This is a genomic window from Paraburkholderia sp. BL25I1N1 (assembly GCF_003002025.1).
Lineage (GTDB): Bacteria > Pseudomonadota > Gammaproteobacteria > Burkholderiales > Burkholderiaceae > Paraburkholderia.
In genome coordinates this window covers 57,672-113,995 of record NZ_PVZB01000021.1, presented here as the reverse complement: position 1 = coordinate 113,995, position 56,324 = coordinate 57,672, and the positions used below count along the sequence as shown (strand labels likewise).

Here is a 56,324-nt window from a genome sequence, read left to right as displayed (position 1 = left end):
GCTGTTGTGCGAGGCACACCACCGCGTCTTTCAGGGTCTGGCGCGCGTCCCCGAGATTCGCGCCGAGGCCGAGATAAGCAACCGTCATGGCATAACTTCCTGCAACTATCGTTCGACGGCAACAGCGAACGCTATATCAGTCTTCGTGCGAGCCGTCATGGCCTGCGTCGTCGGCTGTGCGTTCGGCTGGCGTGCCGCCCTCCAATCCGTCCCCCGGCTTGCGGTTTCTACCGCTACTGCTGCGCCGCCGTCGTTTTCTGGGGCTTCGGTCCTTCCCGCCTTGCGTGAGCAATGCCTCACGCGCGGCGATGTCTCCTTCTATGAACTCCGTCCACCACGCACCGACCGACTCATCGAGTTCGCCCGATTCGCAGCGCAACAGGAGGAAATCATACCCCGCTCTAAATCTTTGGTGTTCCAGCAGCTTCAGCGCACTTCTTCCCGAGCGTTTTTCGAGGCGCAGCTGCAGGCCCCAGATCTCGCGCATATCCGACGAGAAGCGCTTGTGGATCGCGAGTTTCTCCGTTTGCATGTCGAGGACGTTGTCCATCGCGCGATGCAGCGCGGGCACCGGATATTCGCCGTTCGCTTCAAATTTTTGCCAGCGCTGCTGTACGTCGTGCCACAACAGCGTAGCGAACAGGAAGCCCGGCGAAACCGGCTTGCCGGCACGCACGCGGGCATCCGTATTGTTCAGCGCGAGCGTGATGAATTTTTCGCCGATGGGCTGCTCGAGCACCACGTCGAGCAAGGGCAGCAGGCCATGATGCAGGCCTTCCTGGCGCAGGCGTTTCAAACACGCGAGCGCATGGCCCGATAGCATCAGCTTGAGCATCTCGTCGAACAGACGCGCGGCGGGCACGTTGTTGATCAGATCGGCCATGTTGGCGATCGGCTCGCGGGTGCTGTCCTCGATCTCGAAGTCGAGCTTCGCCGCGAAACGCACCACGCGCAGCATGCGCACCGGATCTTCGCGATAACGCGTGGCCGGGTCGCCGATCATGCGCAACAGACGCGCGCGCATGTCGGCCATGCCGTTGTGATAGTCCAGCACGGTTTGGGTGGCCGGATCGTAGTACATCGCGTTGATCGTGAAGTCGCGGCGCGTGGCGTCTTCGTGCTGCTCGCCCCACACGTTGTCGCGCAGCACGCGGCCGCTTGCGTCCACCGCATGTGTGCGGCGGTCGAGCTCGTCGCGCTTCAGGCGGCGCGCCGGAGGCGCGTCGGCCGCGGGCGGATCGACCAGCGCGCGGAATGTCGACGTCTCGATAATTTCCTGGCCGAACTGCACATGCACGATCTGAAACCGCCGGCCGATGATGCGCGCGCGGCGGAACAGCTTCTGCACCTGTTCGGGCGTGGCATCCGTGGCGACGTCGAAGTCTTTCGGCTTAATGCCGAGCAGCAGATCGCGCACCGCGCCGCCGACGATGAACGCGCGGTGCCCCGCCTGTTGCAGACCTTCGGTCACGCGAATCGCGTTTCTCGAGATCAGCGCCTGGTCGATGCCATGCACGTCGTGCGGAATGATGACCGGCACGTCCGGATCGCGCACGGTTTTCACGGGCGCGGCGGAGCGGGTGGGCTTGCGGCGCGCTTTACTCGCGCTCGACGTTGTGCGCGCCGGTGCGCTGCCGGTTTCGTCTGCTTCGGCTTCGGCTTCGGCGGGCAGGCTCTCGTCAGCGGGCGCTGAATCCTGGCCGAATAGTTTGCGGATAAATTTTTTGATCACGAGGGTTGGAAGAGTTCGAGGATGCGCCAGCCTTTGGCCTGCGCATGGGCGCGCAATGTGTCGTCGGGATTCGTAGCGATTGGGTCGGTGACTTTTTCGAGCAGCGGAATGTCGTTGTGCGAGTCGCTATAGAAAAAGCTGTGCTCGAAGTCGCTCCACGTCTTGCCGAGCGAGGCGAGCCACGCTTCGGTGCGCACGATCTTGCCTTCCTTGTAGCTGGGCGTGCCGGTGGGGCGGCCGGTGTATGGCGAATGCCGCTCGCCGTCGACGGTTTCCGCTTCGCAGGCGATCAGCGTGTCGACGCCGAATGCCTGAGCGATCGGGCGGGTGATGAATTCGTTGGTGGCGGTCACCACGCAGCACAGGTCGCCGGCTTCGCGGTGCTGCTTCACCAGTTCCAGCGCGACGGGAAAAATGGCCGGCTTGATGACTTCGTGCATGTACTGCGCGTGAAAGTCGGCGAGTTGCGCGCGCGTGTACTTCGACAGCGGCGTGAGCATTGCGATCAGATAAGCGTGAATGTCGAGCTTGCCGGCTTTGTAGTCGGCGAAAAAGCGGTCGTTTTCACGGGCGAAATTTTCGGCGTCGACCATGCCGTGTTTCACCATGAAGCGGCCCCATTCGTGGTCGCTGTCGGTGGGGATGAGCGTGTGGTCGAGATCGAAGAGTGCGAGGTTAGCCATGGGGGCCTATTTTACTTGAAGCGGCGGACGACGCGGATGAGGCCGCCGAGCTCGGCCCGGCGCGCCGCTCTTCGACGTCGGGCGAAGCGAGCATGGTACGCAATAGCGGCAGCGTGACCGCGCGTTTCTGTTCGAGCGAGAAGCGGTCGAGCGCGTCGAGCAGCGCCATCAAACTGGGCATGTCGCGCCGAAAATGCGTGAGCAGGTAGGCCGGCACGTCGTCGGCCAGCATGATGCCGCGCTCGCGCGCCGCGTGTTTGAGCACCGCGGCCTTGCCTTCGTCCGGCAGCGGCGCGAGATGGAACACGAGGCCCCAGCCGAGGCGCGTGCGCAAATCCTCGCGCACCGTCATGCCGATCGGCGGCGCGTTGCCCGCGGCGACCAATGCGCTGGTGGGATGCGCGCGCACTTCGTTGAACAGGTTGAAGACGGCGATCTGCTGCGCGGCCGAAAGGCCGTCGCAATCGTCGATCGCATAGAGCGCGACGCGCGGGTCGAAGCTGAACGCGGCGAGGCTGCTTTGCGGACCGGCGAAGCGCGCGTGCCCCGGCGACGCTTCGTGCACGAGCGCCTGCAGCAGGTGCGTGCGGCCACTGCCGGACTCGCCCCACAGGTAGAACGTGCGATCGGCGACCGGCCCGGCTGCAAGCGCGTTCTCGAGCTCGCGCAGGCGCGTGACCAGCTCAGCGTTGGCGCCGGCGAAGAAATTGTCGAATGTCGATGGCGGCGGGGTGCCGAGATCGAGCGTCAGTTGACGAAGCACAGTAGGTGAATGCCGAAAAGGAGGCTTGGGCCGCAAATGGCCGTATGACGGGCCGAAATAGTCAAGGATCAGTCAGTTGTTATAAAGCGTGCTCGTCAGATAGCTTTGCCGCAACTCGCGCACGGCGACCGACAGAATCGCGCTGACCGGCAACGCAAGCAATACGCCGAAAAAGCCGAACAGCTGCCCGAACGCGAGCAACGCGAAAATCACCGCGAGCGGGTGCAGTCCGATCCGTTCGCCCACCAGCCGCGGCGTGAGAAAAAAGCTCTCCAGGATCTGGCCGACGCCGTAAATCAGCGCGACCGCGCCGAAGCCGTACCAGTCGCCGAATTGCAGCAGTGCCGCGAGCAGCGCGAGCGCAAGGCCGGTTGCAAAACCGATGTACGGGATGAACACCGCGAGTCCCGTAAAAATACCGACCGGCAACGCGATCTCGAAGCGCGCGATAGTCAGCGCCACCGCATAAAACACCGCCAGCACGCCCATCACGAGTAGCTGGCCACGCAGGTATTGCGACAGCATCTGGTCCATGTCACGCGCCAGTTGCAGCGTCTTGTCGAGCCAGCGGCGCGGCACGACAACCTGCGCACGCGCGAGCATGCGGTTCCAGTCGTACAGCAGATAGAACAGCACGAGCGGCACCAGCACCACGTTGCCGACCACCGTCATCATCAGGTTGCTGCTCGTGCGGATGTAGGTCCACGCGTAAACCGCAACGGTTTGCGCGCTGCCTTCCAGTTGCCCCATGACGAGATCGCGCAGACTGGCGAAATCGAGCGAATCGGCGAGTCCCAGCATGGCCAGCTTGGGTTGCAGCCAGGCGTTCACGTGTGCAAAGAATACAGGCACCTGTTGTTTGAGCTGCGGCGCTTCTTTCTGGATGACCGCCAGAACCAGCAGCACGAGCAGCGTCATCACGAGCGTGAAAAGCAGCATCATCAGCAAGGCGGCCAGACCGCGCGGCACGCGCCGCCGCACCATCCACGCCACGCCCGGCTGCAGAATGTACGCGAGAATCGCGCCGAGCAGAAATGGCGTGAGAACCGGACTCAGCAGCCAGAGCAAAATCCCGACGCCCAGCGCGATAGCCAGCCAGATAAAGGCGCGGCGCTGAACGGGCGTCAGTATCGAAGAGTTCTCTTGCAAGGTTTGTTTCCCAGGTGTCGTCGCGACCGGATCATTGAGGGTGATGCAAATTCCAGCCAGTCGGCCGGCAACTCTGTATGGGGCCGGAGTAAGCGCTGAAGCGCCAACTCCGGGCCGGCATCGGGTAAAATCGCATTTTACCGACCTTCGAGCTCTTCCCCATGAATCAACCGAAATCCGCCCCGAATTCAACTGATTCGGCCCAAGGTCTGTCGTATCGCGACGCCGGCGTGGACATCGACGCGGGCGACGCCCTGGTCGACGCGATCAAGCCATTTGCCAAAAAGACGATGCGCGACGGCGTGCTGGGCGGCATCGGCGGGTTCGGCGCGCTGTTCGAAGTGCCGAAGAAATACAAGGAGCCGGTGCTGGTGTCCGGCACCGACGGCGTCGGCACCAAGCTGCGTCTCGCGTTTCAACTGAACAAACACGACACCGTCGGCCAGGATCTGGTGGCGATGAGCGTGAACGACATTCTCGTACAAGGCGCCGAGCCGCTGTTCTTCCTCGACTATTTCGCCTGCGGCAAGCTGGACGTCGGCACGGCGGCAACGGTCGTGAAGGGTATCGCGCATGGCTGCGAACTGTCGGGCTGCGCGTTGATCGGCGGCGAGACGGCGGAAATGCCGGGCATGTATCCCGACGGCGAGTACGATCTGGCCGGTTTCGCGGTCGGCGCGGTTGAAAAGAGCAAGATTATCGACGGCAGCACCATCGCCCCCGGAGACGTGGTGCTGGGCCTGGCGTCGAGCGGTATCCATTCAAATGGGTTTTCGCTGGTGCGCAAGATCATCGAGCGCGCGCAGCCGGATCTGAACGCGGATTTCGACGGCCGTTCGCTCGCCGACGCGTTGATGGCGCCCACGCATATTTATGTGAAGCCGCTGCTGGCACTGATGCAGCAGATCGCCGTCAAGGGCATGGCGCACATCACGGGTGGCGGGCTGGTCGAGAACATTCCGCGCGTGTTGCGTGAAGGCCTGACGGCTGAACTGGATCATCGTGGCTGGCCGTTGCCGCCGCTGTTCTCGTGGTTGCAAAAGCACGGCGGCGTGGCAGATGCGGAAATGCACCGCGTGTTCAACTGCGGTATCGGTATGGCCGTGGTTGTATCGGCTGCTGATGCCGATGCGGCAATCGGTCTGCTGTCGGCTGCCGGCGAGCAGGTCTGGAAGATCGGCGTGATTCGCGAAAGCGCGGCCGGTGAAGCTCAGACGGTCGTGGTCTAAAAGGCTTGTGAGACCGCGCGGCGCGCGACTAGCCGGCGCCGCGCGGTTCAAAGCTTTCACGAATCAAAGTTTCAAAGCAACGCTTCAATCTCTTCAAGCACCCGCGCCGTCGCGTGCGGATCGCAGCAATCCACCACCACCCGCTCTGGCATGCTTCGCAGCCATGTGAGCTGTCGCTTGCACAACTGGCGCGTCGCGAAGACGCCTTTGTCGCGCATGGTTGCATAGTCGACGGCGCCGTCCAGATACTCCCAGACTTGCCGGTAGCCCACGCAACGCATGGACGGCATCTCGGGCAATAAGTCGCCGCGTTCGCGCAACTTCACCACTTCATCGACGAAACCGCCGGCTAGCATCGCATCGAAGCGCTTCTCAATGCGCGCATGCAGCACGCTGCGATCGGACGGCTCCAGTGCAATCGGCACGAAGCGCCATGCGGCCGCGGCGGCGTCCTGTGGGGCGGGCGCGGCCAGTAAAGCGGACATGGCCTGTCCTGTCAGCATGAAAATTTCGAGCGCCCGCTGAATCCGTTGCGAATCGTTCGGCGCCAGCCGCGCGGCCGTCTCAGGATCGACTACGGCAAGCCGCGCATGCAGGGCGGGCCAGCCTTCGCGCGCGGCCTCGGCGTCGAGCGTGGCGCGCACATCCGCGTCGGCGGTGGGCAGATCGCTGAGCCCTTGCGTGAGTGCCTTGTAGTACAGCATGGTCCCGCCGACCAGCAACGGCAGCCGCCCGCGCGCGTGAATCTCGCCGGTCAGCCGTAAAGTGTCGGCGCGAAATTGCGCGGCGGAATAGGCGTCGGTGGGATCGATGATATCGATCAGATGATGCGGCGCCGCCGCGCGTTCTTCAGCGGTCGGCTTGGCCGTGCCGATATCCATCTCGCGATAGACCAACGCCGAATCGACACTGATGATTTCCACCGGGCGCCGTGCGGCGAGCGCCAGCGCGGCAGCCGTTTTGCCGGATGCGGTCGGGCCCAGCAGACACGGCACGACCGTGGGTATGCGCGAAGTCATGTGCGCGGTCATGGGCAAGCGGTTGCGGGTCGAAGCGGCGTCACGTCATTGACCACGCATGAACAGCCGATCGAGATCGGACAGCGTCAACTGATACCACGTGGGACGCCCGTGATTGCATTGATCGGCGCGCTCGGTGGCTTCCATCTGACGCAGCAGCGCGTTCATTTCATCGAGCGTCAAACGACGATTCGCGCGCACCGCGTGATGGCAGGCGAGCGTGCCGAGCATCTCGTGCTGACGTTCGGTCAACACGCGCGAGCCGCCGAACGCGTGCAGGTCGGCGAGAACCGCGCGCGCCAGCGCCTGTAGATCGGCGTCTTTCAGCAGCGCCGGCACGGCGCGGATCGCGAGCGTAGTGGGCGACAGCACGGCGAGGTCGAAACCGAGCGCATCCAGCGTGTCGCGTTCTTCTTCCACCGTGCCGATTTCGATCGGGTCCGCCTGCATCGATTGCGGGATCAGCAGCGGCTGCACGGCAATCGTGCGATCGGCCAGCGCGTTCTTGAACTGCTCGTACAGAATGCGCTCGTGCGCGGCATGCATGTCGACGATCACCAGACCGTGCGCGTTCTGCGCCAGCACATAGATGCCATGAATCTGGCCGAGGGCGAAGCCGAGCGGCTGCTCATCGGCGGCATGGAACGTGGGCGCCGGATAAGGCGCGGACGCGTTGTACGGCGATGGCGATTCGGCGGCCGAATCGCGCGCCTCGAACAGCGTGGCGCCTTCAGCCGTACCGGCGTTGGTGTCTTTGCGGCCGAAGAGCGCGTCGTAAAACGCGAGCGGTTGCGCGACCGGCAGCGTGCCCTGCGTCATGCGCGCCTGGCGCGTCCACGTGTTGCCTGGCTGCTGCGACGACGAGCCGAAGCCGCCGCCCGATGCGCCACCTAAGCCGCCGCCGAGGCCGCCCACGCGGTTGCCCGCACCGAAAGCGACGCCGCCGATGCCCGCGCCACCCAACGGCGTTGCGCCAAACGAAGCCGGTCCGCCAACGGAAGGCTCGAGATGTGCCGCATGCCCGCCCGCCGTCGTCTCTGGCGATGCGCCCGCATGCCGCGCCAGCGCGCGCTGCACGGCATGGAAGACGAACTGGTGGATCGAGCGCGAATCGCGGAATCGCACTTCGATCTTCGACGGATGCACGTTCACATCGACCGCTTCAGGCGGCAGATCGAGGAACAGCACATAGGATGGATAGCGCTCGCCGTGCAGGACATCTTCATAAGCGGCGCGCACGGCGTGCGTGAGCAGCTTGTCGCGCACAAAGCGGCCGTTGACGAAGAAATACTGCTGATCGGCGCGCCCGCGGCTCGCGGTCGGCAAACCCGCGCAACCGTACACGGCCAGCGGTCCGGCGGATTCGTCGAGCGGCAAATGGGCTGTTGCGAATGTTTCGCCGAGAATCTTCGCGACCCGCACCGGCGGCTCGCTGGCGTTCCAGTGTTCGACCGCCTTGCCGTTATGCAGCACCGAAATCGCGACGTCCGGCCGCGCCAGCGCCGCGCGGCGAATCTGTTCGAGACAATGGCCGAGTTCGGTCTGCTCGCTCTTCAGAAATTTGCGGCGCGCCGGCGTGTTGAAGTACAACTCGCGGACTTCGATTGTGGTGCCCTGAGTGCCGGCTGCGGGGCTCAGCACGCCGGTTTCCGCATCCACCCGCACCGCGTGCGCCGCGTCGGCCGTGCGGCTCGTGATGGTCATCTGCGCGACCGAGGCAATCGAGGCCAGCGCCTCGCCGCGAAACCCCAGTGTGGCGACCGCTTCCAGTTCGGCAAGCGAGCGGATTTTGCTGGTGGCGTGACGCATCAGCGCGAGCACGAGTTCGTTCTCGGGGATGCCGCAGCCGTCGTCGGTGATCGAGATGCGCTTGACGCCGCCTTCGTCGAGCAGGATGCGCAGCGACTGCGCGCCCGCATCGAGCGCATTTTCCAGCAATTCCTTGACGACCGAGGCCGGCCGCTCGACCACTTCGCCGGCGGCGATCTGGCTGATCAGCTGATCGGGAAGGGGCTGGATCGCGCGTAACGGGCGTGGGCCGGGCGCCGCGGCGGCAATCGCGGGCGCGGCGTCGAGGCCGGCAGGCGTTTCGGAGAATTCGGACATGGCGAAATTATAGCGATTCAGCGCGGCAAGCCTGCGGCGCGCGCAAGCTCACCGACATCCGGGAGATTTTTAATTGTGGCCGGGCACTTTCTGTATCATGACGCGGTCAATTTCCGGCGGCGAGTGAGCGCTAGCCGCCATCGCTAACAGGCCTGGTCACACGGCTGTTCTTGCCATCGTCATATTCGCTTCATAAAGGATTCTCTTTGGACACGTTGCTACATTTCGTCAACCTTGTCTTGCACATCGACAAGTTCCTCGGAGACTTCATTCATGTCTACGGCGCCTGGGTCTACGCAGTGCTGTTTCTGATCGTGTTCTGCGAAACCGGGCTCGTGATCCTGCCGTTTCTGCCGGGTGATTCGCTGCTGTTCATCGGCGGCGCTTTTTGCGCGACCGGCGAGATGAACATTGGTTTGCTGATCGTCTTGCTGCTCGTGGCGGCCATCGCCGGCAATACCGTCAACTATATGATCGGGCGGGCCATCGGGCCGCGGGTGTTCAATTCGCACATTCCTTTTCTCGAACGCTTTCTCGATCGCAGCGCGCTGCAGAAGACGCACAACTTCTACGAGAAGCATGGCGGCAAAACCATCGTGCTGGCGCGTTTCATTCCGGTCGTGCGGACCTTCGCGCCGTTCGTTGCGGGTGCATCGGAAATGACCGTGAGCCGGTTCCAGTTGTTCAACTTTGCCGGCGCATTCTTCTGGGTGTTGCTGCTGACGTTGCTCGGCTACTTCTTCGGCAACATTCCGTTTATCCGTCAGTATCTGAATGTGATCGTGCTGGTGGGTATCGGCGCGGCGGTCGTGCCGGTCTTGCTCGGGGCGCTGTGGAAGATGATGCGCAAGAACACGTCGAATCCGAGCAACCGTTGAGGTTTTCGTGCTAGAGGTATCCAGATGAAAAACGGCGTCGCGAATTTCGTGACGCCGTTTTCTTTGGTGCTTCTGAATCTCGTGAATTTAACGATTGGACGCGAGCCATTCACGCGGCTCGACGATGCTCACGTCACCGCACGCGGCGCCAGTGGCGTTTCCGGCGTCGGGTAGCCGGCTTCCTTGAACGTCTGGATGATCGCGCGATTGGTGTCGAAATAGACCTGCCAATAGTGCTCGTTGTTCGTGTAGGGCCGCACACAAAGCAGGGGGCCTTCCGGCGTGAAGGTCAATACTTCGATGTCCGGCGCGGGACTCTCGGCCACGTTCGGAATCTGTGTGACGGCCGCCTTCAACCGGTTCATCGCGTCCGTCGGATCGACGCCGTTGGCGATCTTCGCCGTCAACTCGACGCGCCGCACCGGGAGAATGCTGTAGTTCGAGATGGTGTCGGAAAAGATCTTGTTATTGCCGACGATGGTCGTCACGTTGTCCGGCGTCACGATGGTCGTGCCGAATAGACCCAACTCCGAAACCGTGCCGGTGACGCCGCCCGCCGTGACGAAATCACCGACCTTGAACGGACGCAAAACCTGCATGAATACGCCCGCCGCGAAGTGGGCGAGCAGACCGCCCCAGGCAGTGCCGATAGCGAGCCCGAGGCCGGCGAGCAGCGCGGCGAACGACGTCGTCTGGACACCGAACACCTGCAGGATCGCCAGGATCAGCAGCAGGTTCAGCAGTGCGCCCAGAATCGAGCCGAGGTAATGCGCCAGCGTGGGATCGACCCGGCCGTTGCGCGCGAGCACTTTGCGCAGTAGTCCGATAATCAGACCGATGAGCCACCGGCCGACGATCCAAAGGACGATTGCTCCGACAACCTTGGTGCCGAGGTCGATGCCTCGGGTCATGATGAACACGCGTACGGTTTCGAGATCCAAGATGTTCCTCGTTGGGTGAGTTGCCTTCGACTGATTGAACAGCGGTGGTGCAATACAGCGGCGAATGCCCGATGACGGGCGCAAGCGGTAACTCAGGTAACACTCGGTCTTCGGACGTTATAGGCGACGGCGCGGGCATCCGCAAGGACCGTTCCAGTGGCTGATATGGCGTGTCCAGCGGGAAAAGCAGGCGATTCAGCGCACGCCTTCGTTGCGATGACGCTTGTCGTGCCTACATCGGCAGATTCGATTTCGAATACGGTGAAGTGTGGATGACGAGCGGCTTGTCGGCGCTGACTTTCGCGCGGCGGGCAGCGCGACGCCAGGTAAGAGCCACGATGATCGCGAGCAGGTATGCGCCGCTGCGCTCGAAAAACGCAGTCGATGTGCTGAACTGACCGTAGCGACTCTGCGAATCGGCGAACACTAAAAAGGTCAGCGCAGCATCGAGCAGGCATGCAGTCGATGCCAGCGCGGCGAATATATGCGAGCCATTGAGTGACGCGCCTGGGACGAAGCGGTTGCACAGGTGACAGACGGCCAGCACGAAGGCAAGCAGAGCCAGGTTCGAGAACAGATCGAACAGAAAATTAGTCATATGGGTGAAATGAAAGCGCAGGGGGCTGCGGCGTTGCCAAAGCGTCTGCTCACGCAGAGTCGCAGCGTGTTTCGCTGAACCGGCGGCGATCATTGCACGTCTGTATGTCTCAATAAATGTTCAGTTCGGAGTCCGTTGTTTCCTGTCTGTGGCAATAGCGTTGGCGCGGGAAAACGCCGGTCGTGCTGTGGGAAATGGTGGTGAGTGTTGCGGGAAAAGTCCGCAGCTAGATCGGTGAATATATGCAGCTGTGATATAAATTTTGCGAGCGGTCTTGCGGGATTGCATTGCGCAACCCGAGCCGCAAAAAGAAAAGGGCTCGCACGCCAATGCGTGCAAGCCCTTGAATCTTTTGGTAGGCCGTACGGGATTCGAACCTGTGACCAACGGATTAAAAGTCCGCTGCTCTACCAGCTGAGCTAACGACCCAAAAGAGAAGCGAAATTATAGCGATAGCTTCGGCGCGCTGTCAACCCATCGCACCGATCCGCATTTCAAATAGTGAAAAGCCCGGGCAGACCGCCCGAGCTTTTCAGCGAGAGGCGCGCGTGGCTATGACGTCGGTCACTGCGCGTTACTGCCAACTACTTGAGTAATACCACCAAACTACTTGATCTGCGACAGCTTGCTCTGTGCCGACTGCGCGACGTCCGAGCCGCCATATTGCGCGACGATCTGCTCCAGCGTCTTCTTGGCCGCAGCCTTCTGACCTTGCTCGAGCTGATTGTTAGCAATTGCCAGCAGCGCTTCCGGCGCCCGCGGATGCTGCGGATATTTCTGCACCACACCCTGCCAGGTTGCCGTCGAACCCTTGTAGTCGCGCAGTGCATACAGCGCGTTGCCGAGCCAGTACTGCGCGGTCGGCTGGTATGGGCTGTTCGGGAACTTGGAGATGAAAGCGCGGAACGATGCCGCCGCGTTCTTGAAGTCGCCGTTGCGGAATTGCTGTGAAGCCGCGTTGAACGAATCGGTCTCACCCGGCTGCACCTCGCCCTGGACGCCGTCCACCGTCTGCTGCTGCGGCTCGAATTTCTTCAGGCGCGTGTCCAGATCGGTGTAGTAGTCCTTCTGCTGCTTCTGCACGGTGGCGAGCTGGTTGGCCATGTCCTCGTTCTGCCCACGCAGCGTCGCGACCTGCTGATTCAACTGGTCGAGACGGTTGGACTGATCGAGGATGGTGCGCTGCGCGGCCGACAACTGACTCGACAGGCTATCGGTCTTCGAACGCAGATCGAGAATAGCCTGACGGGCCTGATCGTCGTCGAAGATGCCCGCATGCGCGGGCACGGCCGCGAAGGCCGTGCCTGCGACGCAGGCCGCTGCGGCAAAGCGCAGCCAGGAGAAACGATGCGTCATTCGGCTCATCACCCGTTACTTACTGTTGGTACACGAGGTCGGCGCGGCGGTTTTGTGCCCACGACGATTCGTCATGACCCGTAGCTTGCGGCTTTTCCTTGCCGAGGCTCACGGCTTCCATTTGCGAGTCCGTCACGCCCATCAGCGACAGCGAACGGCGCACGGCTTCAGCACGCTTCTGGCCGAGTGCCAGGTTGTACTCGCTGGTGCCGCGTTCGTCGGTGTTGCCCTGGATCAGGACGTGGCGTTGCGGATGGCTCTTCAGGTATTGCGCGTGTTGTTGCAGCAGCGATTGATAGTCGTCCTTGACCGAGTAGCTGTCGAAGTCGAAGTAGATGCTGCGCTTCGCGAGCGGGCTGTTCGGATCGTTCAGCGGGTCGACATTGACCGTTGCGACATCGTTCGGGTTCGGCTGCGCCGAAACCGTACCACCCTTGTTAGCGTTTTCATCGAGCTTGACGCCCGAGTGACATGCTGCCAGTGCACCGACCATCAATACGGCGAAAGCGAAGCGAAGTTTTGACATCATTTGAGTACTCTCCTTGTGTTATTGCATCAACGTTATTGCATAAACGGGCCCCAGGATGGCTCGCGTACGCTGCCACCCTGAACGGACAGGACCTGCCGAGTGCGACCGTCGGTCGAAACTGCGGCCAACACGCCACGGCCGTTCACCTGTGTGGCGTAAAGAATGTACTGACCGTTCGCCGCGAAGCTCGGCGATTCGTCATGTGTCGTGTCCGTCAGGCCTGTGGCGGTGTTGCCTTGCAGGTCCTGGATATACAGCTTGAACCCGCCGCCGACGCGCGAGATATAAGCGAGCTGTTTGCCGTCCGGGCTCACGCGCGGGCTCGTGTTGTAGCTGCCCGTGAACGTGACGCGTTGCGCGGCGCCGGCGTTTTCACCTTGCGCCGACATCTTGTAGATCTGCGGCTGGCCGCCACGGTCGCTGGTGAAATAGATCGACTGGCCGTCAGGCGAGAAGCACGGTTCGGTGTCGATCGAGCTGCCTTGCGTGAGACGGCGCAGGCCGCTGCCGTCCGCGTTGACGGCGAAAATCTGCGTGTTGCCGGTGCGCGAAAGCGCGACGGCCAGCGTGCGTCCGTCCGGCGACCATGCCGGCGCACTGTTGTTACCCTTCTGGTCCGACACGACAATGCGGCGGCCCGTGGGCAGATCGTGGATGTAGACGATCGGCTTCTTCTTTTCGAACGAGACGTAAGCGACCTTGGTGCCGTCTGGCGACCATGCCGGCGAGATGATCGGCTCGGGGCTCGACAGCGCGATATGCGCGTCCTGGCCGTCCGAATCGGAGATCTGCAATTGATAACGGCCGCCCGTCTTGATGACGTACGACAGGCGCGTGGCGAACACGCCGCGACCGCCCATCAGCTTCGCGTAGATGTAGTCCGCGACCTTGTGCGCGCTCATGCGCAGGCCGCTTTCCGGGCTCACCAGCACGAGGCCGCCGAGGCTTTCGCCCTTGACGGTGTCGTACAGCTTGAAGCGCACTTCGTACTGGCCGTTCGGCAGACGGTTCACGCTGCCCGACACGAACGCGTTGGCGCCCTTGGCCTTCCAGCTGCCGAGGTCGACGGAATCCGTTTCGGCTACCGGCGTGGAGCCCGCGTCGATGTTCGTGAATTTGCCGCTGCGTTGGAGATCCTGACGCACGATCGTGCTGACTTGCTGCGGCGAGTTCGCTTCATTGGCGAAGTTCGCCGTTGCGATTGGAAACTGGGTGGACCCGACGCCTGTCACGAGGACGTTGAGTTGTGCGTGGGCGGCGCCGCCAACGGCGATCAGGCACGACGCTACAAGTGTCCGCAGGCCTAGCTTGGTCATCAAACTCATGCTGTATGGTTTCCCCAAAAACGGTTTACTAACGCTTCAAGACAGCAGACAGACCCGAAAAGAACTAATTCGTTCCCGAGCGCGCCCCGGTGGGCAGGGCGCAGAGTCTGCTGTCAACTGACTGTCAAACTACTGTGAATCAACCGGCCGGGCGCAACGTAATCAGGAAGCTTGGCGGCGTCTTGCCATTGATGTCCTGAGGCATCGGATCGGTACGCTGAACCGCTCGTAGCGCGGCGTCGTCCCACGCAGCGTTGCCACTGCTGCGCGAAATCGTGGCACCCAGCAAGGTACCCGTCGGTGAGCAGCGCACGGAGACCACCGTCTCCAGACCGCTCGTTTCGCCGCCCCACGAGATATTCGGGCGCACGGCACGCCGCACCTTGTCGGAGTACCCCGGCGATGTCGCCGTGCCCCCCGAGCCGCTGCCCGTGCCGCTCTTGCCAAGCCCATCGCTGGTGGTCGAGCCGGTGCCGCCGGTCGCGAGGCCTTGCATTTGCGCGAGTCGCGCGCGACGTTCGGCATCCAGCTTCTTCGCTTGCGCCGCGGCGTCGGCTTGCGCCTTGGCCTTCGCGGCTTTCTGCGCGTCGGCTTTCTTCTGCGCTTCGGCCTCGGCCTGCTTCTGCTGTTCCTGCTGCTGCTCTTTCAACTGCTGTTCTTTCAGCTGCTGCTGCTTTTGCTGCTCAGCCAATTGCTGTTGCTTCTGCTTGTCGGCCTGCTGTTGCTGCTGCTTCTGTTTGGCTGCCGCGGCTTTCTGCGCGGCGAGTTGCGCCGCCTGCTCCGCCGCAAGTTGTTGCTGACGCTTTGCCTCGGCTTCCTGCTGCGCCTGCAGTTTCTGCTGACGTTGCTGTTCAGCCAACTGCGCCTCGCGAGCCGCTTCCTGCTGCTGACGTTTCTTTTCCTGCAGCGCGATGTCGGCCTGTTCGTCTCGCACCGGCGGGGCAGGGGCCACGGGAACGGGCACTGGCGGCGGCACGGGACGCGGAATCGCAGTATCCGGCACTTCTGTCCACAGCTCCGCTTCCGCGCCTTCCGGCGTACTGTTTTGCCACTGAATGCCGTGGTACAGGAAGAACCCGAGCAGCGCGTGCATCACCAGCGCGAACGCAAAGGCTCGCCCGGTGCCGCGTTCACGCGGTGGCTGGAGCGGGTATTCGGAATTCTTGCGGATCATTGCGATTTGACGAGCAATCCAACGCGCTTGACGCCGCGAGCTTTCAGTTCGGACATCACGTTCATGACGACTTCGTACTTGACGGTCTTGTCGGCCGCGATCACGACGGGCTGATCAGGATGCGATTGCGCGCGATCGGCGATGAAGCCGTTCAGATCGGCTTTCGTCATGTTCTCCTGCTGCTGCGCGCCCGAATCGTCCTTGTATTTGACGCTCATGTTGCCGTCCGCGCGAATGTTCACGATCACGGGCGGCGTTTGCTGCTGCGGCGCGGCGCCGCCGACGGTCGGCAGATTGACGATCGACGGGGCCACGAGCGGCGCGGTCACCATGAAGATCACGAGCAGCACGAGCATCACGTCGATGTACGGCACGACGTTGATGTCGGCCATCGCGCGGCGCGAGCGGCTGCCGCGCATGCTGGAGGAGCGAGAGCCTGCCATCGTGGACTCCTTACTGTGCCTGACGCTGCAGGATGTTCGAGAACTCTTCGATGAAGGTTTCGAAGCGGATTGCCAAGCGGTCGATATCGTGCGCGTAGCGGTTGTAGGCAACCACGGCCGGAATCGCGGCGAACAGGCCGATCGCGGTGGCGGTCAGCGCTTCGGCAATGCCCGGCGCGACGTTGGCGAGCGTGGCCTGCTGCACGTTGGCGAGGCCGCGGAACGCATTCATGATCCCCCACACCGTGCCGAACAGACCGATATACGGGCTGACCGAACCGACCGACGCGAGAAACGCGAGATTGGCTTCGAGCACATCCATTTCACGCTGGAACGCAGCACGCATGGCGCGCCGTGCGCCGTCGAGAATCGCGCCCGGATCGTTCAGGCGCTTTTCCTTGCCCTTCAGGAATTCGCGCATGCCGGACTCGAAAATCCGTTCCAGTGCGCCGATGGTGTGCCGGTTGTTCGCGGCGCTTTGATAAAGCGCCTGCAGGTCGCCGCCCGACCAGAAATCGCGTTCGAAACGCTCAGTTTGCGCGCGCGCCCGGCGGATCGCAAACCACTTGCGGAAGATGAAAGTCCACGACAGCAGCGACAGCAACAGCAGCAGAGCCATGACAGCCTGCGCCAGCAGGCTTGCGTTAAGTACGAGTGAAACGATCGACAGATCTTGTGTAGTGTTCATAAAGGTTCGTTTTAACGTCCCGGAAGGGGGCGTCCGGCTGCAAGGCCACTCGAAGCTTGCCGTGAGCAAAACGGAAGCATCGGCGATATTGCAAGCCGAACCATGCTTTGTGTTGCTTGATCGTTACGAGTTCACTGGCCCCATAACAACGGGGTTCAGTCTTTATCCGTTGACACGCCGGGCTCGCTCGCGCTTGGCCCGCGCCGCAAGGCGGCAAGAACCGGCGAGGGAATCGCGGTCGGCCGCAGCGCAATGCGGTCCACGCAGCCGACCCGGACGGAACCGGTAGCAAGCAGCGTGCCGTCCCGCCACGCTTCCTGCGCGAAATCGACCGACGCTCTGCCGAGCCGCTCGATCCGGCTGACCACGTTGACCATGTCGTCTAGCCGGGCCGGCGCCCGATAATCGACCGCGGTGCTGCGGACGATGAAAATCGCGCCCGCTTCGTCCGCGAGCCGATTCTGGTCGACGCCGCACGCGCGCAGCCACTCGGTGCGCGCACGTTCGAAAAATTTCAGGTAATTCGCGTAAAACACGATGCCGCCGGCGTCGGTATCTTCGTAGTACACGCGGATTGGCCACGTGTAGCCGATTTCCTCGCCGGGCTGGCTGGTCGACATATTCATGCGGCGCATTTTACCGGAACGCACACCCGCAGGTCTGTTTCAAGATGTGCGCCCCGTCCGGCGGGCTTCAGCCGGGATTTCAGCCGCGATGGACGGACAATGCGGAGAACGATTGCGCCACCGGCATCAGTTCGATCGTGTTGATGTTGACGTGCGCCGGGCGCGTGGCGATCCAGTAGATCGAGTCGGCGATGTCTTCAGGCGTCAGCGGCTGCACGTTTTCGTACATTTTGCCGGCCTTCGCGTCGTCGCCGCGAAAACGCACGTTCGAGAATTCGGTGCCGCCGCACAGGCCCGGCTCCACGTTCGTCACCCGCAGTGCGGTGCCGGCGAGATCGGCGCGCAGATTCAGGCTGAACTGATGCACGAACGCCTTGGTGGCCCCGTAGACGTTGCCGCCCGCGTACGGCCAACTGCCGGCTGCCGAGCCGAGATTGAAAATGTGGCCGCGATTGCGCTCCACCATGCCGGGCAGGAGGGCATGCGTGACTTGAACGAGCCCTGTACAGTTGGTCTCGATCATGGTGTTCCATTCGTCAAGATTCGCTTTCTGCGCCGGTTCGATGCCGAGGGCAAGGCCGGCATTGTTGACCAGCACGTCGATGGCGGCGAAATCGGCCGGCAGCGAGGCCGGCACGGCTTCGACGGCGACGCGGTCGCGCACGTCGAGCTCGTACGGCAAAAGCGCGTCGCCGAGTTCGTCGGCGAGTTCTTGCAGGCGGTCTTTGCGGCGAGCAGTGGCGACGACGCGATGGCCGCCTTTGACGAAGGCGCGAGCGATGGCGGCGCCGAATCCCGCGGACGCTCCGGTGACGAACACGATCATTGCAGTGGTTCCCAGGCTGGTAGGAGAGAAAGGCCCCAAGCCTACTTCCATTGCGGCGCTGCGGCAAGGATGAACCAGCCGTACGAGAGGCCGCGGCAAGGACGCGCCGCGAGTTTCCGCAGGGTTTCCCTCAGACGTTTGCGCACCGCATGAGACGGCTCTGGAGCCCGCCCGTCGGGCACCTGTGAAAGCGCCCGCAACCCGGTTGCCTATTCGATCCGCTTCCAATAAACTAACGCGCTCATCCCTGCGTGACTGGCGATAGAACCGGTTCAAACAACCGGGTTCAAGGTGGAACAACCCACCGTGAAGCGCGGGGTGCCGTTTTGCCGTTCGCCTGGGCAGCCGTGATCCGCGCGCATTGATCTGCGCTGACGGTGGCTGTCCTGCCTCGCGTGTGCGGCGACTCTCCATCCGCCACGTCAGGGCTGGCCCAGCCGCCAGCAGCGCTGCGTACCCTCTACGCAAGATTCGGCGCACGATCCGGTCAACCTGAACACATTCAACGGAATCCGTATGTTTGACAGAGCCCAAAGCACCATCGCCAACGTCGATCCTGAACTCTGGAAGGTCATCGAGCAGGAAAACCGCCGTCAGGAAGAACATATCGAACTGATCGCGTCGGAAAACTACACGAGCCCGGCTGTCATGGCTGCACAAGGCTCGCAACTCACGAACAAGTACGCTGAAGGGTATCCGGGCAAGCGCTATTACGGCGGCTGCGAGTACGTTGACGTCGCCGAGCAACTGGCGATCGACCGCGTGAAGCAACTGTTCGGCGCCGAAGCCGCGAACGTGCAGCCGAACTCCGGCTCGCAGGCCAACCAGGGCGTGTTTTTCGCCATGCTCAAGCCGGGCGACACGATCATGGGCATGAGCCTCGCGCACGGTGGCCACCTTACGCACGGTTCGCCGGTCAACATGTCGGGCAAGTGGTTCAACGTAGTCAGCTACGGCCTGAACGAAGCCGAAGACATCGACTACGATGCCGCGGAGAAACTCGCTCAGGAACACAAGCCGAAGCTGATCGTGGCAGGGGCGTCCGCGTTTTCGCTGCGTATCGATTTCGAACGCATGTCGAAAATCGCCAAGTCGGTCGGCGCGTACTTCATGGTCGACATGGCGCATTACGCCGGCCTGATCGCCGCGGGCGTCTATCCGAACCCGGTTCCGCACGCCGATTTTGTCACCACCACCACGCACAAGAGCCTGCGTGGCCCGCGCGGCGGCGTGATCCTGATGAAGGCCGAGTTCGAAAAACAGATCAATTCGGCAATTTTCCCCGGCATTCAAGGCGGTCCGCTGATGCACGTGATCGCCGGCAAGGCTGTCGCGTTCAAGGAAGCCCTGTCGCCGGAATTCAAGGCATATCAGCAGCAAGTCGTCGAAAACGCGCGCGTGCTCGCTGAGACGCTGGTCAAGCGCGGTCTGCGCATCGTGTCGGGCCGCACCGAAAGCCACGTCATGCTCGTCGACCTGCGTGCGAAGAAGATCACCGGCAAGGCTGCGGAAGCCGCGCTGGGCGCCGCTCACATCACGGTCAACAAGAACGCGATCCCGAACGATCCGGAAAAGCCGTTCGTGACGAGCGGCGTGCGCCTCGGCTCGCCGGCCATGACCACGCGCGGTTTCGGCGTCAAGGAAGCGGAGCAGGTGGGTAACCTGATCGCCGACGTGCTCGACAATCCGGAAGACGCCGCCACGATCGAACGCGTGCGCGGGCAAGTCGCTGAGCTGACGCAGCGCTTTCCCGTTTACCGCTAAGCCGCCATGCATTGCCCCTTCTGCCGTCACGCCGATACGCAGGTGGTCGACTCGCGCGTATCCGAAGACGGCGCGACGATTCGCCGGCGCCGCCGCTGCCCGGCCTGCGACAAACGTTTTACGACGTATGAGCGGGTCGAGCTGGCGTTGCCGTCGGTCGTCAAGAAGGATGGTAGCCGTACTGAGTTCGACCGCCGCAAGATCGTCGCGAGCATGCAACTGGCGCTGCGCAAGCGCCCGGTGGCAGCGGACGCGATCGACGCCGCGGTTGCCCGCATCGAGTATCTGTTGCTCGGCAGCGGCGAGCGCGAAGTGCGCAGCGAGCGCCTGGGCGAGCTCGTGATGAATGAATTGCGTGCGCTCGATACCATTGCCTACGTTCGTTTTGCTTCCGTCTACCGGCGCTTTGAAGACGTCTCCGAATTCGAAGACGTGATCGAAGAATTTCGCCGCGCCTCTTCTCCTCCCAAGCCTTCCCGCAAGCGCTGAACGCAGTCGCATCGCGCGTTGCGTTTGAATTCCCGTTCTGTTCCGCGTTGTTTCGCGCATCCGCATCTCCCGCTGCCGTAATGGTTCGTCGCGTGCATTTTTGCGCGGACTAGCGTCTGAGTGCCACCTGGCCGTTCGGCCGATTGTTGGACGATTTGCAAACGGCTAGATTGGCTGCATTCTTCGAATCGATCAGGGATGCAGATGAATCGGAACGCAGTCCGTCCGCCGCGATATCGTGGCTTCACGCTTGTCGAAACACTGGCTGTTATCGCGCTGCTGGCCGTGGTCGCTGTGATGGCCACGCCGTCATTCGTATCGTGGCACGTGCGAGACCAGGTCGACGCCCGCGCGAAGGCGCTTGCCTCGACGCTCGCTTATGCGCGCAGTGAAGCGCTACGCCGAGGCGCACGAGTCACCGTATGCCGCATCGACGCAGCGCGGCATTGTCTTGCCGCGGGGCAACCGTGCGGCAACGGCGTCGCTGACTGGTCGTGTGGTTGGGCCGTGCTGGCCGAACGAGGCGGTGCGCTATCGCTATTGCGTGCGCAACCTCTGCTTGCGGCCGTGAGCATCGCCGGCACGCAGACGAATCTCACGTTCACGCCCCCGGCGGGCCAATTGATCGGCACGTTTCGCAGTTTCGATATCGCGCCGCGTGCACCGTCGAAAGCGACACAAGGAGACAAGTGGCGACGCTGCATTCGCATTGCGGCGGGCGGCCGCGCGCGGATCGTTGAGGGCGCATGCGGAGCCGCGTCATGAGCCGATATTCGCGGAGTCCGCACTCGCGCTGCCGCGAGTCCAGGTGGGTCGGCAGTTCATTGATCGAAGTCATGCTGGCGGTCGCGTTGATTGCCGTCACGGCGCTCGGCTTGATCGCCGGTCAGTTATGGACCGCGCGCGAGGCCCGCGCGATGTCCCTGCGCGAACATGCTGCCTGGATAGCCGATTCCGTCGTGGAGGCCATGTGTGCTCCCACTTCGGGCGACTCCGCAATCAGACAATGGAACGCGCGGGCAGCGAAACTTTTGCCGCACGGCGACGCCTCGGTGGGTGACATCGGGGGCGTGTCCGCTGCACGCGTGACTTGGGCATCGCTGCGCGACTTGCCACATTCCGACGACGTGATCGACAAGCCCGCGCCTTGCGGCGGAGTGGATCTGCCCGTGGGCTCTTCATGCGTCGTGCTGGCGTTTGCAAAATGACGCGGCGTTCGAACCCTGCTCGCGGCCATACCTTGATCGAATTCGTGATCGCGATGGCGTTGGGGCTGCTGGTGACCGCGGGTGCCGTCTCGCTCTACAGGACGCAGCGGAGCGCATTCGAACGCGCGAGCGATGCGATGCGGATTCGCGAAGCCGGTCTGACTGCGCTGACGCTGATCGGCCCGCAATTGCAAATGGCCGGCTTCGTACCCGCGGACATCGCGCGGTACAACAGCCCACCGCCGATGTTCGGATGTTCGGGCGGCCGCCCGGTCGGCGCCGACGATAGCCTCGCCTGCGAGACCTTGCCCAGTCACTCGGATGGTGTCGCGGTCCGTTATGTCGGGGACAACGTCTCCACGTGGCCATCGACCAGCGGGCAAACGACCGACTGTCTCGGTCAGGCCGTCCCTGGCAGCAGCGCCGCGCTCGGCGACCAGGGCGTGCCGGTCGTCAACCGGTACTTCGCGAGGGTCAGCGGTTCGACCGGTGAGCCGGAACTTTACTGCGAGGGCAACGGCAAGCCGGGGTCCGCGCAGCCGCTGGTAGAAGGCATCGAGCGCTTGCGGATCAAGTGCTGGCTAGCTGGCGGGCTGGCCGCAATCGACGCGTCGTCTGTGATGGCCGATCAATGGGCGAAGATCGTCGCCGTCGATCTTTGCGTGCTCGTACGCGGCATGCCGCAGGGGCAACAGCGTGCGCGCTATGTCGATTGCGATGGCGTAAGTGCTCTCGGTGCGGATTCACGACCGCGCCAGGCGTTCTCGCGGCGTGTTGCGATACGCAATCACGTGGAGGATTCGCTGTGACGAAGCCACGAAGGGAAAAGCAGCCGTGCCGGACCGAGGGGAAGTGCATGAGACGTCACGGTCAACTGGCAAACCTGGCAAACCTCAGCCGAACGCGGTGCACCGTGCCGAGCACCAGGCAACGGGGCGTGGTGCTGCCGATCGTCCTGCTGATTTCATCAATGATGCTGGTCACTTCAGCAGCCTGGTTCGAAACGTCGCTGGCGGCTGCGCGCGGCACCATCAACGTTCGCGAGTACTTGCAGGCCTTTCATGCCGCGGATTCGGCGCTAACCTTATGCGCCCGCAGTGTCATCGCGGCTGCAAGCACGCAGTCCGCGGCACCGCTGCCGGTCGCATCCGGCGTGCCGGCGCAATGGAAACTCGCAGCGGCATTCGAAGCAGGAGCCGTCACGCCCGTGGCGCAATGGCCAGGATCGCTGCGCGCACCGCAATGTCTGATCGAGGCCTGGCGTCTCGCCACTCGTGCCGATGCGCGAGCGTATTTATTAACTTCGCGCGGTTTCGGCCGCGCCGGCGAATCGCAGGTATGGCTGCAAATGGAACTGGTGGTCGATGGAGAGAAGATCGAACGTCATTGGCGCCGCGTTGCCGCCAGGCCATTTTGACGGAGGCGGCATGAAGTCGCATGCATCCGGATTCACGCTGCTCGAGTTGATGATCACGCTGGCGATCGCCGCCACGCTGGCCGTCTTTGCCGTGCCTTCGTATCGCAGCCATGTTGCGCGAACCCATCGAATCGACGCGGCGTCCGCGCTCTATCGCGCGGCTCAATTCATTGAAGGAGCGGCAAACGACAGCGCGCCAACATTGCCCCCGGGCCTCGATCAGGCGCCGCAATTCGGCACGGCCGTCTATCACCTGTACGTGCTGCCCGCAGACGATGCAAACGGTGGCTATGCGATCGAGGCAACGCCGAGTGAAGCCGGGCCGATGCACGACGACACGTGCGGCATTTTCACGCTCGATGCGACAGGACTACGTGGCAACAAACCCGCGGCAACCGGTTCGACAGCCGCCAGCGGCGACTGCTGGAATACGAGCTAGCAAACCGAACCGAGCTGAACCGAGGCGGAACGCCACGCGGCGTTTCCCTCAGTCTCGACTATCCGCCGACTCAACCTTGCCGCCCGATGACGCCGCTGAATCCCGCTTCATCTGCTGCCAGATCCGATAGGCTTCCCACGCGGCAAGCCCAACGCTGCCCCACTTGAGCACGGGTTTGGCGCCGGCTACGACAGTTGTGCGCAGGGGCTTGGCAAGCACGATCGAAGCGATCGAGCTGATGAGCGGATACTGTTTGAGGAGGGCGCCGATGCTGCCCGCGTTAAGAAAGCTCGCCTTCGAGCCTTTACCAACGCGCATGCCGCCGAAGCCCGGCAAAATGAATTTGAGCCAACTGAAGTGCGTGACGGCTTGTCGCAACTCGATGGTCGCCTGAGCGAGTTCCATGCGCTCGACATCCGCGCGCACCAGCAGCAACTCCTTGCGCAGTGCGCGCAAATGCGGTGCGCTCAGATCTTTGGCCTGGTGGCGCTTGTTACGGAACGCGGTATCGGAATGGATCTGGCTCATGGCGTGTCGACGGCAGTGAAGGTGGAGCAACGGAACGGCGCTGCAATTCGCGCAAGGCTGTTAGGCAAGACGCAGAACCAAAGACGCGAGGCGCGATGTCACACCGTGGCGTCTTCCGGGTCACGGTTTGCGGAACACGTCGCGGTCTTTTTCAAACTCTGCGAGGGTCGCCTCGAACACCATTGGCGCATTGCGCAAACCGCTGCGCGCTTTCAGCGCACAGGCTAGTCCCGCGATCGCATAGACCGCGGTGATGCCTGCCAGCGCCTGCCAGCGGTAGGTGTCCCAGAACGCGATGGCGATCAGCGCAGTCAGCGCGATCAAGGCCATGGTGGCAAGCATCATCGCGGCAAGACCGAGGAACAGCACGGCCAGCAAACGGTCCTTTTCTTCGGCGAGCTCGATGCCGACCAGTTCCAGCCGCGTCTGCAGAATGGCAAACACGGAACCGATTATGCGGCGCAACGGACTATGTTCTCCGCGCTGCGATTGTGTTTCGATCGTCATGGCTGTGGGCGTTGCGCGTGAAGGTCTAACCGGCGCGCGCGCGCGCCAGAAGAAGCGGACCGGCAAGGCGTGCGCCGGTCAACTCGGTTCGCTGGTGCGCCGGACGAAATACGCCCGGCGGCATCGCCAGTGTTACTTGCGGTTGATCAATAGCCCAAGCAGCACACCGGCGCCGGCGGCAATGCCGATGGATGCCCACGGATGCTCGTGCACGTAGTCGTCCGTGGCGCGGGCCGCTTTCTTGCCTTTTTCCACCACCACGACCTGAACGTCGGCCGCCTTTTCCCTCGCTTGTTTCAGGCGCGTCAGCGCCGTTTCCCGCAATTCGGAAGCGCGCTCGCCGGTGGCGCTCGCGGCCTGTTTCAGCAGATCTTCAGCGTCCGCGAGGACGGTTTTGATATCCGACATCAATCTCTCCTTGTTGATTTCCGACATTGACAGCTCCCCTTCGTCTCACGCCACGCGTGAATCGTAACCAAAGAAACGGCCGCTGGCGAGCACAGGGCCCGGTTGGTTGACCAGATCGCACGAACCGTTCCCGCTTGAAGCATAGCCACAAACAACGCCGTCGCCACACAACGTGTAGACGAAGTTTGCTTGAGATGGAGTTGATCTGTCCCGCAAAGTTTCCTCCAAATCGGTGAAAATTACAAAAACGCATAAAGTAGTGACGCGATGTTGGTTCGTCATACACCGTCACTCCCGTATGCTTTATCGTTGCGGGGCGCCGCGCGTGAACGCTCGCGCGGCAATGTCCAAACCTACAGGAGATGCACAATGAGTCTACGTCTTGGCGATATCGCACCGGATTTCGAGCAGCAGTCGAGTGTCGGCCCGATCAAATTCCACGAATGGCTGGGCGATAGTTGGGGCGTGTTGTTCTCGCATCCGGCCGATTTCACACCGGTCTGCACGACCGAACTCGGCTTGACCGCCAAGCTGGCCGACGAGTTCGACAAGCGCAATGTGAAGACCATCGCATTGTCGGTGGACAGCGCCGAGTCGCACAAAGAGTGGATCAAAGACATTAACGAGACTCAAGCCGCCAGCGTCGGCTTCCCGATTCTCGCGGACGGCGATCGCAAGGTTGCCGAGCTGTACGACATGATTCATCCGAACGCCAATGAGACGCTCACGGTGCGTTCGCTGTTCGTGATCGACCCGAAGAAGAAGGTGCGCCTGATCATTACCTATCCGGCGAGCACTGGCCGCAACTTCGACGAAGTACTGCGCGTGATCGATTCGCTGCAACTCACCGACAGCCACTCGGTTGCCACGCCGGGCAACTGGAAGCAGGGCGATGACGTGGTCATCGTCCCGTCGCTGAAGGATGAGGAGGTCATCAAGCAGAAATTCCCGAAGGGCTACAAGGCATTGCGTCCGTATCTGCGCATGACGCCGCAGCCGAACAAGTAAGCGGCTGATGCGCTACGAAGCGGGCCGCTAACCGCGGCATGCTGGGTCGAATAAAAAAAGCCGGTTCAAGAGTGAACCGGCTTTTTTATTGTGCTGCGCAAACCCGCGGCAATCGGCGCAACCCGCGCGATTCGCGCTTCAGAAAACCTTCAGAAAAAAGCCTGAATGCCGGTTTGCGCGCGCCCCAGAATCAGCGCATGAATGTCGTGCGTGCCTTCATAGGTGTTCACCACTTCCAGATTCACCAGATGCCGCGCGATGCCGAACTCGTCCGAGATGCCGTTGCCGCCGAGCATGTCGCGCGCGAGCCGTGCAATGTCCAGCGCCTTGCCGCATGAATTGCGCTTCATGATCGAGGTGATCTCGACGGCCGCGGTGCCTTCGTCCTTCATGCGGCCGAGACGCAGCACGCCTTGCAGGCCGAGCGTGATTTCGGTCTGCATGTCAGCGAGCTTCTTCTGGATCAACTGGTTCGCGGCGAGCGGCCGGCCGAACTGCTTGCGATCCAGCACGTACTGACGCGCGGTGTGCCAGCATGATTCAGCCGCACCGAGCGCGCCCCAGGCGATGCCGTAGCGCGCGGAATTCAGGCACGTGAACGGTCCGCGCAAGCCGCTGACTTCGGGGAAACGGTTCTCTTCCGGCACGAACACTTCGTCGAGCACGATCTCGCCGGTGATCGACGCGCGCAGACCCACCTTGCTGTGGATGGTAGGCGCCGACAGTCCCTTCCAGCCCTTCTCGAGAATGAAGCCGCGGATCGCGTCCTTGCCGTTTTCCTCGAGCTTCGCCCACACGACGAACACGTCGGCGATCGGCGAATTGGTGATCCACATCTTCGAGCCCGACAACGAATAGCCGCCGTCGACCTTCTTGGCCCGCGTGACCATGCTGCCCGGATCGGAGCCGTGATTCGGCTCCGTCAAGCCGAAGCAGCCGATCCATTCGCCGGTGGCGAGGTTCGGCAGGTATTTCTGCTTCTGCGCTTCCGAGCCGAATTCATAGATCGGCACCATGACCAGCGACGACTGCACGGACATCATCGACCGGTAGCCCGAATCCACGCGTTCCACTTCACGCGCGATCAAACCGTACGCCACGTAGTTCAGACCGGGGCCGCCGTATTGCTCAGGAATGGTCGGGCCGAGCAGGCCGAGTTCGCCCATCTCGCGAAAGATCTCGATGTCGGTCTTCTCATGACGGAACGCTTCGAGCACGCGCGGCTGCAGCTTGTCTTGCGAGTAAGCCGCGGCGGCGTCGCGCACCATGCGTTCGTCTTCGGTGAGTTGCTGATCCAGCAGCAACGGGTCTTCCCAGTGAAACTGCGCGGCCTCGGCCATGGCTTATCTCCTGATTCCTTGCTTGACGGAAACGTGTTTGCGCTTGACTTGAGTTCCGCTATGCGAAACAATGTTTTGCAAACCACGTCCGAGTGTATCACCCCATGACGCCGACATCTACTCTCTCCGAACCGCTCGACGAGCGCAAATTTGTCGTCGCGCTGGCGCGCGGGCTGGATTTGTTGCGCGCGTTCAAGCCGGGCGAAACGATGCTCGGCAATCGCGACTTCGTCGAACGCACGGGTTTGCCGAAGGCGACCGTCAACCGTCTTGCCTATACGCTGACTGTGCTCGGTTATCTGCGGCTCGACGAAACGCTGGGCAAATACGCGCTCGACGCCGGCGTGTTGTCGCTCGGTTTCGCGCTGCTCTCGGGTACGGACACGCTCGAACTCGCGCGCCCGCACATGCGCGTATTCGCACGCGACGTAGGCGCGGCAGTTTCGCTCGGTTGCCGCGACGGGCTCGACATGATTTATCTGGAGACAATCCGCAGCGAAACCGCGTTGACGCTTGGGCTGGCATCCGGTTCGAAACTGTCGATGCTGACGAGTTCGATGGGCCGCGCCTATCTGGCCGTGCAATCGCTCGACGTGCGCGCCGCGTTATTGGCGGAATTGAAAAAGGCGGCCGGCAAGGCGGGCGCCGAACTGGTCGCCGACGCCGAGCAGGAAATCGCCGCCTTCGCCGAGCAGCGCTGTTGCTATTCGTTCCGCGCGTGGCATGACGACGTCAACGCGGTCGCGGTGCCGTTTCGCGAGCCGCGCGAAGGGCGCTGGCTGGTGCTGAGTTGCAGCGGGCCGGCTTCGTCGATGGGAGAGGATGTGTTTCGTGACAACGTCGCGCCACGGCTGTTGGCGCTTGCGCGGCGTTTGGGCGAGACCGGTTGAAGCGGGCGGCGCGGGTCAACGCACCAAGCCAACCCGCTGCTCAAACGGCCCGGTCGTGATAATGCGCATTGAACAATGGCCCTTGCACGAAGCGCACGTCGTACTGCTGCAACGCCTCGAACTGCGCTTCATCCACCACACGGTTGAAGATCAGCGGAATTCGCAACCGGCCTGCATAACCCACTAGCGGTTTAACGGTGGCATCGCGCAAAGCGGTCCCTGCATCCATCTTGAGAAAGTCGAGCCGCGCGGTCTCCGACACCGACAGAATCTGCCCCGCGTTGGACAGATTGCCCGCCACCTTGAAGCCGTAGTGCTGGTAGCTCTTGGTCAGATAGCCGAGAAAAGTCTTGTGCGCGACCGCCGCTGCGGGCAACTCGATCACCACTCGCGACGGGTTCAATCCGAACGACACCAGCACGCTCGAAAAATGCCGCCCGTGGTCGTACTTCACGCTCTTGAGCAGCCGCTCGTGCACGCGCAGAAAGAGCAGACCATGCCGCTGGGCGCCAAAGAAATTGATGGCATGCAGCGCACGCGACATGCGGTCGAGCGCGACCAACTCCTGATCGTCGGCGATGCGATCGAACGGATCAAACACGTCGAACGGCGCCGCGTCGACCTGGTGCGTGACGGCCTGGAAGCCGAGTTCGTCGCCGAAACGATCCACGCCCTCGACCCCCGACGAAAGCGACTGCGCCAACGCATGCACGCTGATATCGAAGATCGGCTCATACGCGCTGGCGAGTTCGAACCCGTCGAATTGCGCCAGCGCGACGTCGTGATGCAGGCCTTGCCCCATCACCAGATGCTCGCCAAGAAACGGATGGTCGGCGGAGCGGGCAATGAGGTTCGGAATGGTCGGCGGGATCATGTAGACGTATGGATGGCGATAGTGAGGCGCTCGGCGCGGGGCAACGCGACGCGATTGCCGCATTCATTGATGGTAGCAGTCCGCACCGTGCTTACATGAACAAATTGCTCATAACGTTATCCGCCGAACGCTTGTGCCCACGGGCGACCCGGGGATTTCAGGTGACGTTGCAGGGTTTACGTTAATTTCACTATTCGTAACTAGTTTTACTATACGTAAATTGCAATGCGATTGTGATGGCGGATAGGTCATGTCGTCCGCGCAGTTCATGCGCCGATCACAGTCGCTTGTGGGCGGTGTTCAACCCCGCTGCCACCAACGAACGTTCCATCCAGTCAGCATCAGGAGACGACCCAATGAGCGCGAACCCGGCCGCGGCCGCCGTCAATGTGATCGAGGTCGAGCACGTGCTCGGCGAAACGCATCACCCGGCGTTCCAGTTGCTGCTGCTCGCGCTGGCCGCCGCCACACGCCAACGCGGCCGGCCGTCCGAGCCGCGGACCGCGTGAAATGACGAGATCGAGTATCAACGGAGAACCTAGCATGGATACCCAAACCCGTACGCCGCACACAGGCAACTCGCGGCTCGAAATCGAGCCGGGCTATCAGTCGGGCTTCGCAAACGAATTCGCCACCGAGGCCTTGCCGGGTGCGTTGCCGCAAGGCCGCAATTCGCCGCAGCGCGCGGCTTATGGGCTATATGCCGAACAACTGTCGGGCACGGCCTTCACCGCGCCGCGTGGCCATAATCGCCGTTCGTGGTTGTACCGGATTCGTCCGGCGGCGGTGCATATGCCGTTCACGCAACTGCCTTCGGAGCGGCTCGTCGCCAACTTTGCCGAGGTGCCGCCGACGCCGCCCAATCAGTTGCGCTGGGACGCGTTGCCGATGCCGGCCGAGCCGACCGACTTCATCGACGGCTGGGTGACGATGGCGGGCAACGGCGCGGCGGAATCGATGAGCGGCTGCGCGATCCACCTGTACGCGGCGAACCGCTCGATGCAGGACCGCTTCTTCTATTCCGCCGACGGCGAATTGCTGATCGTGCCGCAGGAAGGACGTCTGCACATCGCGACCGAGCTCGGCAAGCTCGACGTCGAGCCCTTCGAAATCGCGGTGATTCCGCGCGGCGTGCGCTTCGCGGTGAGCCTGCCGGATGGCGCGGCGCGCGGCTACATCTGCGAGAACTTCGGGGCGTTGTTGCGTCTGCCGGATCTCGGGCCGATCGGCTCGAACGGCCTTGCCAATCCGCGAGATTTCCTTACGCCGCATGCGGCCTATGAAGACCGTGAGGGCGACTTCGAGTTGGTCGCCAAGATGAACGGCAACCTGTGGCGCGCGGACATCGGCCACTCGCCGCTCGACGTGGTCGCGTGGCACGGCAACTACGCGCCGTACAAGTACGATCTGCGCCGCTTCAACACGATCGGCTCGATCAGTTTCGACCATCCGGATCCGTCGATCTTCCTCGTGCTGCAATCGCAAACCGATACGGCGGGCGTCGATAGCATTGACTTCGTGATTTTCCCGCCGCGCTGGCTCGCCGCCGAAGATACGTTCCGCCCGCCATGGTTCCATCGCAACGTGGCGAGCGAGTTCATGGGCCTCGTGCATGGCGTGTACGACGCCAAGGCCGAAGGCTTCGTGCCGGGCGGCGCGAGCCTGCATAACTGCATGTCGGGTCATGGCCCGGATGCGGAGACGTTCGAGAAAGCCTCGCACAGCGATACGTCGACGCCGAAGAAAGTCGGCGACACGATGGCCTTCATGTTCGAAACCCGCACGCTGATCAAGCCGACGCGCTTCGCGCTCGAAACCGCGCAATTGCAGGCGCATTACTACGAGTGCTGGCAAGGGCTCACGAAACATTTCAACCCGGAGCAACGATGAACGCATTGAGCGATCTTCAGGCGACGCTCGATCCGTCGCGCAAGAGTTGGGTCGAGTCGGCCAACGATTCGGCCAACGACTTTTCGATTCAGAATCTACCGTTCGGTATTTTTAGCGACGACCTGAATGCGACGCGCCGCGTAGGCGTTGCGATCGGCGGCAGCATCGTCGACCTGGCCGCGCTCGAAAGCGCGGGTCTGTTGAGCGTGCCTTCGTCGAATGCCGGCGACAGCGTGTTCGTGCGCGACGCGCTGAACGATTTCATCGCACTCGGTCGTGACGCATGGCGCGGCGTGCGCATTCAGTTGAGCAAGCTGTTGTCACGCGATAACGCGACGTTGCGCGACGACGCCGAATTGCGTAGCCGCGCGCTGATCCGCCAGGTCGATGCGCAATTGCATCTGCCGCTGAAGATTCCAGGCTACACCGATTTCTATTCGTCGAAGGAGCATGCGACGAACGTCGGCTCGATGTTCCGTGATCCTAAGAATGCGCTGCTGCCGAACTGGTCAGAGATGCCGATCGGTTACAACGGACGCGCGTCGTCGGTGGTGGTGAGCGGCACGCCGGTGCGTCGTCCTAATGGGCAGTTGAAGTTGCCGGATCAGGATCGTCCCGTGTTCGGTGCGTGTCGCAAGCTGGATATCGAACTGGAAACCGGCTTCGTGATCGGCGCGGGCAATGCATTGGGCGAGCCGGTGGCGTGCGCGAATGCCGAAGCGCATATCTTCGGTATGGTGCTGTTGAACGACTGGAGTGCGCGCGATATCCAGCAGTGGGAATACGTGCCGCTCGGACCGTTCAATTCGAAGACCTTCGCGACCACGGTCTCGCCGTGGATCGTGACGCTCGACGCGCTGGAACCGTTCCGCGTCGCGCAGCCGGCGCAGGAACCGCAGCCGCTTGCGTATCTGCGTCACGACGGCGACCATGCCTTTGATATCACGCTGGAAGTGACGCTGCGCCCGCAGCAGGCGAAGCAGGCGAGCACGATCTCGCGAACCAACTTCAAGCACATGTACTGGACGATGGCGCAGCAACTCGCGCATCACACGGTGTCGGGCTGCAATACCCGCGTGGGCGATCTGATGGGCTCGGGCACGATCAGTGGACCGACGGAGGACTCGTTCGGCAGCCTGCTGGAATTGACGTGGAACGGCAAGAACCCGCTGGAGTTGCAGGAAGGCGGCACGCGCAGTTTCATCGAAGACGGCGATGAGTTGACGCTTGCCGGTTGGTGCCAGGGTGACGGTTATCGTGTGGGTTTCGGCGCGTGTGTCGGGGAGATTTTGCCGGCGTTGAAGTAAGGCTGTTATAGCGGGCGAGGCGCACGCAACGTGCATAACAAAAACGGGGAAGCCACGAGCAATGGCTTCCCCGTTTTGTTTTTCACGCGTCATCTTGCGCGGCGCCAGAGTCTGTTGATCGACCCGCGACCCGCGACCCCCGACCCCCGACCCGCGACCCGCGACCCGCGACCCGCGACCCGCGATGCGCGATCCGCACTCGCGCCTCTCTCCAAGCCACGACGACAAACGCCAAATCATCGGGGAGCAGCACGTCCGCCGTCGCATCGCTGCCGGCGCCGCACCAGGGTCAGCAGCCGATCAACCCGCGATCCGCACCAGCACCCGCCGTCTCTCCCACCAAACCGCCACCAGAAAAGCCAGCGCCGCAGCAAGCAGCACACCGACCATCGCGTCATTCCCGACGCCCTTCATCAGCGCACCAGCCACCAGCGGCCCACCGAAACTCGCCGCGCTCCACGACGCGCCCACCAGCGAACTCGCGGACACCAGCGCAACACCGCGAAAGCGTTCGCCGCAGGCAACCAGCGACAGCGTATAAATCGCGCCCGCCGCCGCGCCGAGCACATAGAGCAGCGGCCAGCATAGCCACGGCGAGGTGATCGCCCACGGCAGCCAGGGCAGCAGCGCCACGACGATCACACCGCAACCGATATGCACGCGTTCACGTCCGAGCCGGTCGGCGAGCCAGCCGATCGGGAATTGCATCGTCGTGTCGCCGAGCAGCAGTGCCGACGCGAACAGCACGGCCACTTCGCTCGTGATGCCGTGCGACATCGCAAAGAGCGGCAGCAGCGAGAGCGCGATCGTGTCGAACAACGCGAAGAAGCCGGTGCCGATCGCGAGCGCCGGCATCAGCGGCAAAACATGACGCCAACTGCCGTGCGCCGCGTGCTCGTCCTCGGACGCTTGCGGGGTCTTGCGAATCGTGGCGAGCATCGGCAGCGCCAGCAGAAAGATCGCGCCGCAAATCAGGAAGCGCCATTGCGTGAAGCCGGCGATCTGACTCACCAGCACCGGACCGGCCATCTGGAACAGCGTGAAGTTGGTCGCGTAAATGGCGATGACGCGGCCGCGCGTGGCATCGTCGGCCAATTGATTGACCCAGGCTTCGCCGATCGTGAAGAGGAGCATCAACGCGGCGCCGCACAGCACGCGCAGCACGGCCCACAGCCACAGGTTCGAGGTGAGTTGCATCAGCGCGGTGGCGAACGCCACCACCAGTACGGCGCCGACGATCACCTGGCGGCCGCCGAAACGCGCCGCGATCCATCCCGCGAGCGGCACGATGACGAGCCCACCGCCCGCTTGCGCGACGGTCAGCAGGCCGACCACATCGGTGCCGTAGCCGGCTTGCGTGAGCGCGAGGGCGGTGAGGGGAAGCGTCGCGCCGCTGCCGAGTCCGACGACGGCGACGCTCAGGATCAAAGCGAGGAAATCGCGAGTGAAGATGACTTTCATCGGCCGAGATGCTACTACGGCCGTGAGTCAACCGCACCTGTGCGCGGCTTGAGAGGAGCGCGGAGAAGGGCGCTTAGCCCGCCATCGCCATGCGTTGTGCGCGCCGGTCGATCGACACCGACCACAGCGTCAGCACCAGCGCGCCGATCGACGTCGCCACGCCGACCCACGGCAGCGTCGTGAGCGGAGCGCCCGCGCCGATCGCCACGCCGCCGAGCCAGGCACCCGTCGCATTGCCGAGGTTGAAGGCGCCTTGATTCAACGTCGAAGCCAGATTCGGCGCATGGCTCGCGCGGTCGACGATCAGCATTTGCAGCGGCGGCACGATCGCAAAGGCCAGAATGCCCCACACGAAAATCGTGATCATCGCCGGGATCTCCGCATGCATGGTGCCGGCGAAGATGGTCAGGATCACGACGATCGCCAACAGGAACGCCACCAGCGATGGCATCAGCCGCCAGTCGGCGAGCTTGCCACCGAGCGTGCTGCCCACCGTCAGGCCGAGGCCGAACAGCAGCAGTACAAGCGTGACCGCGTGCGGCGTAAAGCCGGTCACGTCTTCGAGAATCGGCGTGATGTACGTGAAGGTGGAAAAGAGGCTCGCCGACGCGAGCACGCTGATGCCGAGCACCATCAGCACCTGCGGGTTCTTCAGCACGCTGAATTCGCGCACGAGGCTGGCCTTCTGCATCTCGATCTTCGCCGGCAGGCACACGGCGAGCGCGGCCGCCGCGACGACGCCAATACCCGTCACCGCCCAGAACGTGGCGCGCCAGCCCACCGCCTGGCCGAGCGCGGTGCCGAGCGGCACGCCCAGCACGTTGGCGAGCGTGAGGCCCGTGAACATCAACGCGATGGCTTGCGCGCGGCGGTTCGGCGCGACGAGGCCGGCGGCCACCACGGAGCCGATGCCGAAGAACGCGCCATGGCAGAACGCCGTCACGATGCGTGCGGCCATCAGCACCGCATAGCCCGGCGCCACCGCGCACAGCAGATTGCCGACGATGAACACGCCGATCAGGCTCATCAGCGCCTTCTTGCGCGGCATGTTGGCGACCGCGATCGCGACGCTCGGCGCGCCGATGGTCACGCCGAGCGCATACGCCGACACCAGCATGCCGGCCGCCGGGATCGACACGGACAGGTCGCGCGCGACATCGGGCAACAACCCCATGATTACGAATTCGGTGGTACCGATTCCAAACGCGGCAACGGCAAGGGCGAGCAGAGGTAAAGGCATGATGAAGGAGCGCGAATCGGCGCGACAGGAGGCGTCGCGCGGCCGGCACGCGTTTTCGGGGCGAAAACGCGTGCGCCGTACAGGGGTAAAACAGTAGGGGATTCTACCTAAGTCAAAACGGGCTTGCTGAGCGTCAATGGTGGTGTTGTTTTTTGCTGATAGGTGCGCCAGCCCTCGTCGCGTGCTTAATGTTTGCCGCTGCCGTCTCCGCTGCCGTCTCCGCTGCCGCCGTCGCCGCCTCGCGTCTCGCCATGACGGCCGGCGCCGCTGGTGAATTGCGCCGCGCCCGCCACGCCTTCGTCGAAAACCGCCTGATAGCCGCCGGCGCCTTCGCGGCGCAATGCTTCGGCGAGATCGTCGAGCATGCTGTTTTCCAACACCGAACGGCGGTCGGCGAGCAACGCAGCCTGCGGAAATGCAGCCAGTTCGGCGGCCAGCTGCTCGGCCGCCGCGCGTGCCGTGCCCTTCGGTACGACACGATTGGCGAGGCCGAAGCTGAAAGCTTCCTGCGCGTTCACCGCGCGGCCGGTCAGGATCAGGTCGAGCGCACGTGACTGTCCGATCAAGCGCGGCAAGCGGATCGTGCCGCCATCGATCAGCGGAATTCCGACGCGCCGGCAGAACACGCCGAGCACCGCGTCGTCCTCGACGACTCTGAGATCGCACAGCGCCGCCAGCTCCAGTCCGCCCGCCACCGCATAGCCGGCAATCGCGGCAATCACCGGCTTGCTGAAGCTCATCCGGGTCGGTCCCATCGGACCCGGGCCGCTGCCGTCGGCGTGCAGCTCGTTGCGGCGAGTGTCGTCGGCGAGAGCGGTCAGGTCCGCGCCCGCGCAAAAGGTGCCGCCCGCGCCGAACAGCACCGCCGCGCGCCACGCGGGCTCCGCCTCGAAGCGGGCAAACGCGGCGCTGAGCGCCTCGGCGACAGGACGATCCACAGCATTTCGACGCGCGGGACGCTCAAGGACGATCGTGGCCACGCCGATATCCCGATCAGCTTCGATGCGCACGTGGTCATTGAAATTTTGCGTGGTTATCATCGTTGTCACCGTAGAAGTCATCAGCGTCTGCCCGCTTGTCGCGGGGTTGTGAGCAGTGTGCTCATGCAGAGTAATTAATACCGTGGCCTGTCATGCTTCTTACACAATCGGCTCGTAGCGTAAGCGCTCTCCTAACGCGCTGGCGCCTGTTCGCCAGCTTATCGAGCCTGCTTTTGCCCTTGTCCAATTCATCGTCAGCCGCCGCGCCGGCTTGTGCCGAAACGGTCTGGACCGTGCCTCTGCAAGAGCATCCATGGTACGACCATGTGCGCCTGAAACGCGTATTCGTCACGGACGGCACGCGGCATCAGGTCGTACTCGTCGACGTGCGCAAGCTGCTCGCGTGCGCCGATCGCGACAATACCGATTACGTGCTGAAGCCGGTCGCCGAATGGCATTCGGGCAAGGTGCGCGGCATTCGCGAGTTTCTCGATCCGGAGAATCCGCGTATTCCGCAGATGCCGTACGTGACCATCTCGACGCGTCGCGCGCCGGGTGTGCTGGGCTGGTTCGGACTGGAGCGCGAAGGCGTGGTGGCGTTTCGCAACGGCCAGCATCGTGCGCGCTATCTTGCCGATGCGGGCGCGCGCTGGTTTCCGGTCGAAGTGCACGAGCGCGAGGCGAGCTTGCTGCGCGAACTCTGCGGCGCCGCGGACGACGCGCGCACCGTGGTCCGCGCGACGCCGCTGAACACCGGCGGCGTCTAGGCAGGCGCGCGCACCACGTTGCGCGGCGTGCCGGCCTGCCACGCCGCGACGTTGTCCAGCGTGGTCAGGGCGATCTCGTTCATCGCCTCGCGCGTGAAGAACGCCTGATGCGCGGTGACGATCACGTTCGGGAACATCAACAGACGCGCAAGCACATCGTCCTGCAACGGCAGGTTCGAGTGATCCTCGAAGAACAGGCCGCCTTCTTCCTCGTACACATCGAGCCCGAGGTGGCCGAGTCGGCCATCTTTCAGGGCGCCGATCAGCGCATTGCTTTCGACGAGGCCGCCACGGCCGGTATTGATCAGCATCGCGCCGCGCTTCATCTTGGCGAGCGCAGGGCCGTCGATGAGATGGTACGTGTCCGGCACCAGCGGGCAATGCAGGCTGACCACGTCGGCTTCGGCGAGCAGCGTGTCGAGCGGCACGTAGCGCGCGCCGAGCGCGAGCAGGTCGTCGGCGGGCTTGCCGGGATCGTAGGCGAGCACCTGCATGCCGAAGCCCGCCATGATGCGCCCGAATACGCGGCCGATCATGCCGGTGCCGATCACACCCACGGTCTTGCCATGCAGATCGAAACCGAGCAGACCGTGCAGCGAAAAGTCGCCTTCGCGTGTACGTGCGACGGCGCGCGGCAGCCGCCGGTTCAGCGCCAGAATCAAGCCGACCGCATGTTCGGCCACTGCGTGCGGCGAATAGGCCGGCACCCGCGCGACGGGGATGCCGAGACGCTCGGCCGCGGCCAGATCGACGTGATTGAAGCCCGCCGAACGCAGCGCGATCATGCGCGTGCCGCCGGCATGAAGCCGCTCCAGTACCGCCGCGTCGACGTTGTCGTTGACGAACGGACACACCACGTCGTAGCCCTGCGCGAGAATGGCCGTCTCGCTGTCGAGGTGCGACTCCTGGCAGTGCAGTTCATAGCGATGCGCGGCATTGGCTTCGGTGAACGTGTCGCGGTCGTATTGACGGCTGCTGAACAGGATCATGCGCATGTGGGCTCCGAAGAATGCGTGCCGGCGCTAATAGAGAAACAGACTCAGGGCGCGGCGGACGAGCGCTCCAGTATAGGTTAGCCATGCGGACGCACTGCATTGCAATCCATCCGCGTTTGCTAAAAATCATTCTTTTGCGAAGTCGAACGAAAACGCGAGTTAAAAAATAATATTGACAGCCACACAAAATTACAATATTTATTAAAAAGCAGTTCCAAAAATGCATGTTCACTCATGCTGTAATAAATTGGCCATCAGCAGACGATGTCTTTTTCAAGGCGCAAGGCAACTTCGCGAGGAAAGAGTGACTGTCGAGCTATCGGAAGACCGTTTCAATGCGTGCCGCTGCAGTGCGGCAAATCAGCTCGGGTGCGACGCGCGTCATTTTACTGCCATAAATTAAATTTTCACTCAATCGCGATGCTGATTGAGTGATGCGTGCGTCAAATCGCGACGAATTAATTCACTCGAGTTCTTCAAGTGGTTATTCAGTCTCCTGCTAATAAACCCGTCAATGGGCGAGTCAACATGATCGGTGAATTGCTGAGATCTCAACCGGAGATCGCGCTGTTCGCAAGTCTCGCAATTGGATATTTCATTGGTTCGTTCCGCATCGGTCCGATTCAGCTCGGCGGCGTGTGCGGCACGCTGATCGTCGCGTTGCTGTTAGGCCAGACAGGCGCGCGCATCGCGCCCGATCTGAAGAACATCGCTTTCGCGCTGTTCATTTTCGCGCTGGGCTTTACCGGCGGGCCGCAGTTCTTTGCCAACATTGGCCGCGGCTGGCGCTATGGGTTGCTGTCGGTGGTCGAGATCGTGTCGGTGCTGGTGCTGATCATGATCGCGGTGGCCGTCATGCGGCTCGATGCCGGCACCGCGGCCGGCCTGCTGGCCGGCGCCGCGACGGAATCCGCCGTGATCGGCACGGCGTCCGAGGCGATCGCCAAGCTCGGCTTCGGCGACGCGGAAACGGTCCGCCTGCAGGCCAATATCGTGACCGCGTACAGCGTGAGCTACCTGTTCGGCCTGATCACCATCGTGCTTTTTACGAGCCAGTTCGCGCCGCTGCTGCTGCGCGTCAATCTGCGCGACGAAGCCGAGCGCGTGTGGCGCAAGCTCGGCGGCGAAGGCTCGTTCGGCGAGGGTCAGCGCGCGGCAGCGCCCGCGCTGGTGGGGCGGGCGTTTCTCGTCGGCGCGGCGGCTGGCGCGACGATCCAGGCGTTCGAACAGCAGTACGGCTTCAACCTGACAGTCGAGCGCGTGCGGCGCAACGGCGCGAACCTGCCGGCCGAACCGCAACTGACCCTCGCGCCCCACGACGTCATTCTGCTGGCGGGGCGGCGTGAAGCGATCGTAGCGGCCGCCGCCAGTCTCGGCGACGAAGTGGGCGGCGCGGACTTCGGTCTCGTGATCGCCGAACAGGTCGATGTGGTGCTGACGCGCCGCGATCTGCATGGCCGGACCATCGCTCAGGTGCGCGAACAGGCCACGCCGGAAAACGGCCGGGGCATCTACATCGCGGCGGTCACGCGGCTCGAAACCACGGTGCCGGCGCTACCCGGCACCGAACTGAACCGCGGCGATGTACTGACGCTGGTGGGCGCCAAGGCCGATGTCGAACGCGGTGCGCGGCGTCTGGGCTACATGCTCGTTGCGACGCAGAAGACCGACTTCGTCTATCTGGCTCTGGGCGTGCTGGTCGGTATGGCGATCGGCCATCTTGGCGGACGGGTGGGCGGCGTCTCGGTCGCGCTCGGCACCGGTGGCGGTTGTTTGCTGTCGGGGCTGCTGTTCGGCTGGATCCGTTCGCGGTATCCGCTGATCGGTTCGCTGCCTTCGGCGGCCGCGCAAATCCTCAAGGACTTCGGTCTCGCCACTTTCATTGCGGCAGTCGGGCTGTCGGCGGGACCGGACGCCATCAAGCTGGTGCGTGAATACGGTCTCGCGTTGCCGGTGGCCGGGATTCTGATGGTGCTCGTGCCGGGACTGCTGTCGTTATGGATCGGCCGCATGTTCCTCAAGCTCGAGGCGCCCATGCTGCTCGGCGCGATTGCCGGCCAGCAATGCAGCACACCCGCGATCAGCGCACTAGTGGGCGTCACGGGAAATTCCACACCCGTGATCGGCTACACGATCACGTATGCACTCTCGAACATTCTGTTGCCGCTGATGGGTCCGGTCGTAGTCGGCCTCGCCGGGAAATTCCACTAGGCGGGCAGATGTACCGGATGTGGCGCGCCGTGCCACGTTCGGTCGATGTGGCAGGCGGCGTGCGGCGCGCGACTCGATGGCGCTCCCTGTGCGCAGGGCGCACCCAGTAAAGTACTCAGGATCGCAAACTATCCAGCGAGGGCACGATGGACTGGCTACATCACATCTTTCAGAAATCACCCGAGATTGCGCTGTTTCTGTCGCTCGCAGTCGGCTACTTCATCGGGCAGATCAACTTCGGCAAGTTCCAGTTGGGCGGCGTGGGCGGGTCGCTGCTGGCCGCGGTCGTGATCAGTCAGGCAGGCGTGACGATCGATAACGGCGTGAAGGCGGTCATGTTCGCCGTCTTCATCTACGCGGTCGGCTATGACTCCGGGCCGGGGTTCTTCAACTCATTGAACCGCAAGACGCTGCGCGAGATCGCGATGGCCGTGTTTCTGGCGGTTAGCGCGCTAGCCACCGTGGTCATCTGCGCGAAGCTGTTCCACCTGAACAAGGGGCTCGCCGCCGGGCTCGCGGGCGGCGCGCTGACCCAATCGGCCATTATCGGCACGGCGGGCGACGCGATCGCGCGTCTCGGCTTGCCCGCCGATCAGGTCAAGTCGCTGCAATCGGACGTGGCGATCGCGTACGCGGTGACCTACGTGTTCGGCTCGCTGGGCGCGATCATCGTGTGCGTGAATATTCTGCCTAAATTCATGGGCCAAAGTTTGCGCGACGCCTCGATTCAGGCGGAACGCGAGTTGACGTCAGGCGCGCCGTCTATCGCGCCGGGGCAGCTCTCGGCGTTGCCCGAGATGGTCGGCCGCGCGTACAAGATCGATGTCAGCGCCGGCAAAACGGTGAAGGACGTCGAAACCCAGCACCAGGACCTTTTGACGATCGAGCGGATCAAGCGCGATGGCCACCAACTCGACCCGGCGCCCGACCTCGTATTGAAGCCCGATGACGTGGTGCTGGTGGTGGGCCGTCGCGAGGGCGTGGTCGCGTTTGGCGCGAGCGGCGGCGAGGTGGCCACCGTCGAGGACGTCGGCGTCGTCATGCAGACACGTCAAGGCGTGTTCACGCGCAAGGGCATGAATCACACCACGATCGCCGCCGCGCGAGAATTGTTGGACCGCGATATGCGTCACGGTGTCTACATCCAGGGTATTTCGCGCGCCGGTCAGCCACTGCCGATCCTGCCGGAAACCCAACTCGAGCACGGCGACGTCCTCACCTTCTATGGGTCGCCGAAAGACACCAAGCGCGCCGTCGACATCGCCGGCTACGAGCTGCCTTACAGCATCAAAACCGACTTCATCTACATGGGCGTCGGCCTCGTGCTCGGTTTGCTGATCGGGTTGATCGTCATCAACGTCGGCGGCATTCCGCTCACGCTCGGCTCGGGCGGCGGCTGTCTGCTGGCCGGACTGCTGTTCGGCTGGATGCGCGGCAAGCATCCCATGTACGGCGTGATGCCGTCGGCGGCTTCCCGGCTGCTGCAGGATTTCGGTCTCGCGGCGTTCGTGGTGGTGGTGGGGCTCAACTCCGGCTTGCAGGCCGTGGTGACGGTCAAGCAGCTCGGCATCACGATTTTCCTGCTCGGCGTGTTCGTCACGCTGTTTCCGCTGTTGCTCACCATGCTGTTCGGCCGCTATGTCCTGAAGTACAACAACGCAGCCATTCTGGCCGGCGCGCTGGCCGGCTCGCGCAGCGCGAATCCCGCATTCGGCGGCGTGCTCGACAAGGCGGAAAGCGCCGTGCCGACCGTGCCGTTCGCGATCACGTACGCCATCGCGAACGTCGCGCTGACGCTGCTCGGGCCGCTCGTGGTCGGGCTTGTCTAGCGCGGGCATCCATCGATCTCTCTTGCGCCGGCGCTCATCGGGCGATCATCGCCGCGCCGGCGTCTTTCACTTGACTCATCGGAGAACGCATCATGGCAAAAGACAAGGGCGACAAGAAGCACGCAGATATGGCACAAGCAGGCATGGCCGCGCTCAGCCCGTTCGAATTGAAGGACGAACTGATCAAGGCGGCCGGTGGCGGCGCCGTGGAGCGGCCAGCGAATGCGGCGATGCTCAACGCCGGCCGCGGCAACCCCAATTTTCTGGCGACGATTCCGCGCCACGGCTTCTGGCAACTCGGCCTCTTTGCGATGCGCGAATCGGAGCGCTCGTTTGCCTACATGCCGGAAGGCGTGGGCGGCTTTCCGCGACGCGAGGGCCTCGAAGAACGCTTCGATCTGTTTTTGCGCGAAAACAGGGGCGTGCCGGGCGTCGACTTCCTGCGCGGCGCCGTGTCGTACGTGCGCGATCAGTTGGGATACTCGGCGGGCGACTTCCTGTATGAAATGTGCGAAGGCATTCTTGCGTCGAACTATCCGGTGCCGGACCGCATGCTCAAGCTGTCCGAACTGATCGTCGGGCAGTATCTGCGCAAGGAGATGATCGGCGATCATCCGTTTGTCGGCGAGTTCGACGTGTTCGCGGTGGAAGGCGGCACGGCGGCGATGACGTACATCTTCAACTCGATGCGCGAGAACCATCTGATCAAGGAAGGCGACACGATCGCGCTCGGCATGCCGATTTTCACGCCGTACATCGAGATTCCGCGACTGAACGACTACAGGCTCAACGTGGTGAATCTCGAAGCCGACGTCGCGAACGGCTGGCAGTATTCGAAGAAGGAACTCGACAAGCTACGCGATCCGAAGGTGAAGGCGTTCTTCCTCGTGAATCCGAGCAATCCGCCTTCGGTGAAGATCGATGACGAAAGCCTTCAATACATCGCCGACATCGTCAAGGAACGGCCCGATCTGATCCTGCTCACCGACGACGTGTACGGCACCTTTGCCGACAACTTCGTATCGCTATTCGCGCTCGCGCCGAAGAACACCATTCTCGTGTACTCGTACTCGAAGTACTTCGGCGCGACCGGCTGGCGTCTTGGCACCATCGCGACGCACCGCGACAACGTGCTCGACAAACTGATTGCCGACTTGCCGAAGGACGCGAAGAAGCAGTTGCACGAGCGTTACGAATCGATCACGACGGAGCCGGACAAGCTCAAGTTTATCGATCGCCTCGTGGCCGACAGCCGTACCGTCGCGCTGAATCACACGGCGGGTTTGTCGACGCCGCAGCAGGTGCAGATGGTGCTGTTTTCGCTGTTCTCGCTGATGGACACGCCCGACGCATACAAGAACGCGTTGAAGCGGCTGATCCGCAAGCGCAAGCAGGCGCTCTACGAAGAGGTCGGCATTTCGTTCGCGGACGACGACCCTAACCAGGTCGACTACTACACGATTCTCGACGTCGAATTCTTCGGCGAGCGGATGTTCGGACGCGAGTTCGTCGACTGGTTGCTGAAGAATGCCGAGCCTTCCGAGTTGCTGTTCCGGCTCGCCCGCGAAGCTCGCGTCGTGCTGTTGCCGGGCCGTGGCTTCGGCACGCAGCATCCGTCGGGGCGTGTGTCGCTGGCGAACCTCAACGAGTCCGACTACCGGCAGATCGGCCGTGCCGTGCGCAAGTTGATGGAAGACTATGTGGAGCGTTTCAATGCGGCGACCGGCAAGAAACTCGACAAGACGAAGGTGAAGTAACGGCGCGGCTCGCCGCGTTGCCTCGCTAACAAGCATAGTCAAAAAACTTGCGCAATCGCGCGGATCGGTGAATGATCGAACAGGCGGCCTCGTCAGCGTCCATGCTGGCGGGGCCGTTTGCTCCTTTGCGTCCTGACCTTCACGTACCGATCATCATGCCGACTTCATCATTCACCTCCGCATCTTCCGCAGTGCCCTGTCCGGTTGTCGAGTCGCTCGACGCCATTCTTCCCGAAGAGCCGCTCCTGATGATGGGCGCCGGCCCCGTGCCGATTCCCGCGGCGGTGGCCAAGGCCAACGCGATCGTGATCAATCACCTGGGCGGCACGATGGTGAAGGTGATCGGGCAGGTGAAGTCGATGGCGCGCTATGTGTTCCAGACGAACTCGAAATGGGTGCTGGGCGTGGCCGGACCAGGATCGGCCGCGATGGAGATGGCGATTTCGAACCTCGCGTGGGAAGGTACGCGGGTGCTTTCCATCAAGAATGGTTTTTTTAGCGAGCGGATGGCGGAGATGGGGCGGCGCGTTGGTGCGCGGGTTAGTACGCTCAATGTCGCTGATCGCGCGGTGGCAAGTCTTGAGGAGATTGCCGGGGCGATTCGGCGCGAGCGTCCCGAGATCGTAACGGTGGTGCAGGGCGAGACGTCGAATACGGTGTGGAATTATCACCTGAAGGAGATCGCCGCGTTGGCGAAAGCCGCTGGCGCGTTGGTGATCGTCGATGCGGTTTGTACATTGAGTACGATGCCGCTGGAGATGGATGCCTGGGGGATCGATGCGGTGATTACGGGTGGGCAGAAGGGGTTGTCGTCGATTCCTGGGGTGTCGTTGATCGCGTTTTCCGATGCGGCCTGGGCACGGGTGAAAGGGCGCACGGCGCCGAATGCGCATTGGTGTCTTGATGCTTCACTCGCGGAGAATTTTTGGCATAACGCGGGGTATCACTATACGGCGCCTGTTTCTGGCGTTCTGGCTTTGCATGAAGCTTTGAGGCTTGTTTGTGCTGAGACGCTGGAGAAGCGGTTTGCACGGCATTTGAAGTGTTCGTTGGCGCTGCAGGATGGGGTCGCTGCGATGGGGTTGCGGTTGTATGCGCCTGAGGCTTGCCGGTTGAATTCTGTTGTCGGGATCGAGGTGCCTGACGGGTTCAGTCCTGCTGATGTTTGTTCGCATATTTCGCGGATGCATCAGGTTGAGATTTCTGGGTCTTTTGGATTGCCAATCGTTCGTGTTGGGCAGATGGGGGAGCAGTGTCGGGAACATAATTTGTTTCGGACTGTGCATGCGCTTGAGAGGACTATGGTGGATCTTGGGGTTAGGGTTGATTTGCCTGCTGGTGTGGCGGCTTTGGAGAGAGGGTTGTCGGGGGGGAGGTGAGGTCTTGTGCCTTGTGCCCTTGCGTTTCCTGGTCGGCTATTTTGTTCTGTCATCCTGATGGTTTTGGCCTTTCCTTGTATTCTTTGTGGTCTATTAGCGTTGCCCCTGTGCGGGGCGGCACCTACTTTCTTTGCATGCCGCAAAGAAAGTAGGCAAAGAAAGCGGCTTCACACCGCTAGCACATAAGCGGGTCCCCCGCGCAGTCGCGGTAGTGGTACATCTGGAATCTGGGTTCTCGCACATTCGGCGCTTGTGACAAGGCGCTCATACTTTCCGCCTCACGCTCCGCGCTCGTCGGTATGGTCCGCTTTAAACCGTTGGTTTGCTCTGTGCGCGGTGGGGGCCGTCGGCTTCGCCTCGGCGATGCTGCGGCTCACACACTGGCTTTGGTAACGTCTCGTCGGCTGACGGATCTCTCGCATTGCTGGCCGTCGGCGCAGGATGGCGTCGTCAGTTCTTGCCGCGCCTCACGGGCGCTGCGCAGATTTCGCGCTTCGTCAACGGCGCTCTGGCTTCTAGATAGTCGCTATTTCAATCGCTGTTCAGCGGATTTTGTCGGAAGTTTCTTTGGCCTTGTAGTCCTGCATTCTGGCTGTTGTTTGGGAAGGTTCGGAATTGATTCCAGTGCGCGCGTTTTAGCTCGTTCGGGTGATCACTCGCAGACCGACGTGGTTAAACTTGTCCTGTCGTGTGCTTCACGACAAACAGGTTTCGCAGCCTGGTCACATCGAGTCCGTACGTTTGCGCAAGCAACGTGTGCGTCGCCTTTGCACGTCTGGTTCCAACGGGCGGGCCTTGGCGGGGGAGCCTTATGGCTCGCCGGGCAATGGCTCTATGTGACCGGTCTGCGAATCCCGTCTTGTGCCCGCTCACCACCGCGCATGCGCGTGTTGAGCGATCCAGAAAAGTTTTCAGGGAGATCGCGCCATGAGTGGATTCGCCAAGCATTCACGAACCACGTCGCGCCCACCGGTTGACGCACTTCAATACGAAAAACTCGCGCTGTCGGCTTTCGGACTGATTGAACGGCAGATGAGCCAATTGGATAAACTGGCCACGCTTACGGCGTCGATAGTTAGGAATCCGGCTGTTACGAGAGAGGAGAGGCATCGCCAGCGGAAATTGCTCGAGTTGCTGCTCGACACCTGCGAGGACTACCAGCGCGAAGCGGAGATTGACCACGAGTTGTATCAGGTTATCGCGCTGGATGCGAAGGGAGTCGCACAAAGTCGGCTGACGGCGCGGCACGCGTCGGACCTCCTCGCGAATTCCGCGCGAAAGGTCTCGGAAGATCGTGATCGTATCGGAGCAAGAAGGGGCACGCAAAACCGACCCGTCCGCTTCAAAACAACCGCGCGATCAATTGCGCCGGCGCATTGATGTCGGCATCGTTACACGACGCGGCACGACACGACGCGGCACGACATGGCGCGGGACGACATGGCAGGACACGCCGTGGCATGGCACGACACGGCACGACAGGACAGGACAGGACAGGACAGGACAGGACAGGACAGGACAGGACAGGACAGGACAGGACAGGACAGGACAGGACAGGACAGGACAGGACAGGACAGGACAGGACAGGACAGGACATCGCACGACGACCCACGGCGTAGCTAGCGAAGCACGAACGCGCAATCCTTGAGCCTTGGTGGCGAAGCGGGCGGGACAGGACTCGAACCAAGTGCCGTGTTACTTGGAAATGGTCGCATTCCGAGCGCTGATGCCGCTAGACGCGAACGCGCCTATAAAACGAGAAGCCTATATTGGCATTTCGCCGAGGCGAAGCCGACGGCTCCCGCCGGGCACGACCGGAGTCCCTGGTTTAAGGTGGAGGATTCCGGCGAGCGCGGAGCGCGAGGCGGGAAGGATGAGTGCTTTGTCACGAGCGCCGAATGTGCGGGAACACAGATTCCAGATGCACCACTATGGATGCTGCGCGAGAGACCCGCTTATGCGCTGGCGGTGTGAAGCCGCTTTCTTTGCCTACTTTCTTTGCGGCATGCAAAGAAAGTAGGTGCCGCCCCGCACAGGGGCAACGCTAATAGACCACAAACAAATCAAGGAAAGGCCAACACCCGAAGCACGCGCAGCACCCACAGCACACAAAAAAAGAACCCCGGCCGAGCAAACACCCCTCACAACGCCGCAGGCAAATTAGTCACCTTAGCATTCCGAAGATAAAGCAAAGTAGACAACCCCACCCCTGCAGCAGCCGCAACAGCGGCAAAAAGGAAAACCGACCCATACCCAAACTCCCCAGCGATATACCCGGCCAGCGGCCCAGTAATCCCAAGCGAGAGATCCAGAAACACGGAATAAGCCGACAAAGCCGCTCCCCGGCTAGCCGGCGGCACGAGCCCCACAGCCTCGACCCCGAGCGCGGGAAACACCAACGCAAATCCGAACCCGGTCAAAGCCGCGCCGGCGAGCGCGATATGAGGCTCAGGCGCCAGCCACAACATCAACAACCCGGCACACTCAAACGAAAACGAAGCAATCGCGACCCGAAACCCGCCGTAGGTCTTAATCGTATTGGCAAACAACAACCGCGCGCCAATAAACAGCGTCCCGAACACCGTCAACGACAAAGCTGCATTCGGCCAATGCCTGGCCGCATAAAACAGCGTGATAAAAGTAGCGATCGACCCAAACCCAGCCGAACCGAGCGCCAACCCAATCCCGTGCGGCAACACCCGCGTGAACACACTCCGATACGACATGCGCTCGCCATGCACAATCGGCACCGGCGCGATCGGGCGAGCCAGATAAAAACCAAGCGCCGCGAGCAGAACCACCAGAATCCCCAACGCGGCAAACCCAACCGTATGCTCGATCGCCACGCCCAGCGGCGCGCCCACTGCCAGCGCGCCGTACGTCGCGATACCGTTCCACGAGATCACCCGCGCATTGTTGCTGGTGCCGACCCGGCCGATGCCCCACAGAATCGCACCCGTGCCGCACAGACTCTCACCGAAGCCCAACACAAGACGGCTGCAGACCAGAAGCCCAAGACTCACCACCGGCCAGCGCCCGCACAGCACAGCCAGCAGCAACAAAACCCCGCTCGCGCCACAACCCAGCAAACCGATCGTCACAGTCCGCTTCGGCCCCAACGTATCGGCAGAACGGCCGGCGAGCGGCCGCGACGCCAACGTCGCCAGGTATTGCACGCTGATCGCCGCACCCGCCAGCACGGCGCTGTACCCCCGGGTCGTCGTGGACATAGCCCGGCAGCACCGCGAGCGGAATTCCGATCGTCAGATAGCAAAGAAACGTGAAAAAGACGACCGGAATGATCTGCATGGTCGTCGCGAATTCGCTACGAGGTGTCGCTGAGTCGGTGGACATGGGGAAAACGAGACTTGAAATCGGCGGGAAGGCGTGATTTTCCCATGGAACCGATTCTCTTGCAGGACTTGCTTAATAATTCATCCGACGAAAATCCGTCCCGAGACCCATATAGTGGTCCGTTTCCGCGTCGTTCATGCCTAATTTTTGAGCGAAGCTAGCAAATGGGCCCGAGCCAAGCGTGTCCGTTATGCTGTATAAAATACAAAAACAAAGCGAAATATCATTATCACCATAAGCCAACCGCCTCCCAAATTCATCTCGATATCTTTTCGCGGATATGTCCCGCATGCGATCCGAGCTATGGGTTGTATTTATTGACGGTGATAGTTTTCGAACCATCACTGCCGCACGTCCCCACGGACACAGAACATTCGAGAGTAACGAGACATGACTGAGCCGATTCGCTTCTACCACCGCAACGCGATCCGCGAGATCAAGGACGCGCCCGTCACCCGCACCGTCCTGCAATACCTGCGCGAAGACGCGCATTGCACCGGCACCAAGGAAGGCTGTGCCGAAGGCGATTGCGGCGCGTGCACGGTCGTGGTCGGCGAGCGCAACGCGGCGGGCGGCGTCGATTTCAAGGCGGTCAACGCCTGCATCCAGTTCGTGCCGACGCTCGACGGCAAAGCGCTCTACACCGTCGAAGACCTGCGCCAGCCGGACGGCTCGCTGCATCCGGTACAGGAAGCGATGGTGGAGTGCCACGGCTCGCAGTGCGGTTTCTGCACGCCGGGCTTCATCATGTCGATGTGGTCGCTGTACGAAAAGCACGGCCACGAACATAGCTGCGCGAACAAGACCGTGCCGTCGCGCGAGACGATCAGCAACGCGCTGACCGGCAACCTGTGCCGCTGCACAGGCTATCGTCCGATCGTCGACGCCGCCGTGCGCATGTTCGAAGCGCCCGCGCCGAAAGCGCCGGTCAACATCGAAGCGCTGCCGAAGACGCTCGCCACGCTCGAGCGCAACGACACCTTCCGCTATCAGCACGCCGGCCAGCAATTCGACGCGCCGCGCACGGTCGAAGCGCTCGCCAGGATCAAGGAAGCCGCACCGGCCACGCGCATTCTCGCCGGCAGCACCGACATCGGCCTGTGGGTCACCAAGATGATGCGAGATCTGGGTGACATCGTGTATGTCGGGCAGATCGCCGAGTTGCAAAAGCTCGAAACCAACGACGAATGGATCGAGATCGGCGCCGGCGTGAGCGTCGAAAAGGCCTACACGGAAATCATCAAGCAGTACCCGGAACTGTTCGAAATGCAGCAACGTTTCGCGTCGCTGCCGATTCGTAACGCTGGCACGCTCGGCGGCAATATCGCCAACGGTTCGCCGATCGGCGATTCGATGCCCGGCCTGATCGCCCTCGGCGCGCGCGTGATCGTGCGCGGCGGCGAGATCGAGCGTGAAATGCCGCTCGAAGACCTGTACCTCGCGTATCAGAAGAAGGACATGGCGGAGCATGAGTTCGTCGTCGGCCTGAAAGTGCCGTCACGCACCGGCGTGCGTCAGAACCTGCAGTTCCGCTCTTACAAACTCTCGAAGCGTTTCGATTCGGATATCTCGGCCGTATGCGCCGCGTTCTCGTTCATCGCAGACGGCAACCTGATCCGCGAGCCGCGCATCGCGTTCGGCGGCATGGCCGCCACGTCCAAGCGCGCGACGCACGCGGAAGCCGTGCTGCGCGACGCCGAGTGGCACGAAGCCACGGCACAAGCCGCGATGCTCGCGCTCGGCAACGACTACGCGCCGCTGTCGGACATGCGCGCCACCAGCAACTATCGCCTCGAATCGGCGAAGAACACGCTGTACCGCTTCTGGCTCGAAACGCGGCCGAACAATCCGCTGCCCAAGAGCGCGCTGGATGTGCGCGCGGTCGCCGCGGCGTGCGCGCCCGCAGGCGTCTAAGCCGAAGCCCAACGGATACGGAGAACACACACAATGAATCAGCAAGCCGAACCGTTCCTGAAAGACCTCAAGGAGCTCGACGACTTCACCCAGGTCCACGTCTCGCGTCCGCACGAGTCCGCGCATCTGCACGTGAGCGGCCGCGCGACCTACACCGACGACATTCCGACGCTCGCCGGTACGCTGCACGCCGCGCTCGGTTTGTCGTCGAAAGCGCATGCGAAGATCGTCTCGATCTCGCTCGACAAGGTGCGCGCCACGCCGGGCGTGGTCGCGATCTTTACCGCCGACGATATTCCGGGCGTCAACGACGTCGGCCCGATCATCCACGGCGACGATCCGATTCTCGCCGATGGCCTCGTGCAATACATCGGCCAGCCGATCTTTATCGTGGTCGCGACGTCGCATGACACCGCGCGTCTCGCCGCGCGCCGCGCCGAAATCGTCTACGAGGAACTGCCCGCGATTCTCACCGCGCAACAGGCGCGCGCCGCGAACCAGCACGTCCTGCCGCCGATGAAACTCGCGCGCGGTGAAGCGGACACGAAGATCGCTCGCGCCGCGCGTCGCGAAGCCGGTGAAATGCTGCTCGGCGGACAGGAGCAGTTCTATCTGGAAGGCCAGATTTCGTACGCGGTGCCCAAGGACGACGACGGCATGCACGTCTACTGTTCGACGCAGCACCCGACCGAAATGCAGCACATGGTCGCGCACGCATTGGGCGTAGCGTCTCACAACGTGCTGATCGAATGCCGCCGCATGGGCGGCGGCTTCGGCGGCAAGGAATCGCAATCGGGTCTGTTCGCGTGCTGCGCCGCGCTCGCCGCATGGAAGCTGCTGTGCCCGGTGAAACTGCGTCCGGACCGCGACGACGACATGATGGTCACGGGTAAACGTCACGACTTCCACTACACGTATGAAGTCGGCTACGACGACCAGGGTGTGATCGACGGCGTGACGGTCGACATGACCTCGCGCTGCGGGTTTTCCGCCGACCTGTCCGGTCCGGTGATGACGCGCGCGCTGTGCCACTTCGACAACGCGTACTGGCTCTCCGACGTGACGATCGACGGCTTCTGCGGCAAGACCAACACGCAGTCGAATACGGCGTTCCGCGGCTTCGGCGGTCCGCAAGGCGCGTTCGCGATCGAATACATCATGGACAACGTCGCGCGCTCGGTGGGTGAAGACTCGCTCGACGTGCGCCGTCGCAATCTGTACGGCAAGACCGAACGCAACCAGACGCCGTACGGCCAGATCGTCGAAGATAACGTGATCCACGAGTTGATCGACGAACTCGAAGCGACCAGCGAATACCGCGCGCGGCGCGCGGCGATCAACGAGTTCAACGCGAACAACGAAATCCTGAAGAAGGGCATGGCGCTGACGCCGGTCAAGTTCGGCATCGCGTTCAACGTGACCCACTTCAACCAGGCCGGCGCGCTCGTGCACATCTACACCGACGGTTCGGTGCTGGTGAATCACGGCGGCACCGAAATGGGCCAGGGCTTGAACACGAAGGTTGCGCAGGTGGTCGCGCATGAACTGGGCATCGGCTTCAACCGCATTCGCGTCACGGCGACCGACACCAGCAAGATCGCCAACACGTCGGCGACGGCGGCATCCACAGGCTCCGATCTGAACGGCAAGGCCGCGCAGGACGCCGCGCGTCAGTTGCGCGAGCGTCTGTCGGCATTTGCCGCCGAGCGTTTCGGCGCGGGAAATGTGAGCGCGTCGGAAGTGCGTTTCATGCATGACCGAGTGGTGGTCGGCGACGCAATCGTGCCGTTCGAAGAATTGATCGCGAAGGCTTACATCGCGCGTATTCAACTCTGGTCGGACGGTTTCTACGCGACGCCGAAGCTCTACTGGGATCAATCGAAGCTGCAAGGCCGGCCGTTCTACTACTACTCGTACGGCGCGGCCGTGTCTGAAGTGGTGATCGATACGCTGACCGGCGAAATGCGCGTGCTGCGCGCGGACGCATTGCACGACGTGGGCGCTTCGTTGAGTCCGGCGCTCGACGTCGGCCAGGTGGAAGGCGCGTTCATTCAAGGCATGGGTTGGCTCACGACCGAAGAATTGTGGTGGAACGCGAGCGGCAAGCTGATGACGCATGCGCCGTCCACCTACAAGATTCCGACCGTCAACGATACGCCACCCGACTTCCGTGTGCGCCTCTTCAAGAACCGCAATGCGGAGGACAGCATCCATCGTTCGAAGGCAACCGGCGAGCCGCCGCTTCTGCTGCCGTTCTCGGTGTTCTTCGCCGTGCGCGATGCGGTGTCGGCGGTCGGCGGCCATAAGGTCAATCCGCCGCTGAACGCGCCCGCGACCAGCGAGGAAATTCTCAAGGCGGTCGGCGCGGTGCGGGCCGCAACCGTAGCGGCGCGTCAATGAACGTGGCCGTAGCGCAGCAATGAGCGGGGAAAGAAGCACGTGAACAACACACTCACTGGAATGATCGCCATGAACGATTTTTCATCCGTTCAGATCGGCCGACGTAGCGCCGTGCAGATGCCGCGTCCGGCGCCGATGCATATCGTGCTGTTCGGCGCGGGGCACGTCGGGCATGCGCTCATCAAGCTGCTCGGCAGCTTGCCGTGCGTAGTCCAGTGGGTCGACGAGCGCGACGAATTGTTCCCCGACGAAACGCCTGCCAATGTGCAAGTCGAAGCGACCGACACGCCGGACGCGATCGTCGATACCGCGCCGCCCGGCGCCTACTTTCTCGTCATGACACATAACCATGCGCTCGATTTCTCGCTCGCCGCTCGCATCATGCGGCGGCGCGATTTCACCTACTTCGGCATGATCGGTTCGAAGACGAAGCACGTGAAATTCGAGCGTCGTCTGCTCGATCGTGGCGTGGATCTGGACCGGCTGGTGGAGATGACGTGTCCGATCGGCGTGGCCGGTATCGTCGACAAGGCGCCTTCGGCGATCGCCGTGGCGGTGTGCGCGGAGTTGCTGCAGATTCGCACGCGGCAGGTGGCGCAACCCGCGACGCGGCAGCTCTGCGCGAGTGTCTGATGTCTGAGCAATAGATCGGATCAGAACGAGGCGCTCGACCGGCGTCCTTCGAACTGCAAACTCAAAAACGTCAGCCCGTTGCGGCTGACGTTTCTTTTTTGGGCGTCCGCTTCGCACGCCGCACCTTCCGCGCGACCAGCGTATCCGACACTTCAGACATGAGCGTACGCAGCCAGCCGACATCGCTCGGCCGGTCCGGCTGCGGATGCCACAACTGATAGCACTTGATGCGCGGGAACGGAATCGGCACATCGACCACGGCGAGCGGCAACATGTCCGCGTAGTGCATCGCGAAGCGGCGCGTCGTCGTGAAGATCAGATCGGATTGCAGCAGCGTCTGCGGCACCAGCCCGAAGTAGGGCAGCGTGGCGACGATGCGGCGCTCGGCGCGCGCGCGTGCGAAGCCGATGTCGATGGCGCCGCCGCTCGCGCCGCTATATGGCGTTGGCGCGAGATGCGGCGCGGTGAGATACGCTTCGCGCGTCAACGGCATGCGCGTCAACGGATGATCGGCGCGCATCATGCACACCACCGTGTCGGAGAACAGATCGCTGCGCTCGAAACGCGGCTCGGGCTTCGGCCAATTGCCGATCACGAGATCGAGTTCGCCGGCGTCGAGCGCGGCGGAATAATCGAGCAAAGGGCTGAGCGAACCGATCTCGAGCCGCGCATGCGGCGCCGCCTCGCGAAACTGCGCGATCACCGTCGGCATGAAGAAGTCGTTCAGATAGTCCGGCGCGGCCACGCGAAACGTGCGGCGCGAGCGGCCGGGATCGAAGTCGCCGTGCGGCGTCGCGACGAAGTCCACTTCGCGCAGCACGCGTTGGGCGGAAGCCAGCAGCGATTCGCCATATTCGGTCGGCACCATGCCCGACTTGCCGCGCACAAGGATCGGGTCGTTCAGCGTTTCGCGCAGTTTGCGCAGGGCGGTGCTGATGGCAGGCTGGGTCTGATTCAGACGCAATGCGGTCTGCGTGACGCTGCGCTCGACCAGCAGCGTGCGCAGCACGCGCACGAGCCAGATATCGAGGGAAGCGGCGGTGTCGTCCATGGTTTAAGCAAGGCGGGGCAAACGAATCGGATCCGGTGAGGCGCCGCACGCAGCCACCCGCGGGAACCTCGCAAGCGCGCAGCGCCAACGCGCACGGCGCGAAGGTCATAACCTTAGGCCCGTTTGCGGTGTAGCGGCATAGCGGGCCCGGTATGGCCGGCATCAGCAGGGCTGTTTTGCCGAGACAAAGCCGCGCAAGCGAGTCACATCAGCGAGCCACATAAGCGCCGTGCCTTGCGCGTTTTGTCCGCTTTACGTTGACGTATCGCCTACGTTTGAATGTCCGCGAGCCCCGACGGCAGCGAACTGATCCGTTTGACTTCTTTCGATTCGAGCCAGTTCGGCGTGCGCGCGCAGTACAGCACCATGGGCAATGCGTCCTCACCCCAGAACAATTGATCGTTCAGAAAGAAGGTCGGCACGCCGTAGACGCCCAGGCCGATCGCATCCGCCGTATTGCGCTGCAATTGCTCGAGCACCGCTGCGCTTTTGATGATCTCCGGACCGTCGGGCATGCCGACGCGGTCGCACAACTCGGCAAAGGCTACTTCGGTGGACGGATCACGGCCTTCACGCCAGATGAAACGAAAGATCTCGCGCACGAAGTTGACGTCGCCCTTGGCCGCGGTGGCGAGCAGCAACGGCTTCATGGAATCGAAGGGATGCGCCGGCGGCATCTTGTACGGAATGCCGAGTTGCTCCGCGCGAAACAGCGCGTGCCGGTACAGGAAGGTGCGTTTCGAGGGCACCCCATAAGCCGGCCGCTGCCCCCAGTGACGATACAGATCGTTCAGGACGACCGGCGTGAACACGAAGTCGAAGCCCGGCCATTTGTCATGTTGCTCCAGCAACAGGTAGGTAAACGGCGAGACAAAGTCGTAAAACCACAGCGGTTGCCTGGCGTCGATGCCAACGGTCATAAATGTCTCCCGAATTGCCTGTTCCGCACGGTGCGTCTGCTGCACCGTCGGAATTGTAATGATCTTACGCGGTGCAGCCGCGGCTTGCACCCGTCAATATGTTTTGGCGTTGCCTTCGTCGGTGCCGTCGCGCGTTTCGCCGATTTCGGCCGCTTCGTTCGCGGCGGGCGGCGTGGGCGCCGCACCACGCTCGTCCGAATCGTTCTGCGTGCTTTCCGCTGCGTTGGCGGCGTCGTCGCGCTGGGCGTCACGAGCTTGCATGAGCCGCTGGCGAACGAAGCCGATATGCTCGCGCAGCACGTAGAACTGATCCGCATAGGCAAGCGGCATCTTCAGACCGTTGACGGACTCCTCGATCGCGTCGAGCCGCTCGATCAGCGAGGCACGCTCGCTCGGCGAATGATCGCTGAGCGCGCTGCGCTCGATCGCGATCAGCGCGCCATACCAGCGGTAAATGCGCGACTTCACCCGCCATGCATAGAGCGAAGGCACGAGGCGCAAGGCCGGCACCAGCAACACGATCAGCGGCACTACGACTACCAGCAGCCGGTCGGCGAGACTCGCGAGCCAGAACGGCAGGATGCGGTAGAGGAAGCCCTTGCCTGACTTGTAGTAGCGGGCGGCGTCGTCGCTAATCGGGAAATCGTGCGCGCGCGGCGCGGGAAATTCGCCGGCGCGCTGCATGATGTTCGCCTTGCCGTGCACCTCGCGGGCCGCTTCGATCAGCAGATCGGAAAGCGCGGGATGCAGCGAGTCGCGCGCCACCAGCTCAGCGGTCGGCGCCACCATGTGAATCGGCGCGGACGGCAGGTTCTTGCCGAGGTCGAACGCGCCCATCGGCATTTCGAGTTGCGTCAGGTAGGGAAACCGGCGCGTGTAGGCGTCGGCCTGCGAGAAATCGTAGAACTGCACGTTCGGCGTGCGGTACAGCTTGCCCATCACCGCGGGTTGCGCCGAATCGCCGGCGAGGAAGGCTGCGTCGACCTTGCCGGTGACGAGTGCTTCGGCGGCGTCGTCGCCGGAGAGCGGCAGCAGTTTGGTCGCGCCGCCCGGCACGATGCCGTTGGCCTTGAGCAGCGCGAGCGCCAGTTCGCGTGTGCCGCTGCCTTCGGCGCCGACCGCGAGCCGCTCGCCCTTGAACTCGGAAAGCCGAGTGACGGTCGGCCCGTGGTAGAAGATCGCGAGCGGCACATAGGCCACGCTGCCGAGCGACATCAGCCCGTCAGCCGCCGGGCCAGGCGCGACGCCGTCCTGCACGAAGGCGACATCGACGTTCGACTTCGGGTCCGACAGCCGCGT

At 62.7% G+C, this 56,324-nt stretch carries 53 protein-coding genes, 1 tRNA gene, 1 pseudogene and 1 riboswitch (2 of these 56 cut by a window edge); of the genes and pseudogenes, 23 read left to right on the top strand and 32 right to left on the bottom strand.

Features of this window, described 5'->3' with window-relative positions; translation table 11 throughout:
- The 5 genes from folK to B0G73_RS28340 all read right to left on the bottom strand — a co-directional run.
- Positions 1-88 carry the start of a 2-amino-4-hydroxy-6-hydroxymethyldihydropteridine diphosphokinase gene (folK, locus tag B0G73_RS28360; protein ID WP_106284484.1) on the bottom strand. The gene continues 461 nt to the left of window position 1, outside the view, so only the first 88 of its 549 coding nucleotides appear in the window; it begins with the start codon at positions 86-88; its stop codon lies off the left edge, out of view.
- A 48-nt stretch (positions 89-136) separates the two neighbouring features.
- Complete coding sequence (gene pcnB, locus B0G73_RS28355; protein WP_106284483.1) at positions 137-1,732, bottom strand: polynucleotide adenylyltransferase PcnB; 1,596 nt, start codon at positions 1,730-1,732, stop codon at positions 137-139.
- Positions 1,729-2,415: an HAD family phosphatase gene (locus tag B0G73_RS28350; RefSeq protein ID WP_106284482.1), complete on the bottom strand. Its 687-nt coding sequence runs from the start codon at positions 2,413-2,415 to the stop codon at positions 1,729-1,731. The genes pcnB and B0G73_RS28350 overlap by 4 nt, the downstream gene beginning before the upstream one ends.
- Positions 2,408-3,178, bottom strand: a complete 771-nt coding sequence (gene hda / locus B0G73_RS28345; protein ID WP_106284481.1) for a DnaA regulatory inactivator Hda — start codon at positions 3,176-3,178, stop codon at positions 2,408-2,410. The genes B0G73_RS28350 and hda overlap by 8 nt, the downstream gene beginning before the upstream one ends.
- A 72-nt stretch (positions 3,179-3,250) precedes the next feature.
- Positions 3,251-4,327, bottom strand: a complete 1,077-nt coding sequence (locus tag B0G73_RS28340) for an AI-2E family transporter (RefSeq protein WP_106284480.1) — start codon at positions 4,325-4,327, stop codon at positions 3,251-3,253.
- A gap of 161 nt (positions 4,328-4,488) precedes the next feature.
- Between B0G73_RS28340 and purM the strand changes: the two genes are divergently transcribed.
- Positions 4,489-5,556 carry a phosphoribosylformylglycinamidine cyclo-ligase gene (gene purM / locus B0G73_RS28335; RefSeq protein WP_012431808.1) on the top strand — a complete coding sequence of 356 codons (1,068 nt, stop codon included), beginning with the start codon at positions 4,489-4,491 and terminating at the stop codon, positions 5,554-5,556.
- Between the two features lie 71 nt (positions 5,557-5,627).
- Here purM and miaA read toward each other — a convergent pair whose 3' ends face one another.
- Both miaA and mutL read right to left on the bottom strand, forming a co-directional pair.
- Positions 5,628-6,575 carry a tRNA (adenosine(37)-N6)-dimethylallyltransferase MiaA gene (miaA, locus tag B0G73_RS28330; RefSeq protein WP_106284520.1) on the bottom strand — a complete coding sequence of 316 codons (948 nt, stop codon included), beginning with the start codon at positions 6,573-6,575 and terminating at the stop codon, positions 5,628-5,630.
- Positions 6,576-6,620: 45 nt separating this feature from the next.
- Complete coding sequence (gene mutL / locus B0G73_RS28325) at positions 6,621-8,681, bottom strand: DNA mismatch repair endonuclease MutL (RefSeq protein WP_106284479.1); 2,061 nt, start codon at positions 8,679-8,681, stop codon at positions 6,621-6,623.
- 206 nt (positions 8,682-8,887) lie between these two features.
- On the opposite strand from mutL, the gene B0G73_RS28320 reads away from it, so the two are divergent.
- Positions 8,888-9,559 (top strand): DedA family protein, encoded by a 672-nt coding sequence (locus tag B0G73_RS28320; protein ID WP_106284478.1) that lies wholly within the window; start codon positions 8,888-8,890, stop codon positions 9,557-9,559.
- A 128-nt stretch (positions 9,560-9,687) separates the two neighbouring features.
- Here B0G73_RS28320 and B0G73_RS28315 read toward each other — a convergent pair whose 3' ends face one another.
- The 11 genes from B0G73_RS28315 to ydfG form a co-directional block, all read right to left on the bottom strand.
- Positions 9,688-10,500 carry a mechanosensitive ion channel family protein gene (locus B0G73_RS28315; RefSeq protein ID WP_106284477.1) on the bottom strand — a complete coding sequence of 271 codons (813 nt, stop codon included), beginning with the start codon at positions 10,498-10,500 and terminating at the stop codon, positions 9,688-9,690.
- 232 nt (positions 10,501-10,732) lie between these two features.
- Entirely contained in the window at positions 10,733-11,191 is a 459-nt protein-coding gene (locus B0G73_RS28310) for a hypothetical protein (RefSeq protein ID WP_308706152.1), read from the bottom strand.
- Between the two features lie 260 nt (positions 11,192-11,451).
- A tRNA-Lys gene (locus B0G73_RS28305) sits at positions 11,452-11,527 on the bottom strand.
- 177 nt (positions 11,528-11,704) lie between these two features.
- Entirely contained in the window at positions 11,705-12,454 is a 750-nt protein-coding gene (gene ybgF / locus B0G73_RS28300; protein ID WP_106284476.1) for a tol-pal system protein YbgF, read from the bottom strand.
- Positions 12,455-12,473: 19 nt separating this feature from the next.
- Positions 12,474-12,983 carry a peptidoglycan-associated lipoprotein Pal gene (gene pal, locus B0G73_RS28295; RefSeq protein WP_012431817.1) on the bottom strand — a complete coding sequence of 170 codons (510 nt, stop codon included), beginning with the start codon at positions 12,981-12,983 and terminating at the stop codon, positions 12,474-12,476.
- Positions 12,984-13,015: 32 nt separating this feature from the next.
- Positions 13,016-14,308 (bottom strand): Tol-Pal system beta propeller repeat protein TolB, encoded by a 1,293-nt coding sequence (gene tolB, locus B0G73_RS28290; RefSeq protein WP_106284475.1) that lies wholly within the window; start codon positions 14,306-14,308, stop codon positions 13,016-13,018.
- A gap of 139 nt (positions 14,309-14,447) precedes the next feature.
- On the bottom strand, positions 14,448-15,482 hold the full coding sequence (gene tolA, locus B0G73_RS28285; RefSeq protein WP_106284474.1) for a cell envelope integrity protein TolA: 1,035 nt from the start codon (positions 15,480-15,482) through the stop codon (positions 14,448-14,450).
- Complete coding sequence (tolR, locus tag B0G73_RS28280; RefSeq protein ID WP_012431820.1) at positions 15,479-15,925, bottom strand: protein TolR; 447 nt, start codon at positions 15,923-15,925, stop codon at positions 15,479-15,481. Before tolR ends, tolA begins: the two co-directional genes overlap by 4 nt.
- 10 nt (positions 15,926-15,935) lie before the next feature.
- Entirely contained in the window at positions 15,936-16,613 is a 678-nt protein-coding gene (gene tolQ / locus B0G73_RS28275) for a protein TolQ (RefSeq protein ID WP_007179119.1), read from the bottom strand.
- Between the two features lie 155 nt (positions 16,614-16,768).
- Positions 16,769-17,248, bottom strand: a complete 480-nt coding sequence (gene ybgC, locus B0G73_RS28270; RefSeq protein WP_106284473.1) for a tol-pal system-associated acyl-CoA thioesterase — start codon at positions 17,246-17,248, stop codon at positions 16,769-16,771.
- 70 nt (positions 17,249-17,318) lie between these two features.
- Positions 17,319-18,065, bottom strand: coding sequence for a bifunctional NADP-dependent 3-hydroxy acid dehydrogenase/3-hydroxypropionate dehydrogenase YdfG (gene ydfG / locus B0G73_RS28265; protein WP_106284472.1), 747 nt, complete (start codon positions 18,063-18,065; stop codon positions 17,319-17,321).
- Between the two features lie 241 nt (positions 18,066-18,306).
- Positions 18,307-18,415, top strand: a riboswitch (ZMP/ZTP riboswitch).
- A gap of 166 nt (positions 18,416-18,581) precedes the next feature.
- On the opposite strand from ydfG, the gene glyA reads away from it, so the two are divergent.
- From glyA to B0G73_RS28225, 7 genes are all read left to right on the top strand, one after another.
- On the top strand, positions 18,582-19,829 hold the full coding sequence (gene glyA, locus B0G73_RS28255; RefSeq protein ID WP_012431824.1) for a serine hydroxymethyltransferase: 1,248 nt from the start codon (positions 18,582-18,584) through the stop codon (positions 19,827-19,829).
- 6 nt (positions 19,830-19,835) lie between these two features.
- The gene (nrdR, locus tag B0G73_RS28250) at positions 19,836-20,318 is read left to right on the top strand and encodes a transcriptional regulator NrdR (RefSeq protein WP_012431825.1); all 483 of its coding nucleotides are present in this window, start codon (positions 19,836-19,838) and stop codon (positions 20,316-20,318) included.
- 204 nt (positions 20,319-20,522) lie between these two features.
- A complete protein-coding gene (locus tag B0G73_RS28245; protein ID WP_258193610.1) occupies positions 20,523-21,083 on the top strand; it encodes a GspH/FimT family pseudopilin in 561 nt (186 codons plus the stop codon).
- The gene (locus tag B0G73_RS28240) at positions 21,080-21,526 is read left to right on the top strand and encodes a hypothetical protein (RefSeq protein ID WP_106284470.1); all 447 of its coding nucleotides are present in this window, start codon (positions 21,080-21,082) and stop codon (positions 21,524-21,526) included. The genes B0G73_RS28245 and B0G73_RS28240 overlap by 4 nt, the downstream gene beginning before the upstream one ends.
- Positions 21,523-22,335, top strand: a complete 813-nt coding sequence (locus B0G73_RS28235; RefSeq protein WP_106284469.1) for a PilW family protein — start codon at positions 21,523-21,525, stop codon at positions 22,333-22,335. Before B0G73_RS28240 ends, B0G73_RS28235 begins: the two co-directional genes overlap by 4 nt.
- A gap of 47 nt (positions 22,336-22,382) precedes the next feature.
- Positions 22,383-22,943, top strand: coding sequence for a hypothetical protein (locus tag B0G73_RS28230; protein WP_374957039.1), 561 nt, complete (start codon positions 22,383-22,385; stop codon positions 22,941-22,943).
- A 10-nt stretch (positions 22,944-22,953) separates the two neighbouring features.
- On the top strand, positions 22,954-23,382 hold the full coding sequence (locus B0G73_RS28225; RefSeq protein ID WP_106284468.1) for a type IV pilin protein: 429 nt from the start codon (positions 22,954-22,956) through the stop codon (positions 23,380-23,382).
- Between the two features lie 48 nt (positions 23,383-23,430).
- Here the strand turns inward: B0G73_RS28225 and B0G73_RS28220 are convergent, their stop codons facing one another.
- The 4 genes from B0G73_RS28220 to B0G73_RS40170 form a co-directional block, all read right to left on the bottom strand.
- The gene (locus tag B0G73_RS28220) at positions 23,431-23,910 is read right to left on the bottom strand and encodes a DUF3318 domain-containing protein (protein ID WP_106284467.1); all 480 of its coding nucleotides are present in this window, start codon (positions 23,908-23,910) and stop codon (positions 23,431-23,433) included.
- A 120-nt stretch (positions 23,911-24,030) separates the two neighbouring features.
- Positions 24,031-24,417 carry a phage holin family protein gene (locus B0G73_RS28215; RefSeq protein WP_106284466.1) on the bottom strand — a complete coding sequence of 129 codons (387 nt, stop codon included), beginning with the start codon at positions 24,415-24,417 and terminating at the stop codon, positions 24,031-24,033.
- A gap of 132 nt (positions 24,418-24,549) precedes the next feature.
- Entirely contained in the window at positions 24,550-24,852 is a 303-nt protein-coding gene (locus B0G73_RS28210) for a YqjD family protein (protein WP_011486909.1), read from the bottom strand.
- A gap of 18 nt (positions 24,853-24,870) precedes the next feature.
- Entirely contained in the window at positions 24,871-25,107 is a 237-nt protein-coding gene (locus B0G73_RS40170) for a hypothetical protein (protein ID WP_146144245.1), read from the bottom strand.
- Positions 25,108-25,194: 87 nt separating this feature from the next.
- Between B0G73_RS40170 and B0G73_RS28205 the strand changes: the two genes are divergently transcribed.
- Positions 25,195-25,833, top strand: coding sequence for a peroxiredoxin (locus B0G73_RS28205; protein WP_106284465.1), 639 nt, complete (start codon positions 25,195-25,197; stop codon positions 25,831-25,833).
- A 149-nt stretch (positions 25,834-25,982) separates the two neighbouring features.
- Here the strand turns inward: B0G73_RS28205 and B0G73_RS28200 are convergent, their stop codons facing one another.
- Positions 25,983-27,173, bottom strand: a complete 1,191-nt coding sequence (locus tag B0G73_RS28200) for an acyl-CoA dehydrogenase (protein WP_106284464.1) — start codon at positions 27,171-27,173, stop codon at positions 25,983-25,985.
- Positions 27,174-27,277: 104 nt separating this feature from the next.
- On the opposite strand from B0G73_RS28200, the gene B0G73_RS28195 reads away from it, so the two are divergent.
- Complete coding sequence (locus B0G73_RS28195) at positions 27,278-28,063, top strand: IclR family transcriptional regulator (protein ID WP_106284463.1); 786 nt, start codon at positions 27,278-27,280, stop codon at positions 28,061-28,063.
- Between the two features lie 40 nt (positions 28,064-28,103).
- Here the strand turns inward: B0G73_RS28195 and B0G73_RS28190 are convergent, their stop codons facing one another.
- A complete protein-coding gene (locus B0G73_RS28190) occupies positions 28,104-28,937 on the bottom strand; it encodes an EAL domain-containing protein (protein WP_106284462.1) in 834 nt (277 codons plus the stop codon).
- Positions 28,938-29,293: 356 nt separating this feature from the next.
- Between B0G73_RS28190 and B0G73_RS40680 the strand changes: the two genes are divergently transcribed.
- Genes B0G73_RS40680 through fahA form a run of 3 tightly spaced genes read left to right on the top strand, consistent with a single transcriptional unit; the run spans position 29,294 to position 32,134 of the window.
- Positions 29,294-29,446: a hypothetical protein gene (locus B0G73_RS40680; RefSeq protein WP_181196662.1), complete on the top strand. Its 153-nt coding sequence runs from the start codon at positions 29,294-29,296 to the stop codon at positions 29,444-29,446.
- 34 nt (positions 29,447-29,480) lie between these two features.
- Positions 29,481-30,827, top strand: coding sequence for a homogentisate 1,2-dioxygenase (gene hmgA, locus B0G73_RS28185; RefSeq protein ID WP_106284461.1), 1,347 nt, complete (start codon positions 29,481-29,483; stop codon positions 30,825-30,827).
- Positions 30,824-32,134, top strand: a complete 1,311-nt coding sequence (fahA, locus tag B0G73_RS28180) for a fumarylacetoacetase (protein WP_106284460.1) — start codon at positions 30,824-30,826, stop codon at positions 32,132-32,134. The genes hmgA and fahA overlap by 4 nt, the downstream gene beginning before the upstream one ends.
- 300 nt (positions 32,135-32,434) lie before the next feature.
- Here fahA and B0G73_RS28175 read toward each other — a convergent pair whose 3' ends face one another.
- The 3 genes from B0G73_RS28175 to B0G73_RS28165 form a co-directional block, all read right to left on the bottom strand.
- The gene (locus B0G73_RS28175; RefSeq protein WP_106284459.1) at positions 32,435-33,595 is read right to left on the bottom strand and encodes an MFS transporter; all 1,161 of its coding nucleotides are present in this window, start codon (positions 33,593-33,595) and stop codon (positions 32,435-32,437) included.
- A gap of 73 nt (positions 33,596-33,668) precedes the next feature.
- A complete protein-coding gene (locus B0G73_RS28170) occupies positions 33,669-34,835 on the bottom strand; it encodes an MFS transporter (RefSeq protein WP_106284458.1) in 1,167 nt (388 codons plus the stop codon).
- 185 nt (positions 34,836-35,020) lie between these two features.
- Positions 35,021-35,875, bottom strand: coding sequence for a crotonase/enoyl-CoA hydratase family protein (locus B0G73_RS28165; RefSeq protein WP_106284517.1), 855 nt, complete (start codon positions 35,873-35,875; stop codon positions 35,021-35,023).
- Positions 35,876-35,967: 92 nt separating this feature from the next.
- On the opposite strand from B0G73_RS28165, the gene B0G73_RS28160 reads away from it, so the two are divergent.
- Positions 35,968-36,582 (top strand): hypothetical protein, encoded by a 615-nt coding sequence (locus tag B0G73_RS28160; protein WP_106284457.1) that lies wholly within the window; start codon positions 35,968-35,970, stop codon positions 36,580-36,582.
- Here B0G73_RS28160 and B0G73_RS28155 read toward each other — a convergent pair.
- On the bottom strand, positions 36,579-37,577 hold the full coding sequence (locus B0G73_RS28155) for a 2-hydroxyacid dehydrogenase (protein WP_106284456.1): 999 nt from the start codon (positions 37,575-37,577) through the stop codon (positions 36,579-36,581). The two genes, B0G73_RS28160 and B0G73_RS28155, sit on opposite strands and share 4 nt — an antisense overlap.
- 528 nt (positions 37,578-38,105) lie before the next feature.
- Here B0G73_RS28155 and aspT (B0G73_RS28150) point away from each other — a divergent pair.
- The 5 genes from aspT (B0G73_RS28150) (at position 38,106) to B0G73_RS28125 (ending at position 46,133) form a co-directional block, all read left to right on the top strand.
- Positions 38,106-39,788 carry an aspartate-alanine antiporter gene (gene aspT / locus B0G73_RS28150; RefSeq protein ID WP_106284455.1) on the top strand — a complete coding sequence of 561 codons (1,683 nt, stop codon included), beginning with the start codon at positions 38,106-38,108 and terminating at the stop codon, positions 39,786-39,788.
- A gap of 146 nt (positions 39,789-39,934) precedes the next feature.
- Positions 39,935-41,617, top strand: a complete 1,683-nt coding sequence (gene aspT, locus B0G73_RS28145) for an aspartate-alanine antiporter (protein WP_106284454.1) — start codon at positions 39,935-39,937, stop codon at positions 41,615-41,617.
- A gap of 92 nt (positions 41,618-41,709) precedes the next feature.
- Complete coding sequence (locus tag B0G73_RS28140) at positions 41,710-43,374, top strand: bifunctional aspartate transaminase/aspartate 4-decarboxylase (protein ID WP_106284453.1); 1,665 nt, start codon at positions 41,710-41,712, stop codon at positions 43,372-43,374.
- 155 nt (positions 43,375-43,529) lie between these two features.
- A complete protein-coding gene (locus B0G73_RS28135) occupies positions 43,530-44,753 on the top strand; it encodes an alanine--glyoxylate aminotransferase family protein (protein ID WP_106284516.1) in 1,224 nt (407 codons plus the stop codon).
- A gap of 927 nt (positions 44,754-45,680) precedes the next feature.
- Positions 45,681-46,133 (top strand): hypothetical protein, encoded by a 453-nt coding sequence (locus B0G73_RS28125; RefSeq protein ID WP_106284452.1) that lies wholly within the window; start codon positions 45,681-45,683, stop codon positions 46,131-46,133.
- Positions 46,134-46,894: 761 nt separating this feature from the next.
- Here B0G73_RS28125 and B0G73_RS28110 read toward each other — a convergent pair.
- Positions 46,895-48,107, bottom strand: a pseudogene (locus B0G73_RS28110) (MFS transporter).
- A 390-nt stretch (positions 48,108-48,497) separates the two neighbouring features.
- On the opposite strand from B0G73_RS28110, the gene xdhA reads away from it, so the two are divergent.
- From xdhA to xdhC, 3 genes are all read left to right on the top strand, one after another.
- Positions 48,498-50,021: a xanthine dehydrogenase small subunit gene (gene xdhA, locus B0G73_RS28105; RefSeq protein ID WP_106284450.1), complete on the top strand. Its 1,524-nt coding sequence runs from the start codon at positions 48,498-48,500 to the stop codon at positions 50,019-50,021.
- A 33-nt stretch (positions 50,022-50,054) separates the two neighbouring features.
- Positions 50,055-52,421, top strand: coding sequence for a xanthine dehydrogenase molybdopterin binding subunit (gene xdhB, locus B0G73_RS28100; protein WP_106284449.1), 2,367 nt, complete (start codon positions 50,055-50,057; stop codon positions 52,419-52,421).
- A 69-nt stretch (positions 52,422-52,490) separates the two neighbouring features.
- Complete coding sequence (gene xdhC, locus B0G73_RS28095) at positions 52,491-53,054, top strand: xanthine dehydrogenase accessory protein XdhC (protein ID WP_258193599.1); 564 nt, start codon at positions 52,491-52,493, stop codon at positions 53,052-53,054.
- A gap of 70 nt (positions 53,055-53,124) precedes the next feature.
- On the opposite strand, the gene B0G73_RS28090 is transcribed toward xdhC, so the two are convergent.
- The 3 genes from B0G73_RS28090 to B0G73_RS28080 all read right to left on the bottom strand — a co-directional run.
- Positions 53,125-54,105 carry a LysR substrate-binding domain-containing protein gene (locus tag B0G73_RS28090; protein ID WP_106284447.1) on the bottom strand — a complete coding sequence of 327 codons (981 nt, stop codon included), beginning with the start codon at positions 54,103-54,105 and terminating at the stop codon, positions 53,125-53,127.
- 269 nt (positions 54,106-54,374) lie between these two features.
- Positions 54,375-55,025 carry a 2-hydroxychromene-2-carboxylate isomerase gene (locus B0G73_RS28085; RefSeq protein ID WP_106284515.1) on the bottom strand — a complete coding sequence of 217 codons (651 nt, stop codon included), beginning with the start codon at positions 55,023-55,025 and terminating at the stop codon, positions 54,375-54,377.
- 93 nt (positions 55,026-55,118) lie between these two features.
- Positions 55,119-56,324, bottom strand: the 3' portion of a protein-coding gene (locus tag B0G73_RS28080; protein ID WP_106284446.1) for a TAXI family TRAP transporter solute-binding subunit. 288 nt of this gene lie beyond the right edge of the window; 1,206 of the gene's 1,494 nt are visible here — the last part of the coding sequence; the start codon falls outside the window, past its right edge; its stop codon occupies positions 55,119-55,121.

Bases quoted from the DNA above. Each gene is read 5' to 3' on its own strand.
- B0G73_RS28350 (WP_106284482.1), bottom strand. From the start codon at position 2,415: ATGGCTAACCTCGCACTCTTCGATCTCGACCACACGCTCATCCCCACC.
- purM (WP_012431808.1), top strand. From the start codon at position 4,489: ATGAATCAACCGAAATCCGCCCCGAATTCAACTGATTCGGCCCAAGGT.
- miaA (WP_106284520.1), bottom strand. From the start codon at position 6,575: ATGACTTCGCGCATACCCACGGTCGTGCCGTGTCTGCTGGGCCCGACC.
- mutL (WP_106284479.1), bottom strand. From the start codon at position 8,681: ATGTCCGAATTCTCCGAAACGCCTGCCGGCCTCGACGCCGCGCCCGCG.
- B0G73_RS28310 (WP_308706152.1), bottom strand. From the start codon at position 11,191: ATGATCGCCGCCGGTTCAGCGAAACACGCTGCGACTCTGCGTGAGCAG.
- ybgF (WP_106284476.1), bottom strand. From the start codon at position 12,454: ATGACGCATCGTTTCTCCTGGCTGCGCTTTGCCGCAGCGGCCTGCGTC.
- pal (WP_012431817.1), bottom strand. From the start codon at position 12,983: ATGATGTCAAAACTTCGCTTCGCTTTCGCCGTATTGATGGTCGGTGCA.
- tolB (WP_106284475.1), bottom strand. From the start codon at position 14,308: ATGAGTTTGATGACCAAGCTAGGCCTGCGGACACTTGTAGCGTCGTGC.
- tolA (WP_106284474.1), bottom strand. From the start codon at position 15,482: ATGATCCGCAAGAATTCCGAATACCCGCTCCAGCCACCGCGTGAACGC.
- tolR (WP_012431820.1), bottom strand. From the start codon at position 15,925: ATGGCAGGCTCTCGCTCCTCCAGCATGCGCGGCAGCCGCTCGCGCCGC.
- tolQ (WP_007179119.1), bottom strand. From the start codon at position 16,613: ATGAACACTACACAAGATCTGTCGATCGTTTCACTCGTACTTAACGCA.
- ybgC (WP_106284473.1), bottom strand. From the start codon at position 17,248: ATGCGCCGCATGAATATGTCGACCAGCCAGCCCGGCGAGGAAATCGGC.
- ydfG (WP_106284472.1), bottom strand. From the start codon at position 18,065: ATGATCGTGTTCGTCACCGGAGCGTCCGCGGGATTCGGCGCCGCCATC.
- glyA (WP_012431824.1), top strand. From the start codon at position 18,582: ATGTTTGACAGAGCCCAAAGCACCATCGCCAACGTCGATCCTGAACTC.
- nrdR (WP_012431825.1), top strand. From the start codon at position 19,836: ATGCATTGCCCCTTCTGCCGTCACGCCGATACGCAGGTGGTCGACTCG.
- B0G73_RS28245 (WP_258193610.1), top strand. From the start codon at position 20,523: ATGAATCGGAACGCAGTCCGTCCGCCGCGATATCGTGGCTTCACGCTT.
- B0G73_RS28240 (WP_106284470.1), top strand. From the start codon at position 21,080: ATGAGCCGATATTCGCGGAGTCCGCACTCGCGCTGCCGCGAGTCCAGG.
- B0G73_RS28235 (WP_106284469.1), top strand. From the start codon at position 21,523: ATGACGCGGCGTTCGAACCCTGCTCGCGGCCATACCTTGATCGAATTC.
- B0G73_RS28230 (WP_374957039.1), top strand. From the start codon at position 22,383: ATGAGACGTCACGGTCAACTGGCAAACCTGGCAAACCTCAGCCGAACG.
- B0G73_RS28225 (WP_106284468.1), top strand. From the start codon at position 22,954: ATGAAGTCGCATGCATCCGGATTCACGCTGCTCGAGTTGATGATCACG.
- B0G73_RS28220 (WP_106284467.1), bottom strand. From the start codon at position 23,910: ATGAGCCAGATCCATTCCGATACCGCGTTCCGTAACAAGCGCCACCAG.
- B0G73_RS28215 (WP_106284466.1), bottom strand. From the start codon at position 24,417: ATGACGATCGAAACACAATCGCAGCGCGGAGAACATAGTCCGTTGCGC.
- B0G73_RS28210 (WP_011486909.1), bottom strand. From the start codon at position 24,852: ATGTCGGAAATCAACAAGGAGAGATTGATGTCGGATATCAAAACCGTC.
- B0G73_RS40170 (WP_146144245.1), bottom strand. From the start codon at position 25,107: ATGACGAACCAACATCGCGTCACTACTTTATGCGTTTTTGTAATTTTC.
- B0G73_RS28205 (WP_106284465.1), top strand. From the start codon at position 25,195: ATGAGTCTACGTCTTGGCGATATCGCACCGGATTTCGAGCAGCAGTCG.
- B0G73_RS28200 (WP_106284464.1), bottom strand. From the start codon at position 27,173: ATGGCCGAGGCCGCGCAGTTTCACTGGGAAGACCCGTTGCTGCTGGAT.
- B0G73_RS28195 (WP_106284463.1), top strand. From the start codon at position 27,278: ATGACGCCGACATCTACTCTCTCCGAACCGCTCGACGAGCGCAAATTT.
- B0G73_RS28190 (WP_106284462.1), bottom strand. From the start codon at position 28,937: ATGATCCCGCCGACCATTCCGAACCTCATTGCCCGCTCCGCCGACCAT.
- B0G73_RS40680 (WP_181196662.1), top strand. From the start codon at position 29,294: ATGAGCGCGAACCCGGCCGCGGCCGCCGTCAATGTGATCGAGGTCGAG.
- hmgA (WP_106284461.1), top strand. From the start codon at position 29,481: ATGGATACCCAAACCCGTACGCCGCACACAGGCAACTCGCGGCTCGAA.
- fahA (WP_106284460.1), top strand. From the start codon at position 30,824: ATGAACGCATTGAGCGATCTTCAGGCGACGCTCGATCCGTCGCGCAAG.
- B0G73_RS28175 (WP_106284459.1), bottom strand. From the start codon at position 33,595: ATGAAAGTCATCTTCACTCGCGATTTCCTCGCTTTGATCCTGAGCGTC.
- B0G73_RS28170 (WP_106284458.1), bottom strand. From the start codon at position 34,835: ATGCCTTTACCTCTGCTCGCCCTTGCCGTTGCCGCGTTTGGAATCGGT.
- B0G73_RS28165 (WP_106284517.1), bottom strand. From the start codon at position 35,875: ATGATAACCACGCAAAATTTCAATGACCACGTGCGCATCGAAGCTGAT.
- B0G73_RS28160 (WP_106284457.1), top strand. From the start codon at position 35,968: ATGCTTCTTACACAATCGGCTCGTAGCGTAAGCGCTCTCCTAACGCGC.
- B0G73_RS28155 (WP_106284456.1), bottom strand. From the start codon at position 37,577: ATGCGCATGATCCTGTTCAGCAGCCGTCAATACGACCGCGACACGTTC.
- aspT (WP_106284455.1), top strand. From the start codon at position 38,106: ATGATCGGTGAATTGCTGAGATCTCAACCGGAGATCGCGCTGTTCGCA.
- aspT (WP_106284454.1), top strand. From the start codon at position 39,935: ATGGACTGGCTACATCACATCTTTCAGAAATCACCCGAGATTGCGCTG.
- B0G73_RS28140 (WP_106284453.1), top strand. From the start codon at position 41,710: ATGGCAAAAGACAAGGGCGACAAGAAGCACGCAGATATGGCACAAGCA.
- B0G73_RS28135 (WP_106284516.1), top strand. From the start codon at position 43,530: ATGCCGACTTCATCATTCACCTCCGCATCTTCCGCAGTGCCCTGTCCG.
- B0G73_RS28125 (WP_106284452.1), top strand. From the start codon at position 45,681: ATGAGTGGATTCGCCAAGCATTCACGAACCACGTCGCGCCCACCGGTT.
- xdhA (WP_106284450.1), top strand. From the start codon at position 48,498: ATGACTGAGCCGATTCGCTTCTACCACCGCAACGCGATCCGCGAGATC.
- xdhB (WP_106284449.1), top strand. From the start codon at position 50,055: ATGAATCAGCAAGCCGAACCGTTCCTGAAAGACCTCAAGGAGCTCGAC.
- xdhC (WP_258193599.1), top strand. From the start codon at position 52,491: ATGAACGATTTTTCATCCGTTCAGATCGGCCGACGTAGCGCCGTGCAG.
- B0G73_RS28090 (WP_106284447.1), bottom strand. From the start codon at position 54,105: ATGGACGACACCGCCGCTTCCCTCGATATCTGGCTCGTGCGCGTGCTG.
- B0G73_RS28085 (WP_106284515.1), bottom strand. From the start codon at position 55,025: ATGACCGTTGGCATCGACGCCAGGCAACCGCTGTGGTTTTACGACTTT.